At 37.7% G+C, this 56529-nt stretch carries 64 protein-coding genes and 1 pseudogene (1 of these 65 only partly in view); 20 read left to right on the top strand and 45 right to left on the bottom strand.

Going from position 1 to position 56529, the window contains the following annotated elements; genetic code table 11:
- The 11 genes from ccoG to DU508_RS00290 form a co-directional block, all read right to left on the bottom strand.
- Positions 1–995: the 5' portion of a cytochrome c oxidase accessory protein CcoG gene (gene ccoG / locus DU508_RS00340; protein ID WP_115400863.1), read on the bottom strand. Its footprint begins 385 nt before the window's first position; 995 of the gene's 1380 nt are visible here — the first part of the coding sequence; the start codon lies at positions 993–995; its stop codon lies beyond the left edge, outside the window.
- Positions 979–1941 carry a cbb3-type cytochrome c oxidase N-terminal domain-containing protein gene (locus DU508_RS00335; protein WP_233509357.1) on the bottom strand — a complete coding sequence of 321 codons (963 nt, stop codon included), beginning with the start codon at positions 1939–1941 and terminating at the stop codon, positions 979–981. Before DU508_RS00335 ends, ccoG begins: the two co-directional genes overlap by 17 nt.
- Complete coding sequence (locus tag DU508_RS00330) at positions 1928–2110, bottom strand: hypothetical protein (protein ID WP_115400862.1); 183 nt, start codon at positions 2108–2110, stop codon at positions 1928–1930. The genes DU508_RS00335 and DU508_RS00330 overlap by 14 nt, the downstream gene beginning before the upstream one ends.
- Before the next feature lie 4 nt (positions 2111–2114).
- Positions 2115–4256, bottom strand: a complete 2142-nt coding sequence (ccoN, locus tag DU508_RS00325) for a cytochrome-c oxidase, cbb3-type subunit I (RefSeq protein ID WP_115400861.1) — start codon at positions 4254–4256, stop codon at positions 2115–2117.
- Positions 4257–4331: 75 nt separating this feature from the next.
- The gene (gene ccoS, locus DU508_RS00320; protein WP_115400860.1) at positions 4332–4511 is read right to left on the bottom strand and encodes a cbb3-type cytochrome oxidase assembly protein CcoS; all 180 of its coding nucleotides are present in this window, start codon (positions 4509–4511) and stop codon (positions 4332–4334) included.
- On the bottom strand, positions 4508–6892 hold the full coding sequence (locus DU508_RS00315) for a heavy metal translocating P-type ATPase (protein ID WP_115400859.1): 2385 nt from the start codon (positions 6890–6892) through the stop codon (positions 4508–4510). The genes ccoS and DU508_RS00315 overlap by 4 nt, the downstream gene beginning before the upstream one ends.
- Before the next feature lie 12 nt (positions 6893–6904).
- The gene (hemN, locus tag DU508_RS00310; RefSeq protein ID WP_115400858.1) at positions 6905–8248 is read right to left on the bottom strand and encodes an oxygen-independent coproporphyrinogen III oxidase; all 1344 of its coding nucleotides are present in this window, start codon (positions 8246–8248) and stop codon (positions 6905–6907) included.
- Positions 8248–8676 carry a Rossmann-fold NAD(P)-binding domain-containing protein gene (locus DU508_RS00305; protein ID WP_115400857.1) on the bottom strand — a complete coding sequence of 143 codons (429 nt, stop codon included), beginning with the start codon at positions 8674–8676 and terminating at the stop codon, positions 8248–8250. Before DU508_RS00305 ends, hemN begins: the two co-directional genes overlap by 1 nt.
- A 112-nt stretch (positions 8677–8788) precedes the next feature.
- Positions 8789–9820, bottom strand: a complete 1032-nt coding sequence (locus DU508_RS00300; RefSeq protein ID WP_115400856.1) for a response regulator — start codon at positions 9818–9820, stop codon at positions 8789–8791.
- A gap of 11 nt (positions 9821–9831) precedes the next feature.
- Positions 9832–11022 carry a PAS domain-containing sensor histidine kinase gene (locus tag DU508_RS00295; RefSeq protein ID WP_115401014.1) on the bottom strand — a complete coding sequence of 397 codons (1191 nt, stop codon included), beginning with the start codon at positions 11020–11022 and terminating at the stop codon, positions 9832–9834.
- Positions 11023–11082: 60 nt separating this feature from the next.
- Positions 11083–12861 (bottom strand): hypothetical protein, encoded by a 1779-nt coding sequence (locus tag DU508_RS00290; protein WP_115400855.1) that lies wholly within the window; start codon positions 12859–12861, stop codon positions 11083–11085.
- A gap of 412 nt (positions 12862–13273) precedes the next feature.
- Between DU508_RS00290 and lysS the strand changes: the two genes are divergently transcribed.
- Both lysS and DU508_RS00280 read left to right on the top strand, forming a co-directional pair.
- On the top strand, positions 13274–14983 hold the full coding sequence (gene lysS / locus DU508_RS00285) for a lysine--tRNA ligase (protein ID WP_115400854.1): 1710 nt from the start codon (positions 13274–13276) through the stop codon (positions 14981–14983).
- 135 nt (positions 14984–15118) lie between these two features.
- Positions 15119–15331: a hypothetical protein gene (locus DU508_RS00280; protein WP_115400853.1), complete on the top strand. Its 213-nt coding sequence runs from the start codon at positions 15119–15121 to the stop codon at positions 15329–15331.
- Between the two features lie 157 nt (positions 15332–15488).
- Here the strand turns inward: DU508_RS00280 and DU508_RS00275 are convergent, their stop codons facing one another.
- Entirely contained in the window at positions 15489–16043 is a 555-nt protein-coding gene (locus DU508_RS00275) for a pyridoxamine 5'-phosphate oxidase family protein (RefSeq protein WP_115400852.1), read from the bottom strand.
- Positions 16044–16167: 124 nt separating this feature from the next.
- On the opposite strand from DU508_RS00275, the gene DU508_RS00270 reads away from it, so the two are divergent.
- Complete coding sequence (locus DU508_RS00270; protein ID WP_115400851.1) at positions 16168–16665, top strand: DUF1905 domain-containing protein; 498 nt, start codon at positions 16168–16170, stop codon at positions 16663–16665.
- 474 nt (positions 16666–17139) lie between these two features.
- Here the strand turns inward: DU508_RS00270 and DU508_RS00265 are convergent, their stop codons facing one another.
- Together DU508_RS00265 and DU508_RS00260 are read right to left on the bottom strand one after the other, a co-directional pair.
- On the bottom strand, positions 17140–18387 hold the full coding sequence (locus DU508_RS00265) for a cation:proton antiporter (protein WP_115400850.1): 1248 nt from the start codon (positions 18385–18387) through the stop codon (positions 17140–17142).
- Positions 18388–18536: 149 nt separating this feature from the next.
- Positions 18537–19076 (bottom strand): YgaP family membrane protein, encoded by a 540-nt coding sequence (locus DU508_RS00260; RefSeq protein WP_115400849.1) that lies wholly within the window; start codon positions 19074–19076, stop codon positions 18537–18539.
- 116 nt (positions 19077–19192) lie between these two features.
- Here DU508_RS00260 and DU508_RS00255 point away from each other — a divergent pair, with 116 nt between their 5' ends.
- The 3 genes from DU508_RS00255 (at position 19193) to DU508_RS00245 (ending at position 21008) form a co-directional block, all read left to right on the top strand.
- Positions 19193–19711, top strand: coding sequence for a thioredoxin family protein (locus tag DU508_RS00255; protein WP_115400848.1), 519 nt, complete (start codon positions 19193–19195; stop codon positions 19709–19711).
- 89 nt (positions 19712–19800) lie between these two features.
- The gene (gene ung, locus DU508_RS00250; protein ID WP_115400847.1) at positions 19801–20478 is read left to right on the top strand and encodes a uracil-DNA glycosylase; all 678 of its coding nucleotides are present in this window, start codon (positions 19801–19803) and stop codon (positions 20476–20478) included.
- A 119-nt stretch (positions 20479–20597) separates the two neighbouring features.
- A complete protein-coding gene (locus DU508_RS00245; protein WP_233509356.1) occupies positions 20598–21008 on the top strand; it encodes a GxxExxY protein in 411 nt (136 codons plus the stop codon).
- A gap of 54 nt (positions 21009–21062) precedes the next feature.
- Here the strand turns inward: DU508_RS00245 and DU508_RS00240 are convergent, their stop codons facing one another.
- Positions 21063–21533 (bottom strand): Lrp/AsnC family transcriptional regulator, encoded by a 471-nt coding sequence (locus tag DU508_RS00240; protein WP_115400845.1) that lies wholly within the window; start codon positions 21531–21533, stop codon positions 21063–21065.
- A 127-nt stretch (positions 21534–21660) separates the two neighbouring features.
- On the opposite strand from DU508_RS00240, the gene DU508_RS00235 reads away from it, so the two are divergent.
- Together DU508_RS00235 and DU508_RS00230 are read left to right on the top strand one after the other, a co-directional pair.
- Positions 21661–22323: a metal-dependent transcriptional regulator gene (locus DU508_RS00235; RefSeq protein ID WP_115400844.1), complete on the top strand. Its 663-nt coding sequence runs from the start codon at positions 21661–21663 to the stop codon at positions 22321–22323.
- Positions 22310–24172: an Nramp family divalent metal transporter gene (locus tag DU508_RS00230; protein ID WP_115400843.1), complete on the top strand. Its 1863-nt coding sequence runs from the start codon at positions 22310–22312 to the stop codon at positions 24170–24172. Before DU508_RS00235 ends, DU508_RS00230 begins: the two co-directional genes overlap by 14 nt.
- 4 nt (positions 24173–24176) lie before the next feature.
- On the opposite strand, the gene DU508_RS00225 is transcribed toward DU508_RS00230, so the two are convergent.
- Positions 24177–24656, bottom strand: a complete 480-nt coding sequence (locus DU508_RS00225; protein ID WP_115400842.1) for a TlpA family protein disulfide reductase — start codon at positions 24654–24656, stop codon at positions 24177–24179.
- 224 nt (positions 24657–24880) lie between these two features.
- Here DU508_RS00225 and smpB point away from each other — a divergent pair, with 224 nt between their 5' ends.
- On the top strand, positions 24881–25330 hold the full coding sequence (smpB, locus tag DU508_RS00220) for an SsrA-binding protein (RefSeq protein ID WP_115400841.1): 450 nt from the start codon (positions 24881–24883) through the stop codon (positions 25328–25330).
- A gap of 122 nt (positions 25331–25452) precedes the next feature.
- Here smpB and DU508_RS00215 read toward each other — a convergent pair whose 3' ends face one another.
- Entirely contained in the window at positions 25453–26109 is a 657-nt protein-coding gene (locus DU508_RS00215; protein ID WP_115400840.1) for a protein-L-isoaspartate(D-aspartate) O-methyltransferase, read from the bottom strand.
- Positions 26110–26292: 183 nt separating this feature from the next.
- On the opposite strand from DU508_RS00215, the gene DU508_RS00210 reads away from it, so the two are divergent.
- Complete coding sequence (locus DU508_RS00210; RefSeq protein WP_115400839.1) at positions 26293–26970, top strand: hypothetical protein; 678 nt, start codon at positions 26293–26295, stop codon at positions 26968–26970.
- Here the strand turns inward: DU508_RS00210 and priA are convergent.
- Both priA and DU508_RS00200 read right to left on the bottom strand, forming a co-directional pair.
- The gene (priA, locus tag DU508_RS00205; RefSeq protein ID WP_115400838.1) at positions 26967–29447 is read right to left on the bottom strand and encodes a replication restart helicase PriA; all 2481 of its coding nucleotides are present in this window, start codon (positions 29445–29447) and stop codon (positions 26967–26969) included. The genes DU508_RS00210 and priA overlap by 4 nt on opposite strands.
- Positions 29447–29833, bottom strand: coding sequence for a DUF423 domain-containing protein (locus DU508_RS00200; RefSeq protein WP_115400837.1), 387 nt, complete (start codon positions 29831–29833; stop codon positions 29447–29449). The genes priA and DU508_RS00200 overlap by 1 nt, the downstream gene beginning before the upstream one ends.
- Before the next feature lie 91 nt (positions 29834–29924).
- On the opposite strand from DU508_RS00200, the gene DU508_RS00195 reads away from it, so the two are divergent.
- The gene (locus DU508_RS00195; RefSeq protein WP_115400836.1) at positions 29925–31493 is read left to right on the top strand and encodes a DUF3352 domain-containing protein; all 1569 of its coding nucleotides are present in this window, start codon (positions 29925–29927) and stop codon (positions 31491–31493) included.
- Between the two features lie 30 nt (positions 31494–31523).
- Positions 31524–32933, top strand: a complete 1410-nt coding sequence (locus tag DU508_RS00190) for a DUF5723 family protein (protein ID WP_115400835.1) — start codon at positions 31524–31526, stop codon at positions 32931–32933.
- A 2-nt stretch (positions 32934–32935) separates the two neighbouring features.
- Here the strand turns inward: DU508_RS00190 and tsaB are convergent, their stop codons facing one another.
- The 6 genes from tsaB to DU508_RS00155 all read right to left on the bottom strand — a co-directional run bounded on the left by tsaB (position 32936) and on the right by DU508_RS00155 (position 36158).
- Entirely contained in the window at positions 32936–33622 is a 687-nt protein-coding gene (gene tsaB, locus DU508_RS00185) for a tRNA (adenosine(37)-N6)-threonylcarbamoyltransferase complex dimerization subunit type 1 TsaB (RefSeq protein WP_115400834.1), read from the bottom strand.
- Between the two features lie 115 nt (positions 33623–33737).
- Positions 33738–33968 carry a membrane protein insertion efficiency factor YidD gene (gene yidD / locus DU508_RS00180; protein ID WP_115400833.1) on the bottom strand — a complete coding sequence of 77 codons (231 nt, stop codon included), beginning with the start codon at positions 33966–33968 and terminating at the stop codon, positions 33738–33740.
- Complete coding sequence (locus DU508_RS00175; RefSeq protein ID WP_115401013.1) at positions 33952–34350, bottom strand: ribonuclease P protein component; 399 nt, start codon at positions 34348–34350, stop codon at positions 33952–33954. Before DU508_RS00175 ends, yidD begins: the two co-directional genes overlap by 17 nt.
- Before the next feature lie 67 nt (positions 34351–34417).
- Complete coding sequence (gene rpmH / locus DU508_RS00170) at positions 34418–34576, bottom strand: 50S ribosomal protein L34 (RefSeq protein WP_010601723.1); 159 nt, start codon at positions 34574–34576, stop codon at positions 34418–34420.
- A 381-nt stretch (positions 34577–34957) separates the two neighbouring features.
- Positions 34958–35281, bottom strand: a complete 324-nt coding sequence (locus DU508_RS00160) for a nuclear transport factor 2 family protein (protein WP_115400831.1) — start codon at positions 35279–35281, stop codon at positions 34958–34960.
- An 82-nt stretch (positions 35282–35363) separates the two neighbouring features.
- On the bottom strand, positions 35364–36158 hold the full coding sequence (locus tag DU508_RS00155) for an SDR family oxidoreductase (protein WP_115400830.1): 795 nt from the start codon (positions 36156–36158) through the stop codon (positions 35364–35366).
- Positions 36159–36283: 125 nt separating this feature from the next.
- On the opposite strand from DU508_RS00155, the gene DU508_RS00150 reads away from it, so the two are divergent.
- From DU508_RS00150 to DU508_RS00140, 3 genes are all read left to right on the top strand, one after another.
- Positions 36284–36640 (top strand): winged helix-turn-helix transcriptional regulator, encoded by a 357-nt coding sequence (locus DU508_RS00150; protein ID WP_115400829.1) that lies wholly within the window; start codon positions 36284–36286, stop codon positions 36638–36640.
- Positions 36641–37147: 507 nt separating this feature from the next.
- Positions 37148–37525: a DUF4870 domain-containing protein gene (locus tag DU508_RS00145; RefSeq protein WP_115400828.1), complete on the top strand. Its 378-nt coding sequence runs from the start codon at positions 37148–37150 to the stop codon at positions 37523–37525.
- Between the two features lie 18 nt (positions 37526–37543).
- Positions 37544–38356, top strand: coding sequence for a M48 family metallopeptidase (locus DU508_RS00140; RefSeq protein WP_115400827.1), 813 nt, complete (start codon positions 37544–37546; stop codon positions 38354–38356).
- A 176-nt stretch (positions 38357–38532) separates the two neighbouring features.
- Here DU508_RS00140 and DU508_RS00135 read toward each other — a convergent pair whose 3' ends face one another.
- Positions 38533–38949, bottom strand: a complete 417-nt coding sequence (locus DU508_RS00135) for an SH3 domain-containing protein (protein ID WP_115400826.1) — start codon at positions 38947–38949, stop codon at positions 38533–38535.
- 4 nt (positions 38950–38953) lie between these two features.
- Complete coding sequence (locus DU508_RS00130; protein WP_115400825.1) at positions 38954–39292, bottom strand: hypothetical protein; 339 nt, start codon at positions 39290–39292, stop codon at positions 38954–38956.
- A gap of 248 nt (positions 39293–39540) precedes the next feature.
- Here DU508_RS00130 and DU508_RS00125 point away from each other — a divergent pair, with 248 nt between their 5' ends.
- Both DU508_RS00125 and DU508_RS00120 read left to right on the top strand, forming a co-directional pair.
- On the top strand, positions 39541–40170 hold the full coding sequence (locus DU508_RS00125) for an OmpA family protein (protein WP_115400824.1): 630 nt from the start codon (positions 39541–39543) through the stop codon (positions 40168–40170).
- 23 nt (positions 40171–40193) lie between these two features.
- The gene (locus DU508_RS00120) at positions 40194–40772 is read left to right on the top strand and encodes a PRC-barrel domain-containing protein (protein ID WP_158542108.1); all 579 of its coding nucleotides are present in this window, start codon (positions 40194–40196) and stop codon (positions 40770–40772) included.
- An 863-nt stretch (positions 40773–41635) separates the two neighbouring features.
- On the opposite strand, the gene DU508_RS24230 is transcribed toward DU508_RS00120, so the two are convergent.
- The 3 genes from DU508_RS24230 to DU508_RS00100 form a co-directional block, all read right to left on the bottom strand.
- Positions 41636–42286 carry a hypothetical protein gene (locus tag DU508_RS24230; protein ID WP_199562620.1) on the bottom strand — a complete coding sequence of 217 codons (651 nt, stop codon included), beginning with the start codon at positions 42284–42286 and terminating at the stop codon, positions 41636–41638.
- A gap of 146 nt (positions 42287–42432) precedes the next feature.
- The gene (locus DU508_RS00105; protein WP_115400821.1) at positions 42433–43161 is read right to left on the bottom strand and encodes a hypothetical protein; all 729 of its coding nucleotides are present in this window, start codon (positions 43159–43161) and stop codon (positions 42433–42435) included.
- A 17-nt stretch (positions 43162–43178) separates the two neighbouring features.
- Positions 43179–44123 carry a hypothetical protein gene (locus tag DU508_RS00100; protein ID WP_147273573.1) on the bottom strand — a complete coding sequence of 315 codons (945 nt, stop codon included), beginning with the start codon at positions 44121–44123 and terminating at the stop codon, positions 43179–43181.
- 489 nt (positions 44124–44612) lie between these two features.
- Between DU508_RS00100 and DU508_RS00095 the strand changes: the two genes are divergently transcribed.
- Entirely contained in the window at positions 44613–46637 is a 2025-nt protein-coding gene (locus DU508_RS00095) for a PKD domain-containing protein (RefSeq protein WP_115400819.1), read from the top strand.
- On the opposite strand, the gene DU508_RS00090 is transcribed toward DU508_RS00095, so the two are convergent.
- Positions 46638–47648 (bottom strand): PorP/SprF family type IX secretion system membrane protein, encoded by a 1011-nt coding sequence (locus DU508_RS00090; protein WP_115400818.1) that lies wholly within the window; start codon positions 47646–47648, stop codon positions 46638–46640.
- A 166-nt stretch (positions 47649–47814) separates the two neighbouring features.
- Here DU508_RS00090 and DU508_RS00085 point away from each other — a divergent pair, with 166 nt between their 5' ends.
- Positions 47815–48105, top strand: coding sequence for a hypothetical protein (locus DU508_RS00085; RefSeq protein WP_115400817.1), 291 nt, complete (start codon positions 47815–47817; stop codon positions 48103–48105).
- A gap of 192 nt (positions 48106–48297) precedes the next feature.
- On the opposite strand, the gene DU508_RS00080 is transcribed toward DU508_RS00085, so the two are convergent.
- From DU508_RS00080 to DU508_RS00020, 13 genes are all read right to left on the bottom strand, one after another.
- Entirely contained in the window at positions 48298–48639 is a 342-nt protein-coding gene (locus DU508_RS00080) for a hypothetical protein (RefSeq protein WP_115400816.1), read from the bottom strand.
- A 4-nt stretch (positions 48640–48643) separates the two neighbouring features.
- A complete protein-coding gene (locus DU508_RS00075; RefSeq protein WP_147273572.1) occupies positions 48644–49498 on the bottom strand; it encodes a hypothetical protein in 855 nt (284 codons plus the stop codon).
- Positions 49499–49515: 17 nt separating this feature from the next.
- Positions 49516–49695: a hypothetical protein gene (locus DU508_RS23690; protein ID WP_147273571.1), complete on the bottom strand. Its 180-nt coding sequence runs from the start codon at positions 49693–49695 to the stop codon at positions 49516–49518.
- Positions 49696–49849: 154 nt separating this feature from the next.
- Positions 49850–50281 (bottom strand): hypothetical protein, encoded by a 432-nt coding sequence (locus DU508_RS00065; protein ID WP_115400813.1) that lies wholly within the window; start codon positions 50279–50281, stop codon positions 49850–49852.
- A gap of 8 nt (positions 50282–50289) precedes the next feature.
- On the bottom strand, positions 50290–50586 hold the full coding sequence (locus tag DU508_RS00060) for an endonuclease toxin domain-containing protein (RefSeq protein ID WP_115400812.1): 297 nt from the start codon (positions 50584–50586) through the stop codon (positions 50290–50292).
- Positions 50587–50593: 7 nt separating this feature from the next.
- Entirely contained in the window at positions 50594–50941 is a 348-nt protein-coding gene (locus DU508_RS00055; RefSeq protein WP_115400811.1) for a hypothetical protein, read from the bottom strand.
- Between the two features lie 5 nt (positions 50942–50946).
- Positions 50947–51921: an RHS repeat domain-containing protein gene (locus DU508_RS00050; protein ID WP_115400810.1), complete on the bottom strand. Its 975-nt coding sequence runs from the start codon at positions 51919–51921 to the stop codon at positions 50947–50949.
- Positions 51897–52484 (bottom strand): hypothetical protein, encoded by a 588-nt coding sequence (locus DU508_RS00045; protein WP_115400809.1) that lies wholly within the window; start codon positions 52482–52484, stop codon positions 51897–51899. Before DU508_RS00045 ends, DU508_RS00050 begins: the two co-directional genes overlap by 25 nt.
- 134 nt (positions 52485–52618) lie before the next feature.
- Positions 52619–53299: a hypothetical protein gene (locus DU508_RS00040; protein ID WP_115400808.1), complete on the bottom strand. Its 681-nt coding sequence runs from the start codon at positions 53297–53299 to the stop codon at positions 52619–52621.
- A gap of 6 nt (positions 53300–53305) precedes the next feature.
- Complete coding sequence (locus DU508_RS00035; RefSeq protein WP_115400807.1) at positions 53306–53509, bottom strand: hypothetical protein; 204 nt, start codon at positions 53507–53509, stop codon at positions 53306–53308.
- Positions 53510–53745: 236 nt separating this feature from the next.
- A complete protein-coding gene (locus DU508_RS00030) occupies positions 53746–54192 on the bottom strand; it encodes a hypothetical protein (RefSeq protein ID WP_115400806.1) in 447 nt (148 codons plus the stop codon).
- Positions 54193–54194: 2 nt separating this feature from the next.
- Complete coding sequence (locus DU508_RS00025; protein WP_115400805.1) at positions 54195–55244, bottom strand: polymorphic toxin type 47 domain-containing protein; 1050 nt, start codon at positions 55242–55244, stop codon at positions 54195–54197.
- The gene (locus DU508_RS00020; RefSeq protein WP_147273570.1) at positions 55241–55603 is read right to left on the bottom strand and encodes a hypothetical protein; all 363 of its coding nucleotides are present in this window, start codon (positions 55601–55603) and stop codon (positions 55241–55243) included. The genes DU508_RS00025 and DU508_RS00020 overlap by 4 nt, the downstream gene beginning before the upstream one ends.
- Positions 55604–56003: 400 nt before the next feature.
- Between DU508_RS00020 and DU508_RS00010 the strand changes: the two genes are divergently transcribed.
- The gene (locus tag DU508_RS00010) at positions 56004–56318 is read left to right on the top strand and encodes a hypothetical protein (protein ID WP_115400802.1); all 315 of its coding nucleotides are present in this window, start codon (positions 56004–56006) and stop codon (positions 56316–56318) included.
- 35 nt (positions 56319–56353) lie between these two features.
- Here the strand turns inward: DU508_RS00010 and DU508_RS24410 are convergent.
- Positions 56354–56529: pseudogene (locus DU508_RS24410) on the bottom strand (IS256 family transposase); the annotation flags it as partial.

Below are 56529 nucleotides of genomic sequence, written 5' to 3'. Positions count from 1 at the left end.
AGAACAGCAGCATAACCATAAGATTTCAAACTGATTTTATAAGGCTTGCGGTGTTGTACAAAATCCTGATTGTAGAATCCGATTAAATTTTCTGGTTTATTGATTTTAGGCATAACCTCGTTGCAGGCATCAATACAAGCTGTACAATTCACACACTCTAACTGTGTGCCTTTTCTGATATCAATTCCTGTTGGACAAACCTGCACACATAAATTACAGTCGATGCAATCACCCTTAATGTTCCCCGCATTATTTTTTTGAAGATGACCACGTGGCTCTCCACGCGAAAAATCATAAGCAACAACCAGGCTTTGATTATCAAGTAAAACACCTTGTAACCTGCCATAAGGGCAAATCACTGTACAAACTATCTCCCTGACATAAGCAAATACCCCATAAAAAATCAAGGTAAATAAACAAATGGATGCAAAACCAGAAACGTGAAGAGTAACAGGTTCAGTAATAATTTTCACCAATACATCAGCACCTATGATATAGGCTAGAAAAGTATTGGCAATGAAAAAAGAAATCAATAAAAAAACAAAGTGCTTGCTTCCTTTCTTGATTATCTTTTCCCCATTCCAGCTTTGAGCGTCCAGTTTTTTCTGTTTATTGGCGTCTCCTTCAATCCAGTATTCAATTCGCCTGAAAACCATTTCCATAAAAATAGTTTGCGGGCAGGCCCAACCGCACCAGAGCCTGCCTAACACCACCGTAAAACAAACAATAAACATCATGAAGATGAGCATTGCCAATGCAAAGAGGTAAAAATCCTGTGGGGTAAACATTAAGCCAAAGAACACAAACTTTCGTTCTAAGAAATTGAGCAAGACCAATTGTTCTCCATTCAATTTTACAAAAGGACAAGAAAATAAAAGCAGCAGCAATACATAACTTACCCATTTGCGGCGGTTATATAATTTGCCAGATGGTTTTTTAGGATAAAGAAAATCCCTGCCACTGCCTTTGGTTTTCTGTTTATTCTTTTGTAGCATCTGTTTTGCTCAAACTATCTTTAACACTTTTCATCTCATTATCCTGCGGATCTTTTTCTTCATACTTTTCTCCCTGAGGTGCTTTTGCTCCAACTGGTTTTGTATCTTTTAATGACATGATAAAATTCGAAACTGCACTGATCTGCTTTGGACTCAGGTTTTTTTCCCAACTGATCATTCCTTTATCGGGAACACCATATTTTATGGTTTTGAAGATATTGTTAATTCCGCCTCCGTGAAGCCAAAATTCATCGGTTAAATTTGGACCAATAATACCTTGTCCTTTATCTCCATGGCAAACCGCACAATTGCTGTTAAAAATCCCTCTTCCCTCCTCCAATACCGTTTGTGTATTATCAAATTTTACTGAATTTTCATCAATTGTATTGGAAGATTTTTCAAGGAAGGCAGCTTTTTCCTGTTGTGCCTTAACCATTTCATTTACATATTCCTGATCCTGTAAATCACCGTAACCACCAATATGATAATAAAACAGATAACCGGCGGCGAAAATCACTGTTCCGAAAAACAAAACATTAAACCATGCTGGTACAGGATTATTGAGTTCTTTTATGCCATCATAGGCATGATCAATTTCCAGATCTTTTTCTTGCTCAATTGGTTTTAAACTCAAAAGTTTCTCCCAAACCGATGGTTTGTTTTTCTTTTGACCTAACCAGGCTTCATAATCCAATACCGGTTCTTTTACAGGTACTGAATATGGTGTAGGGTTCAACTGCTCCCGGTACATAACCTTAAATGCATTAAGTAAGGTAATAGAAACAAAAAGCAGAACGAAAGCAAATATCACCAGAATGACGATCAGCATTTCCGATTGGCTAAGCCCTAAACCCGGACCAGTGTTTACTGCAACGGCTTTTTCATCTGCAGCATAAACAGTTGATGATAAAATCATGAATAATATGGCGAATTTAATCTTCTTCATGTGCTTCGGTTTGATTTTCTTGAATAGGCATATTGCTCATGATTTCGACATGCTTTTTGCTTAGTTTGATCAGGTAAACACCCACGATTAAAAAAAACACCATGAACATAAGCAGCGAGCTGATGAGGTAAATTTCTCCCCCAGCTAAGTTTTTGATCTGGTTGAACATAATTTTATTGATTAGATGGAATCTCTTGTTTATTTGCTTTAATATCAGTACCCAATCGTTGTAAGTAGGCAATTATTGCGATGATTTCGCGGTCGCTTTTTACATTAATATTGTTCTGTTTAAGTTCTGCAGAAATTTTTTCAGCCTGAACCATTAACTCATCATTAGCTTTTTTATCATAACCTTCAGCATAAGGAACACCCAAAGTTTGCATCGCTTTAATTTTTGATGCCGTTGTTGAAATATCAAGTTTTTGCTCTGTTAACCATGGATAGGATGGCATAATACTTCCGGGTGACATCGAAGTCGGGTCAATTAAGTGATTATAATGCCAGGCATCAGAATATTTTCCGCCAACGCGGTGTAAATCTGGTCCTGTTCTTTTACTTCCCCATAAAAACGGATGATCGTAAACAAATTCTCCTGCCTTGCTGTACTCTCCGTAACGCTCCGTTTCTGAACGGAAAGGACGAACGGTTTGTGAGTGGCAGCTTACACATCCTTCTCTGATGTACAAATCTCTTCCTTGCAATTCAAGTGCAGAATAAGGTTTTACACTGGCAATTGTTGGCACGTTTGATTTAATGGTAAAAGTCGGCATCATTTCTACCATTCCTCCAATCAGAATGATAATTAGTGACAGCACCATAAACTTCATCGGTTTACGTTCCAGTACCCTGTGCCAGGCTTTATCAGCTGAAGAACTATCTACAATTTCTTTTGATAAAGGCATGGCCTCAGCTGGCTCGTTTGCAACAAGTTTTGCACCACGCATGGTTTTTGCAAGGTTATAGGTCATTGCGATTACGCCAGCTAAATACAAAGCCCCACCAATTGACCTTAACACGTGCATTGGAATAATCTGCAAAGTTGTGGCTAAGAAGTTTGGGTATTTAAGGAGTCCTTCTGGTGTAAATTCTTTCCACATTAACCCTTGGGTAAAACCTGCCCAATACATTGGAACTGCATAAAACAAAATCCCCAAGGTGCCAATCCAGAAATGGAAACCCGCCAGCTTTTTAGAATATAATTGTGTTTTATAAATTCTTGGAATTAGCCAGTATAATACACCAAATGTTAAGAAACCATTCCAACCCAGTGCGCCAACGTGCACGTGAGCAACGATCCAGTCGGTAAAATGTGCTATTCCATTGATTTGTTTGAGGGATAACATCGGCCCTTCGAAAGTTGCCATTCCATAAGCAGTTAAGGCAACCACCATAAATTTAAGCGTAACATCTTCACGAACTTTATCCCAGGCTCCACGCAGGGTGAGCAAACCGTTAATCATCCCTCCCCAGCTTGGTGCAATAAGCATAATTGAAAATGCTACGCCTAATGATTGTGCCCAACCTGGTAGTGAAGTATAAAGCAAGTGGTGCGGACCCGCCCAGATGTAAATAAAAATTAATGACCAAAAGTGAAGGATACTCAGTTTATAGGAGTAAACTGGTCGGTTAGCCATTTTAGGCAAGAAATAATACATCATACCTAAATATGGTGTGGTTAAGAAAAATGCAACAGCATTGTGTCCATACCACCATTGTACCAGCGCATCCTGTACGCCCGCGTATACATAATAACTTTTCAGAAAAGAAATGGGCAGTTCAAAGGAATTTACAATGTGCAAAACCGCAATGGTTACAAATGTTGCTATGTAGAACCAAATGGCTACATACAAATGTCGCTCTCTTCTTTTAATAATTGTACCGAACATGTTAACGCCAAAAACCACCCAAATAACGGTTATGGCAATATCAATCGGCCATTCCAACTCGGCATATTCATGTGAAGTAGTAATACCTAGTGGAAGTGTAATTGCGGCAGCAACTATAATGAGTTGCCATCCCCAAAAATGAATTTTACTCAGCAGATCGCTGAACATTCTTGCTTTTAACAGGCGTTGGAGTGAATAATATACGCCCATAAAAATGGCATTACCAACAAAGGCGAATATGACCGCATTTGTATGCAATGGCCTGATTCGCCCGAACGTAGTGTATTGGTTGCCCAAATTCATTGCTGGTTTAAACAGCTGCATGGCGGCAAGTAAGCCCACGGTCATTCCTACAATTCCCCAAACGAGGGTGGCGATACCGAAGTTTCTGACAATCTTGTTATCGTAAGTAAATTTTTCTAACTGCATAATAGAAAGGAAAAGTTTTGTTTGTTTTGATGCACCAAAGGTATTTAGCCCCTGGCTGTTGAAGGATGATAGAAATTAGTTGTAAAAGTGATCTTCTTCACTTTTTTCGTTTTGAGGTTCATCATCAAAAAGGATTCTGATTCCTGGTGTGTGGACATCATCATTTTGACCAGTTTTATATGCCCAAAAAAATGCACCAAGAAAAATAAGTGCCATCAGGACACTTGAGCCAACTAAAAAATACAGAATGTTCATATCAATTTGTTTTTACGGGCGAAAATTCGGGTAGCGAATGTGGTAAAACAGATAATGGTAACGGTACTGATGGGCATGAGCACTGCTGCAACCAAGGGATACAAAGTTCCCTGCACCGCATAATAGACCCCAATACAATTATATGCCGTTGCTATAGCAAAGCTGGTTTTAATGATCTTCAGTCCATCTTTACTGAGCTGAATAAAACCTGGAAGATCATTGAGTGAGCTACCTTTTAAAATAGCATCGCAACCAGGAGTAAAGTTGTTGATATTATCAGTTAATGCGATTCCGAAATTACTCTGTTTTAGTGCACCAGCATCATTTAAGCCATCACCAAGCATCATTATTTTACTGCCACCTTGTTGTAGTTCCAGAATGGTGTTAAGTTTTTCATGCGGACTTTGGCCAAACTTTATTCTGGTAGATTTAGGAAAGATGGTTTTCAACATCCACAAATCCCTATCAGTATCTCCTGATAATACCTGCATTTTGTATTTAGATAACTTTGACATCAGGTGTGTCAAGCCTGGCCTCCACTTTTGTTCAATATCAAAGTAACCTTTATAAACCCTGTCAATTACAATATGTACTCCAGACTTACTTATGTTTTCTACTGTGATAGGCAACATCGATAGATGTCCTGCATAAATAGTATGATGACCAACTTTTGCGGTTAAGCCTTTGCCCAGTACTTCCCGATAATCTTCCAATGAACAAAATTCATCCACGTTTAATATTTTGAGAATATGCCTGCTTAAGGGATGGCTGGAATTCCTCAATAAAGAAGCAATAAGAATCTTTTCTCCATCATCCAATGAACCACTGAAAGTTATCTGTGCATTTTCAGTGCTGGTTAATGTTCCTGTCTTATCAAAAACGATAGCATCACATTTGGCCAGTTCCTCCACCGCATCGGTATTTTTAACGTAAAACCCTTTCTTATCAAAAACAGACAATATTGCCGACAATGTAAAAGGTGTGCTCAAAGCTAAAACGCATGGGCAGGCTACAATGATAACAGCTGTAAATGCCGACCAGGCCTTATGACTATCTTGCTGAAAAAGCCAGTAAGCAGTTGCGGAAAATGCAATAATAAACACACCCAGGCTAAAATATTTGGCTATGCTATCATTAAAAGTTTCTTTTTGGATGCTGTTTTTATAATGTTCATTATTCCAAAGGCCCGTAAGGTAACTTTGCGAAACAGGTTTGATGACTTCCAGCTCAATTGCTTCAGTTGTTTGCCTGCCACCAGCATAAATAATTTCTCCCAACACTTTGTGAACAGGTTCTGATTCTCCTGTTACAAAGCTCATGTCCATCCAGGCATCTCCTTTCATTAAAATGGCATCTGCAGGAACAAGCTCTCCGTTTCTAATCCACAAACGATCGCCAATTTTAACTTCATTTATAGAAACGGGTTTCTCTTTTCCATCCTGAATTGTTGTTACTGCAATTGGAAAATAGGAACGGTAATCCCTGTCAAAAGAAATATGATGATAGGTACGTTGCTTTAGCCATTTGCCCATTAAAAGCAAAAACACCAAACCTGTAAGTGTGTCGGCAAAACCTGGCCCTGTGTTAAAAATAACTTCAAAAGCTGTTCTAAAAAACAATACTGCAATAATTAATGCTAAAGGTGTATCGAGATTGATGTGTTTATGCCTTAAGCTGGTAATTGCCGAAACAAAATAATCCCGGCCGCAATAAAATGTGGCAGGAATAGAGAAAGCAAGATTCAGCCAACCAAATAAATATTGAAACTGTTTTTCCAAACCAGAAAGCCCGAAATATTCAGGAAAGCTGAAGAGCATTACGTTGCCCATCAAAAATCCGGCAACAGCAATTTTAAGCACAAGCGCTTTATCTACAGAACTGCTATGTTCTTTTACAACATCCTGAAGACTGATTAAAGGTTCATATCCTATTTTATTCAGTGTTTCTACAAGTTCTCTTAAAGAAATTTCTTCGTGATTAAAACTGATCGTAACCTGTTTTTTAAGGAAATCTATTCGGGAGCTAAATATGGCGGGATTGATTTTATAAAGATGTTCCAACAACCATATACATGAACTGCAGTGAATTGCAGGAATGTAAAAGGTAATAATACTTGAACTTTCATGTCTGTAATCCAACAGTTGAGCAATAATGTTTGGTTCATCCAGATATTCAAGATGGCTTTCTTCTTTTAGCTGCCGGCCAGGATTGTTGTTGTATAAATAATAGTTGCAAAGATTGTTTTCTGACAGAATTTTATAAACGCCACGACAGCCTGCGCAACAGAAATTTTTATCGTCAATTGAATAGCTAAGCTTGGGCAGATCTTCTCCACAGTGATAACACAATGCTTTGGTTGCAATGTTATTTTGATCTTCCATATTCTTTTGTATTTAAATTGATGAACTGAACAGTTGTGTTTCGGCTTTTTTCAACCATAATCGATCATCAAAGGCCATGCAAACATTTCTGATAAATGATTTGCCCAATCTGGTCAACTCAATGGAATGCTGATCAAAACGGATGAGCTCATCTTCCAAAAGAGGCCATAATCTTTCCTTGATATTTTCCGGAATTTCGGTATCAAAAACAGTTTTTTCTCTGCACATCATATTTAGAATATGTTGCCTGCTTGCTAAGTCTTCATCTGTCAGGATATGTCCTTTTTCAACAGGAAGAACACCTTCTGCTATTTTCTGAAGATAAGCTTCAACTGTTTTTGGGTTTTGTGCAAAAGCTTTCCAACCATCACTAATGGATGAAACACCTAAACCAATAAGCAAATGCGTATGCTGATCGGTATAGCCCATAAAATTTCGATGTAATTTTTTCGATTCGCTCGCCTGGAATAAAGAATCGCTCATTAGTGCAAAATGATCCATTCCAACATCCTGGTAGCCTGCATCAATCAGCATTTCCTTACCTTTTTGATAAAGTGCGAATTTCGCATCGCCCACAGGCAAATCCTTTTCAGTAAAATGGCGTTGACCTGGTTTTAGCCAGGGTACATGAGCATAACTGTAAAAAGCTATCCGATCTGGCCTTTGGCGGATGACTTCATTTATGGTTTCAGTTAAACCCTGTAATGTTTGAGCAGGTAAACCATAAATCAAATCGAAATTAATAGAATCATAGCCAATTGTACGTGCTTCATCGCTAACCTTCAAAACTTGTTCTGGTGTTTGAAATCGATTGATCATCAATTGTACCTTTGGATCAAAATCCTGTATCCCCAAACTTAACCTGCGAAAACCTCGAGAATAGAGTACGCTTAAATGTTCGGATGTGGTATTTGCAGGATGTGCCTCAAATGAAAGTTGTGAACTTGCAGAAAGTTCGGCATTTTTTAGAATTTTATCGATCATCCATCCCAGATTTTCAGCACTGAAAAAAGTTGGTGTTCCACCACCCAGATGTAATTCTTTTATTTTAGGTTTAGTGCCTAGAACATTACAGTACATGGCCCATTCCTTCAATAAAGCTGTGATATAAGGTTCTTCAACATCGTGATTTTTTGTGATCCGGGTATTACAGCCACAATAAGTGCAAAGGCTTTCGCAAAAAGGAAGATGGATATATAAGCTTATCCCTTCATCAGCAAATAAAGAGTGGGTTTCTTTTACCACACTTAACCAATTTGTTGATGTGAATTTTGCGGTGTCCCAATATGGAACCGTGGGATAACTAGTGTACCTCGGCGCTGCAACATTATATTTTTTGAGCAATGATGTTTCCACTATTTTAAAGATTTAGTAACACCACAATTATTTTGACAGCAACAGGCCTTGCCCACGCATTTACCTGCAGCCCATTGATCGAGATTTTTGATCACTTGTTCCATTCTCCCTTTGGGATCCTGAACCGCATTGGTTAAGGGAACATTTGCGATTTTCATGCCCGCCATACCTGCGGCTTTTAAATCAAGATGATCTGTTTCAAAAGATGAGGTAGCAATGTACTTTACACCCAACGATTTTAATTCTGCTATCATTTCTGCGGTTAAAGCATCATTATTGAATACCAATAATGCTTCTTTTCCATTAGCAAACGAAAGCGTATGAGTTGTTAAACTGTTGGCTATTATGGTAATATCATGCTTTTTATAGTTGGCGAGTACCAACCATTCCTTTTCATCGGGTTTAATGTTATACGCTATCGCTTTCATACACAATTTTTATGTACACAAAGCTATAGCGTGACAGGCAGTATGTGCGTGAGGTTGCTTAGACTAAAAAATGATCATGATCACATTTTATCGATTTCTGCCCTTAAAAATATTATTGTTTGATATTTCGAAGCTTTTCTATGGATAAGATATTGATCGCATTGCCCGTTTTATCGATCAGTTTTTCTTCTTTAAAATCGGCAAGCATCCGGCTTACAGTTTCACTTGCTGTACCTACCAGAGCGGCAAGGTCATCTCTGGAGATCTTAATTGTACAGCTATCATCAGCACTTTGCCCAAATTTATCGGCAACCTGCAATATGGCATTTGCTACACGTTTTCTTACCGATGAGTAAGCCAGCTGCAACATCTGTTTACCTTTATCTCTTGCACTTCCTGAAAGTAATCCGATAAACATTTTGGAAACAGCCTGATAGCTAAGCAAATACTCCATAAAATCTGCCTTTAAAATCTGGATAATTTCAGAATCGATCAATGTAGCTGCATTATCTGCATATAACTCTCCGTTGCAAAGGCTTTCAAATCCAAAAAAATCACCATCATGATAAAGTGCCGAAGAGAGCTCTCTCCCATCCTTAAAACGTTTATAAGTTTTTACTTGTCCTTTTACCAGATAATAAAGGTGTGTGGGCTCATCGCCTTCAACATAAACCACCTGCTTGCCCGATACCGACCTGGATTTCCCTTTTTTTCTTAGTTCTTCCAATACTACCTGAACGCTGCCTGCATTTGCACCAATAGCAACAGATTGTTGTTTCTTTTTGAATCGACTCTCTATCGCTTTAAATAATTCAATATCATCAAAAGGCTTGGTCAGGTAATCATCAGCACCCATTTCCATTCCCTTTCTCATATCTGCCCTTTCAGTTTTAGCAGTGATGAAAATGAACGGTATATTAGCCGTTTTTGGGTTTTTGCTTAACAGATAAAGTACACCATAACCATCCAGCTCGGGCATCATGATATCGCAAAGTATAATATCGGGATCATGTTGCAGTGCCATTTCTACACCAACTTTTCCATGTTTAGCAGTTATAGGATGGTATCCGGCCAGCTCAAGAACTTCGGCTGTACCTTCACGTATATCGTCGTTATCTTCTATAATTAAAACTTTTCTGTCCATGGGATTGTAATTTAAGCGGGTTGATTAAAGCTAAGGGTGAATGTTGTGCCATTGTTCTGTTCGCTTACGCAATTAACAGTTCCACCCATTAAGTTCACGTAACGGTTAACGATATTCAGGCCTAATCCTGTTCCTGGAATATCTCCCGTATTATGCGCCCTGAAAAAAGGCTCAAAAAGATTTTTCTGGTCAGTTTGCGGAATTCCAATTCCATTATCCTTTACTTCCAGTATTAATTGATTATCCATAAGCCGTGTGTTAAACTGAATTAAAGTATCGGCACCCGAATACTTTACGGCGTTTGAGATTAAGTTAATGATGCAATTTCTGAGTAGGTTAGGATCAAGGTAAACATCAGCAGTAATACCTGTATGTTCATAAATAATGTGCTGGTTTTCCTTGGTCATCAACTGCATTTCTTCTGTAATTTCCTCAGCAAAACTGATGATATTAAACCAATTGGCTGATGCTTCCACCTTGCCTGCCTCCAGTTTTTCCAGCGACAGAAAATCATTCAGAATGGTGGTTAAATTATTAATGGAATTCTTAATTTTTGAGGTATGTTTTTCAACATTCGATACATCATGTTTCAATGTGTATTTATCAATTAAAGATGCCGATAACTGAATGGCACTTAAAGGAGTTCTGAATTCGTGCGATGCCATGGAAACAAACCTGGTTTTTAACTGGTTAAGCTCCTTTTCTTTTTGAAATAGCGCCTGCATATTCTCTTTGGCTGTTTCCAGTTCAGATACCAGTTTAACCAGATCGCGGGTTCGCTCTTTAATTTTTACCTCTAGTTTTTCGGTATAAGACTTGATCTGCTCTTCGTTTGCCTTCTCTTTACTTAAATCGTGAACAAAACCAGTGTAAATTTTCCTGTCGCTAAATTTAACTTCACTAACCCCTAACCGGAAAGGAAATACAGAACCATCCTTACGTTGTCCCCGAACTTCCCTGCCAATGCCAATAATGTGTTTTATCCCTGTGTTATGATAGTTTTGGATATAGCTATCGTGCCTTGCTTTATCTGGCTGAGGCATTAAAACTGATACATTTTTACCTACTAACTCTTCTCTTGAATAACCAAAAAGTTCCAGTGCTGCAGGATTAAGATGTTCAATAATCCCTCTATCATCTATGGTAATAATGCCATCAATGGCATTTTCAATAATCGCATCTAAAAATTTTGACCTGTCAATGAATTTCATGCCTCTTTATTTATGGAGGTGAATATAAAATTACTATCTGTTATTTTATGCTCAAATACTTAGTTGATCTAGTTTAAGCTGAGAAATTTCCAGCAAGTGGTAACATTCTTTCACATTAGAGAATTTAAAACCTGCGGTTTGGCCAAAAAGATTTTTATAATATTGAATACCATCGTTTAATTGAGCTTTAAAGTTATTAAGCTGCTTTTTCTTTTTATCATTCAAATTGGCAAACTGATCTTTTATCTCTGCCTGAAGGTAATCTATATATAAGTTAAGTTCTTTAATAAACACATGCGGTCTTGCGTTGTTCGCAAGCAGATTTACTTTTCCGTAAATATGGCCAACCATGTCTTCAAATGAATAAGATCCATTAAAGTATGCCAAATTTGGCCCTGGGCAAATCGATACAGCCTTATTTTCTTTCGGCTTGATGATTTCATATTTTAGATAGGCAGATGCACATAAGCCTTCACACAGGCAAACTTTTTCGGTTACCTTGTTAAATTCAATCTCATATTTTTCTGCCGATAGACGGGAAGATTGCAGTTGATTTATTTTAAGGTGCTGATACTCTCTTGATGCCGTGCATATCGGCTCCTGAGTAAATTCTGTATTATTGCACAAGTACTTTTTAGTGCACGGACTTCCGGGTCTGCCTTTTCTAATGCGTTCAATTCGTTGAATATCTGAAGAAGAATTTTTAAAATTATTAAACCTGACGCCAAGCGGGGAAGATTCGCTCAGATAAAAATCATCTTCTTTTGCTTTCATTAAATTGTTCAGCGTTTCATGATCAACATTTGTTACTTCAGGTACGAGCAAAAACGGGCTCCCCCATCCTGTTGTACTTAACTGATAATGTTTAAGCAAAAAACTTTGTTCTTCAGCTGTGCCAATTCCACCTTGTACGCTTATTCGCTGCCCTGGTTTTTGATTAAGTTCAATGCCTTTTTGTTGCAGCGCCAGCTGATAAGAAGAAAATAATTCACTAAGCATTTCTGCTTTTTTAGTCTTAAATTCCTCTAAAATTGGTCCTAAAAGATAACCTTCGGTCGCAAATGCATGTCCGCCACAATTCAGGCCCGATTCTATCCTGAATTCTGAAACCCAAATTCCTTTTTTAGCCAGAAACTTTGCCTGTATAAATGCCGAACGGAAATCGCTTACTTTCAAAATAATTCTTTTGTTGAAGTGACCCCGATCATCCGGGAGAAAATCCTTAAACCCCTCTACATAACTGTATAGTCTCGGGTTCATCCCGGCAGATAGAATTACCGCTGCTTTCAGGGTGCTGTTTGCAAATCCTCTGAATGCAGCTAAGGCATCGGTATTTTCATCACCAGTATATTCTCCATTGATAAAATTCATCTTATCAACCTTCGACATGATGTTCACATCTGCAGCACCAATTTTCATTGCGCTACGTAATACATTTTGGAAGATTGATTTACTTTCTCCTTCAGGATAATCCATCATCAGCTCATAGCCATGCTTTAACGGTGATGATTCTGGCAGAAGTTCGAAGTACTTACATATTTCACTTCCAGGCTCAAATGCAGATTGCTTCAATTTCTCAAATTGATTCCTGATCATTTGATCCAAAAAATTGAGGTAAGCTGTGATTCGTTTAGCTCTGTAATCAGTTTCTGATTTGGGGATGGGCTGATGATTGATGCCATTTTGTTCTTCATGATATGCCCGCATACGCTCAATCAATTCATCATCTACAATAGATAATGTAGAAGAAATGCCATAACGGGCAACTTTTAAGGGCGTATCAATAGAGTAACCTAAACCTAAAACCGGAATGTGAAAAGTATGTTGCATGATTTTTTGAACTTTCAGCAAACTTATCAATATGACAACGGTTTCAGAAGATGGTGATTACTTGAAAAAGTGACCTTCATCATTTTATATTCTCAAACATTGGAACGTCAGGTGCATCTTTTAATCCTGATGACTGGTATTTCTTAAGGCCAATTAAGATATCATATAGCTTTCAGATTTGTTCTTCTAATAATGATGTTATATCCAACAAACCATTTAGTAATTACAATACCTTTCGTATCTTTGTGACTTTCTGTTTTAAACAGGCAAACAAATGGTGTAGAATAGTGAATTTGCTTTAGTTATAAATTCATTTTTGCCCTAAAAGCGCCTTTTTTTTGACGAAAAATACAGTTAGTTAAATAAAAACGAAGAACTTGCAAAATTCATACTTTTGCAAAAAATACCCGAAATGAGTATAGGATTATCAGAACAAGAAATATTACGACGTGAGTCGCTAAAACAATTACGCAAGTTGGGCATTGAGCCTTATCCTGCCGAATCATATGAAATCAATGCGTATGCTGCAGATATAAATGCAAATTACGAAAAAGACAAAACTGCCTATAAAACCATTAGCATTGCCGGACGTTTAATGACACGCCGTATAATGGGTAGCGCTTCATTCGCTGAACTGCAAGATTCTACAGGCCGTGTTCAGTTGTATTTAAAGCGTGATGATCTTTGTCCTGATGAAGACAAAACCTTATACAATACTGTTTTTAAAAAATTGCTGGATCTTGGTGATTACATTGGTGTTAAAGGTTATGTTTTTACTACTCAAACGGGAGAAATTTCTGTTCACGTTACTGATTTAACAGTTTTAGCTAAATCATTACGTCCGCTGCCAGTGGTAAAACGCGATGATGATGGCAATATTTATGATGGTTTTACTGATCCTGAATTACGTTACAGAATGCGTTATGTGGATTTAACCGTAAATCCTGATTATAAACAGATTTTCATTAAACGTAGCAAGGTAATTAATACCATGCGAAATTATTTTGATAATCAAGGCTGGATGGAAGTTGAAACGCCAATTCTTCAGCCAATTCATGGTGGCGCAGCAGCCCGGCCTTTTGCAACACACCACAATACTTTAGATATGCCCCTTTATTTGCGTATTGCAAATGAGTTGTATTTAAAAAGATTAATTGTTGCAGGTTTTGACGGGGTTTATGAATTCGGTAAAATGTTCCGTAATGAAGGAATGGACCGAACGCACAACCCTGAATATACCTCAATGGAAATTTATGTGGCCTACAAAGATTATATCTGGATGATGGGCATGGTTGAAGAATGCCTGGAAAAAGTGGCTATCGCAACGAACGGTTCTGCAGTGGTTAAAGTTGGTCAAAACGAAATCAATTTCGAGGGGCCATACGAAAAACTTACGATGTACGAGTCGATTCAAAAATATACCGGAATTGATGTTTCGGCAATGACTGAAGATCAACTTGTACAAACCTGTAAAGATTTAGGTATAGAAATCGATTCTACAATGGGTCGTGGTAAATTAATTGATGAGATATTTAGTGAAAAAGTCGAGGCCAACTTAATCCAACCAACATTCATTACAGATTATCCGTTGGAAATGACTCCATTGGCTAAAAAACACCGTTCAGCAGCAGGTTTAGTAGAGCGTTTTGAAATATTTGTTAATGGAAAAGAAATTGGAAATGCTTATTCAGAATTGAATGATCCGATTGACCAGAAAGAACGCTTCGAAGATCAGTTAAAACTTGCCGATCGTGGTGATGCCGAAGCTATGGCCATGGATGATGACTTTGTTCGTGCTTTGGAATACGGAATGCCTCCAACCTCAGGTTTAGGATTTGGCATCGATAGAATTGTGATGCTCATGACCAATCAAAGCACCATTCAGGAAGTGTTATTCTTCCCGCAAATGCGTCCGGAGAAAAAGAAAGTAGAATTGACTCCAGATGAAACTGAATTATTCTCATTAGTTAACGAAGGGGAACAAGCTCTTTTAACTGATGTTAAAGCAAAACTAACTGACTGGAGTAATAAAAAATGGGATACCACTTTAAAAGCTTTGACCGGTAAAGGAATTTTGAAAGTATCCAAAACAGATGATGGTTTGTTTTTATCATACAAATAGTCAAATATCTTAAAAAGTAAACGCTAAGTTTGCTATTAACAAAAACATAACATAAACTTAAAAGGCTTGCTAATAATTGTTTAGCAAGCCTTTTCTATATTTACAGCAATCGATAAAATTAAAAATGATTGCCCTATGAATACTTCAAGTTTAGAAATCAACGAAAGAGAATATTGCATCAAACTAAGTAAAGATGCTTTTGATTTAACCCTTGTTCGTCAATTAATTAAAAGAATCCAGGCCGAAGCTTTATTTTTCTCCAGAGCACAAGCTGAGGAAGATGATATTTTAAGCAAAAGATCTAAAAGAGAAGAACTTGAAGGTTATGATTGTTTAGAAGACAAATAATTCTTCCTACCAGTTTTCATTTGAAAAGTCATCCGATGAATAACTGCATAATGTTTAGATTCATCGGATGGCCATAAGTCTCACGAATAAGATCTTTAACTAAATTTACTTCGCAGCTTTTGCGCTTCGGTAAAGGTAAGCATGACAAATTTTCAAACTAATCAACATCCAAGGTTCCCTCAACAGAATCGTCCATTGTTTTACCGGTAATCACTGATGCTGCCATTTTCAAAAACGCAACGGCAGTTCCGTGCTTGGTATCCCAGTAATATCCCTCAGATGGAATTACTTTAATCAGTGTAATATTCGGGTCATCCTTACCTCCCTGAAACCAGGTTTTAATGAACGGGCTCCAAAGTTCATCAATTTTGGCTTGATCTCTGCTGATTTCTGAAATCCCATAAATATTTACAAATCCCGAATGTGCACCAGCCTGAAAAAGCAAATGGGTAAATGGATCAGCAGAAATTTCATCATTCTTGTGACTGTCTTTCATGCTCATAAACCAGATATTTCCCTCATCATCCACTTGTTGAATAGCCATTGGCCTGACAGATAAAGGAATGCCTGTTTTAATGTTAGTGCAAAAAAAACAGCTTTCTGCTTTTCCAGCCAGGTCACGTAATTTTTCGATAGCCGCTTTGCCGCCTAAATCTTTAATATTTTCATCTTCCTGAGTATTGTTAGTACTTCCTTCTTGTGATGTTGCCATAGTATAAATTTTATATGAAATACAATCAAAAATCGGGTTTGGTTTTAATATTTTGAAAAGCAATGTCCATTACTATTAAAAGCTATTGAATAGAAAGTGCTAACTTTAATGATATTAGGTTAACATGAGTAAAAGCAAGCCAGAACCTTTCACCGCACAGATTCATATCATTGGAATTAATCCATTTGTTTTCATTCCTGAAGCTTATTTACAATATATCTTCAACCAAGCCGAAAAAAATAAAGGGAAAATCCCTGTTCAAATAAAAATAGATGGGCATTTATTTAAACAAACTTTAGTTAAGTATGCCGGAGACTGGCGTTTGTACCTGAATACGCCTATGCGAAAAGCTGCAGGAAAGGATGTTGGAGATCAGGCAAGGTTTGAAATTGAATTTGATTCCGAGGAAAGAAAAATTGCTATACACCCGAAACTCATAAAAGCCTTGTCTGAAAATAAAGAAGCCAAAGAAATATTTGATCAATCAGCCCCGTATTTGCAGTTAGAAATTATTCGCTACATTGCTAATTTGAAAACGGATGATGCTATTGATCGAAATATCAGTCGGGCAATTCAATTTCTGTTAGGTAAGGAAAGATTTATTGGCAGGGATAAGCCGTAAGATATAAATGAAGGAATTCAAAAAAGTCTCATTTGTCTCTTTTCCGTTCTTGCCTATCATATGGACACCGATCCATAGTAGTCTGTCATTCCCGTGAAAGCGGGAATCTTAATGCGATATACAACCTTTCTATCTCATTAAGATACCAATTTGATTTGGTATCTTAATTCCTTTTTCTTTAAGGTTATTTTCAATGAACACTTGCGTGATTCCCCATTTAATGTCATCATTAAGTTAAGGAAAACTTGCTTGTCATTGCGAGTAAAACGAAGCAATCTCTCTGGAGGTTGCCAATTGGCGATAGCGAAAAAGATTGCTTCGTCGTGCCTTCTCAGCAATGACGGCCGCTCTAAAAAGCTTAACTTAATAACATTGTGTTCCCACCTGCTTGGGAATGACGGCACAAGCGTAGCCTTAAATATTCGAATGGAAGTAGACTTTAGATACGCTCCTTAAACCAAGTACTAAACATCACTATACTTCTTCTACTGAAAGAACTTTTTTAGCCAGTTTGCCAACTGTTAAACCTTGAACGATGATAGAAAACACCACTACAAAATACGTAATCCCTACTAATAACGGTTTGTAAGGGCCTTCATCCATTGATAAAACCAGGGCAATTGATACTCCGCCGCGTAATCCACCCCAAACCAAAACTTTAATCGTTCCGCTGCTGAATTTATTTTTAAACGGAATCACTACAACTGGAATATAGATCGACAGGAACCGGGAAAAAAGTACGATTACGATACAACATAAGCCAATTAACCAATAATCGGTTATATTATGAATGATGAGTAATTCAAACCCTATGAAAAGGAATAAAATTGCATTTAATATCTCATCAATAAGCTCCCAGAATTTATTAAGATAGTCTTTTGTAACAGCAGACATCGCTGTCCTTTTACCGTAATTTCCAATTACAATCCCTGCAGCAACCATGGTTAAAGGCCCTGAGATATGAATGGAATGTGCAATGAGATAACCACCCATTACCACTGACAATGTGATCAGAACCGAGACTTTATAGTCATCAATTTTTCTCATCGCATTGGATGCACCAATACCCAGAATAGTCCCTAAAACAAAACCTCCTAATGCTTCTTTTACCAGTAACCATGATATATTGGTAAAACTTAAATCAACATCAGTTCCCTGCGCCAATTGAAGGATTACTGCAAAAATCACAACTGCAACCCCATCATTAAATAATGATTCTCCCGCAACCTTTGTTTCCAGTGATTTTTTAACATTAGCCTCTTTTAAAACACCCATTACAGCAATAGGATCAGTTGGCGAAATCAAGGCACCAAACAACAAACTGTATATAAAAGGTATATGGAACCCAAAAATCGGTGTGATATAAAAAACCAATGCACCAACAGCAAAGGTTGAAATAACCACACTTACTGTCGAGAAAATAATAACCGGCGCCCTTTGTTCTCTTAAATCAACCAGATTAATATGAATAGCTCCGGCAAATAAAAGGAAGTTTAGCATGGCTCCCATTAACACTTCTGTAAAATCAACATCCTGCAGCAGTGTAGAGAAATGATCAAATGTTTTTGGAAATAAACTGCCCGTCAAAACCAATACAATTGAACTCAACATGGCTATAATCATAATACCAATAGTTGAAGGGAGCTTTAGATACCGAAGATTTAAATAAGAAAAGAAAGAAGCTAAAACAATGAGTACTGAAAAAGAATAATATAATTCCATAAATATTTTAAAAGAATCGTTTAAAAACCACAAAATATTAAAAAACTTCGACTCGTCTAAAATTCATTTTAGATTATGACGCTTTACAGTTAAGTTTTACTAACAAAAAAGCCGATATAAAATCGGCTCCTTATTTTTTAACTTAACTGTTATCTATAACGAACTTGTTGCTGTTTGTCCATCATGCCCATCTGATCTTTCATTTGTTTAATCTGATCAGCCAGCAATTTGTTTTTATCTGCTTTTTTAGCTTCTGCTAAATACATGGTGGCTTCTCGTTTATTACGCTTTGCCATTGCAATTCCGGCTAAACTTAACTTAGCTAATGCAACATTATGATCCATCTGCATACCTAAAGCAAGTGATTTTTTAAAATATTTTTCACTTTGCATTGGCGCTGTTCTGCTTTCAATTAAACCGATTAATAAGTTGTAATAACCATGCTGAACTTTAATCAACTGGCTTTCATAATTAGTGATGCGATCCAAAAATTGTTTTGCCTTTGGCATATTGTCTTTTCTAAGGTACCATTGTGCCAATAGCATATTCTCATTAAAGAAATAAGTTACCAAAACAATTAGTCCTAATAAGATAGCCACAATTCCCCATGGCCAGAAACCGAAAACAAATAAAGCAACTGCGCCACCCAGTAAAGCAAACCCCGCAATTAATCTGATAATATTTGGCATAAAATTTATTATAATTATTTTTTTTTTGCAAATATCGTTTTTAAATGGCAGAAATTAGATTTTAAAACAATAATTTCATTAAAAATTTCACAGGCTTAACAATTCATCAAATTAATATGAAAATTCTCTTATCAATAACCTTAATCGTACTTGCAATGAATGTTTCTGCACAAGAAGTAAATAAAAAAATTCACGATCAAACCAAAAACAAAGATGTGCTGATTAATATTTGTACCCGGGACGGTATGATCTCATTTCCAGAGTTTAAGGAAATGTACGACCCACTTTATGCAGCCTATATACCTGATGCTGCCACGATGATTGAGTTGAAAAAATTAGTAAAAAAGGAGAAAATTAAAGTTGTTTTTGGTAGCTGGTGTGGCGATAGCAAGGTAAATGTTCCCAACTTTTTCAAAGTGCTTGATAATTTACATTTTAAAGAAAAAAATGTAGAAATCATCGCAGTTGATGGACTAAAAAAAGCTGAAAATGGCCTTATTGATGGTTTAGATATCCAGCGCGTGCCAACATTTATTGTTTATGATAACAAAGGAAAAGAATTAGGAAGAATAATTGAAGGGCCTAAAACCACTCTTGAGGGAGATTTGTTGGAAATTTACAAAAAGAAATCATAAAACTTTGCCTCATGATTAATGGTTTAAACTTCATCGAAGGAGATCTATCAACCATTTGCTAATATTAAACTTATTTACATTTAAAATATATGTCGGTAGCATTAGAACCAAGTTGGCTTGCTGTTTTAAAAGAAGAATTTGAAAAAGACTACATGAAAAGCCTGAAGTCTTTTTTAAGGGATGAAAAGCAGAACGGCGCCATAGTTTATCCCAAGGGTTCTGATATTTTTAATGCGTTGAATATCACCCCATTTGATGAGGTTAAGGTTGTGATTTTAGGGCAGGACCCATATCATGGTGTTGGACAAGCACATGGATTATCTTTTTCTGTACAACGTGGCGTAGCTATTCCTCCATCGCTCAAAAACATTTATAAAGAACTGGAAGATGACATTAAAGGATTTAAGGCCCCCAATCATGGCAATTTAACACACTGGGCAGAACAGGGAGTATTGCTTTTAAATGCTACACTGACAGTTCGGGCTACCGAAGCCGGCTCACATCAAAACAGAGGTTGGGAAATTTTTACTGATGAAATCATCAAAGCACTTTCTGAAAAACGTAAACATATTGTTTTCTTACTTTGGGGAAAATATGCTCAGCAAAAAGCAGCATTGATTGATCAAAAAAAACATTATGTGCTCACAGCAGCACATCCCTCACCCTTTTCAGCATATAATGGCTTCTTTGGCTCAAAACATTTTTCGAAAGCAAATCAATTGCTGGTTCAAAATAATTTGAAACCAATTGATTGGAATATTCAATGATTTTAACCATCTTAGATTACTAAAATAATTATACCACCTAAGACACCTTAGCGCATCTTAGTAAATCCTCCATAAAAAATCATCCCAATTATAACTTTAACTTTTTGATGATTTTTACAATGATGAAGAAAACTTTTCTTGATAATCTGGAGTATAAAGTAACCGGAGCTTGCATAGAAGTACATAAAATGCTTGGTCCGGGTTTACTGGAAAGTGTTTATCAAAAATGCCTTATAAGAGAATTGCAGTTACAGCAAATAAATTTTACGGCTGAACACTCTATTCTAATAAGTTATAAAGATATTTTACTGGATACCGAATTAAGAGCTGATTTAGTGATTGAAAATTGCATAGTTGTAGAGTTAAAATCCGTGGAAAATATTCTTCCAATACATGAAGCACAGATTTTAACATATATGAAACTTTTAAAAGTGCCAAAAGGACTATTAATAAACTTCAACTCAACTAATATCGTTCAACATGGGAAAAGAGCCTTTGTAAGCGAATACATGTACAAATTCGATGTTTAGCTTAGATGCCCTTAAATGTCTTAGGTGGTAATATTTACTTTTAAAACCAACATATTAATACTCCAGCGGCACAATAGGTTCTTTCTTTGTAGTTGACATAATCATCATCGTTTGGAATGTTTTAACTACAGAAATTTTACTGATTTTCTCCATGATTAAACGTTCGTATGATTTTATATCTTTCACATAAACTTTTAACAGAAAATCTGCCTGACCAGTTACATGATGGCATTCAGTGATTTCCTTGATTTGATTTACTTCATCTAAAAAGATTTGAATGGTATTGTTTTTATGAAAATCCAATTGAATTTGGATAAAGGTTTTAATTCCCAAACCCAGCTTTTCTTCATCAACCAAGGCATGGTAGCTCTTAATGTAACCAGCCATCTCTAATTTACGTACACGTTCAAGAGTTGGTGCCGGCGATAATCCAATTTCTTGTGATAAAAGCAAGTTGGTAATTCTACCGTTATCTTGTAAGATTCTTAAAATTTTAAAATCAATTTTATCTAATTCTGATGCCATATAAATTCAAAGGTATTTGAGAAAACAAACATAACCAAATTATATTCTAAATTTTAACAAAATTTATCTAATAAATTTTAATAATTATTTTTTAGATTTACCTAAAAATAAAATTAGATAAATTTAAATGCAAAGTTTTACAGAAGAGAATTATCTTAAAATAATTTATCATCTAGCAGAAAAAAACAACAGTGTTCAAACTAATGCAATAGCTGAGCAAATGCAAACCAAACCTGCATCGGTTACTGATATGATTAAGAAACTGGCTGAAAAAGGTTATGTTGATTATATTAAATACCAGGGTGTTACCTTAACTGAGAAAGGTAAAAACGCAGCAATTGACATAGTCAGGAAGCATAGATTATGGGAAGTTTTTTTAGTAGACAAACTCAATTTTAAGTGGGATGAGGTACATGATGTTGCTGAAGAATTAGAACATATAAAATCAGTTGCACTGATAGAGCGGCTGGATGAATTTCTTGGTTTCCCTAAATCAGATCCACATGGTGATCCCATTCCCGATAAAAACGGACGATTTGCCAAAACCCAGTTCATTAAACTAATCGAATTAAAAATCGGTGATACCGGAACAATTACTGGTGTAAGCCAGCATAGTTCTGCTTTTTTAAAGCATTTGGAAAAATTAGGCCTGACACTTGGCAAACAAATCCAAATCAGCGATGTTACCGATTTCGATGGTTCAGTAGAAATTCAGGTAGCAGATAAACAAATTAATATTAGTAGAGAAGTTGCAAAACACATTTTAATTAGCAGTAATGGCAAAAACTGAGTCGTTAAGTGAGGTACATCAAAGTGTAAGTACTGATAAAAGAAAAGGTTGGCGCAGAATTTTGGCCTTCATTGGTCCGGCTTATTTGATCAGTGTTGGATATATGGACCCCGGAAACTGGGCAACAGATTTAGCTGGAGGAAGTAAATTCGGATATCAGTTGATTTGGGTTTTACTCATGTCAAATCTAATCGCCTTATTATTGCAATCTTTAAGTGCAAGATTAGGCATTGTCAGAGGTTTGGATTTAGCCCAGGCTTCAAAGCATGCCTATCCCCGCTGGGCAAACATCCCGTTATTTGGATTGGCTCAAACTGCCATTATTGCTTGTGATTTAGCCGAAATAATTGGGATGGCCATTGGCTTACAATTACTTTTCGGCCTGCCATTGATCTGGGGCATTTCCATTACTATTTTTGATACTATCTTGCTGTTATTCCTATTAAATAAGGGTATGAGAGCCATGGAAGGTTTTATTGTTTCCATGGTATTCATCGTTGGAATTTCTTTTTTAGTAGAGATGTTTATTGTCGAGCCATCATTAAAAGAAATAGCAAAAGGTTTCGAACCATCGGTTTTAGGTGGCGATGCTTTATACATTGCCATTGGTATTATCGGAGCAACCGTAATGCCTCATAATCTTTATTTACACTCTTCTCTGGTACAAACCAGAAAAATAGAACGCACAAATAAGGGAATTAAAGAAGCCTTAAAGTTCAATTTAATTGATACTACAGTCGCACTGAATCTTGCCTTTTTTGTAAATGCCGCAATATTAATTTTAGCAGCAGCAGCTTTCTATAAAAATGGCCTACATGAAGTGGCAGAAATACAGGATGCACATAAACTCCTTTCCAATATATTCGGAAATGTAGCTCCGGCTTTATTTGCCATTGCGTTAATCGCTGCGGGGCAAAGCTCTACCGTTACCGGAACACTTGCCGGTCAGATTATTATGGAGGGGCATATTAATTTAAGAATTCAACCCTGGTTGCGCCGCTTAATTACCCGTTTATTAGCCATTGTACCTGCTTTTTTTACCATTTTACATTATGGAGATGATGCTCTTGGAGGATTATTGGTTTTAAGTCAGGTGGTATTGAGTTTACAATTGGGCTTTGCTGTAATCCCATTGATTCATTTTACATCAGATAAAAAACTGATGAAAGATTTTGCGATCAAAACCTGGGTAAAGATTTTAGCCTGGGCAAGCGCGTTGGCCATTATCGCCTTAAATGTAAAATTAGTTATAGAAGAAGTTGGTGGTTGGGCCCAAGAAGCCAACAATTGGTGGATTTATGTAGTTGTGGTACCAGCCTTAATTTTCATTGTGTTACTCCTGTTATATGTTTTCTTTCATCCCTTATTGGAAAAGAAAATGTCATCCAAACAAATGGTTCCTCATGGAAATGCTTTGGATATCGGTAAAATTGAGAAAATTAGCTATTCCAGAATTGGCATAGCGGTTGATTTTTCGAAAAATGACCGCAATACCATCAGGCATGCTTTGATTCAGGGCGGAAAAGATGCACATTACTTTTTAATACATGTGGTTGAAACTGCGGCCGCAAGATACCATGGAAATGAAGTGATGGATCATGAAACGCAAAGCGACAGGCAAAATCTGGAGAAGTACAGAACAAACCTGGAAGATTTAGGTTATGATTCTACTCCGTTTATCGGGTTCGGCAGTACAGCCAAAGAAATTGCAGATATCAGTAACAAAAACGACCTGGAACTTCTGGTAATGGGTGCCCACGGACACAAAGGCCTGAAAGATTTGATCTTTGGAACAACGGTTGATTCCGTAAGGCACAAAGTAAATATCCCGGTTTTGATTATCAGATAATGAGTTACTTATTAAGTACTTTCATTATTTTTTTAGTTCCACCGTCACCAGCATTATACATTAAAAGTTTTCCCGCTGGTGAATACAAATACATTGCGGGATACATTTTTGGCAGGAAAGCAGGAATAAACAGATGATTTTTATCCTGAAGAATGGTTACATTCGGTTTGGTATTTAAGCCCTTTGCGTACGAATTAAAAAACTGGGGAATAATATAAGCTTCATCTAAAGTGACCATGTAAATATTCACATCTTTAAATTGATTATAATTGATATTCAGCAAATTAGCCTCTCGCTGACAATGTTCACAGGTACAATCAAACAGCATAAAAAGATTGTTTTTACCTTGTACCAAATCTTTATTTGAAAATGCCTTACCATCCAGTTTAAAGAAAGTAAATTGAGGCAAAAGCGTTGGCTGCTGGGCTTTAGTTTGATGAATGGTGGCAATTAAAAGAATTAAAAGAAGGCTTCTGATTTTCATTTTTGATGTTTAAAAAAATCAAACATAAATAATTAATGTTAACGGAATAAGATATCTTTTAGCTTTTACAAACAGATGAATATTCTATTTTATTAGTCATCAGCTAATGATGAATGATAACAAAAATACAATTATAACTCAAATTTTAAGATATTTGCAATCCGGCATTTTTCTGCTGATTTTTTTATACAGCTTAATAGGCCATTAATAATATAATATAAGTTTTGAAAAACGACATTAACATCAAAAATAAAAGAGCGTATTTTGACTACAATTTACTTGATAAATATGTAGCCGGGATTGCGCTGTTAGGAACAGAAATAAAAGCGATAAGACAGGGCAAGGCAAATATGACAGATGCTTTCTGCATGTTTATTGGCGGGAACCTTTATGTTAGAAATCTTCATGTATCTGAATATAGCCACAGTTCTTTTTATCACCACGATATAAAAAGAGATCGTGCTTTATTACTTCAGAAAAAAGAGATTAGAAAACTTAGACTTAAAGGCGAAGAAAAAGGCTATACAATAGTGCCTTTACGCATCTTTATCAATGAAAGAGGGTTTGCTAAAATAGAAATTGCGCTGGCTCAGGGTAAAAAAGAATTTGACAAACGTGATAGTATTAAAGATAGAGATACCAAACGTGAATTGGATAGAGCAATGAAAAGATAATTATTGGTTCATTAGTGATTAGTTCAATTGTTCATTAGTCATTAGTATCAAAACCCAATGACTAATGAACAATTGAACCAATGAGCGAATGAACCAATGAACCAATGAACCATTGAACCAGATTACCACGCCTGATCGCCAACTAAAGGCACAAATCTGAACGTATCTAAAACTATTTTTTCATAATCAGTTTCATTTACACGGATAACGGTTACCATTTTTTGCGTTTTCTCATCTCCTACCGGGATAACTAAAATGCCCCCAATTTTTAATTGTTTGAGTAAAACTTCGGGCACTAAAGGGGCTCCGGCAGTTACAATGATTTTATCATAAGGTGCATGTTGTGCAATTCCTTTTGATCCATCGCCACAGTAAAAAGTCGGCCGGTATCCCATCCCGGGTAAAACCTGAATGGTTCTATTGTATATATTTTCCTGCCTTTCTATAGTAAATACCTGAGCGCCAAGCTCCATTAAAATACAGGTCTGATATCCTGATCCGGTTCCGATTTCCAAAACCTTATCCCCTTTTTTAATGTGCAACAATTCACTTTGATAGGCAACCGTGTAAGGCTGAGAAATAGTTTGTCCATCACCTATTGGAAAGGCTATATCTTTATAAGCCTGATTCCAAAAGGTTTCATCAAAAAAGAAATGACGCGGAACTTTACCAATTGCTTTTAATACGTTTTCATCTTCAATTCCACGAGACTTAAGTAATTCAACCAGTTTTTTTCTCGCACCACGTTCTCGGTAATTATCAACAAATTTATAGGCCATGAAGTCTCAAAATTAACTTTTTAAAATGGTGTTACAAGATAAAGAAATCAACATTAAGATAACAGACAGTAAATCAAAACTAAAACATTCGCATTTGAAGTAGGCTTAAAAATATTAATTGCGTGTATTGAGGAATTATTTCTACTTTTGAAATCTTATAATCTTAAAAGAAAATCATTATATATGAAGAAAATATTATTCAGTTTTTTCGTTTTTTGTGTTTCTTTATCAACTTTCGCTCAAACTGGAGCAGACTATAATTATTCAATCGCGGCAAGAGCATTTAGTATTATGCAATTGCCAAAAGTTTTAAACCAAACCAATACTCAGGATTACACCAGGATGTTTGGAAACGGAATAATGCTTAAATTTAATGACAACCAAATTAGTTATAGAATTAGCGGAACTTATTTTCGAGATGATTTAGAATTTGATAATACTTGTGGAACATGCGAGATTGGGAAAGGAAAGGTAACTGATTATTCCTTTAAAATTGGTTTCGAAAAGAATTTCAACTATTCAAAGATCCAACCTTATTTCGGTTTTGACATGGGATACCGTTCAAATCGTTTTACAGGAACTGTAACTCCGAAAACAAACGTAATAAGAGATATTATTCAAACAGCTGACGCATCTAAGAATGGCCTGGTGTTAACACCTGTTATTGGATTAAAGGTTAATATTATTCCCCAATTAAATCTATTTGCTGAAAGTAATTTAGATTTCTATTATTCATACGAGAAGCAGGATGTTACCGAACCAAATGGCGTGGCCAGAACGGTAACTACTTATAGAAAATGGGAGTTTTTACTTAACCCAATTTCTGCCGGTCTTCAATTTAACTTAAACAGTAAAAATTAATAGGGATCAACATCTATTTGTGTAAAAACACCTTTAAACTCTTTTGTGGCATTAAATTGAGTTAAGGTTTCTTTTAATGCATCTTTAACTTTTTGGATAGCAGTATGTTTATCAGCTTTGATAATAATTTGCTTGATATAAAGGTTTCTAACACGGCTGATTAAGGGTTGCTCAGGTCCTAAAACACGTTTACCGAATTTAGCTTTAAGAATATTGGCCAAGGTAAATGCGGCATGATCAAGAACATGGGAATCTTTGTGTTTAACATAAAGAAAAATCATACGTGAAAATGGTGGATATTGAAATTTTTCGCGTTCCTGTATCTCGTCATGATACATCCCTTCGTAATCGTTATTTACAACCTGTTTAATAATGCGGTTTTCAGTATCATAGGTTTGGATACAAACATTGCCCTGATCAGCTCTCCTACCCGCCCTACCTGCAACCTGCGCCAATAGCTGGAAACTACGTTCATATGCTCTGAAATCGGGATAACTTAGCAGTGTATCTGCATTTATTACACCTATTAAACTCAAATTATCAAAATCCAGCCCTTTGGCCACCATTTGAGTTCCGATGAGAACATCAGTTTTCTTTTCCTGAAAATCTGTTAAAATTTGCTGCAAGCCATTTTTGGTTCGCGTGCTGTCCATGTCCAGACGGGCAATGGTTACATCTGGATATAGTAGCTTAAGTTCTTCCTCAATCCGTTCGGTTCCGAAGCCCTTTTGTTCTATATGAACAGACCCACAAGCGGGGCATATATTAACACTACTTTGCTGATAGCCACAATAATGACAATGCAATTTACCGCTGCTTTTATGATAAGTTAAACTTACATCGCAGTTTACGCACTTAGGTGTATAACCACATGTTGCACAAATTAAGATGGTGGCATAGCCCCGCCTGTTCTGAAAAAGAACAATCTGCTCCTTTTTTGAAAGCGCCAAATCAATATCTTTAATTAACACACTGGAAAAATAAGAAACCATGGTTTTCCTTTTGGTTTCTTCAGATATGCTGACTACCTGCTGATTTGGCAACTGAACACCCCCAAATCTTTCTTTCATTTCTACAAGACCATACTTGCCCTGCAAAGCATTATAATAGCTTTCCAATGATGGCGTGGCCGAGCCCAGAATAACTTTTGCCTGATGAAGGTAAGCTAAGTAAATGGATGCATCCCTTGCCTGATATCTTGGCGCCGGATCGTATTGTTTGTAGGATGGCTCGTGTTCCTCATCAACCACTATTAATTTTAAATGCTGAAATGGAAGAAAAACTGCCGACCGGGCACCAAGAATTACTTTGTAAGCACCTGTTCTTACTTTATTCCATATTTCCACCCGCTCACTGTTATTAAACTTAGAGTGATAAACACCTATTGAACTCCCAAAGTAGCGCTTGATCCGCTCTACAATTTGCGTTGTTAAAGCAATTTCGGGCAACAGGAATAAAACTTGTCCATCAGTATTTTGAATAATCTCTTCAATTAGTTTAATATAAACCTGAGTTTTACCTGATGCCGTTACACCATGAAGCAAAACCACATCTTTTTCTTCAAACGATTTTTGAATTTGGGATAATGCATTCTTTTGACCATCATTTAATTCAAAATTCACACTAAATTCTTCATCATGAGCAGCTAACCGACTTATAGGCCGCTTCATTATGATAAAAATATCCTTATCGGTTAAAGCTTTTAATGCTGCCGCGCCACAATTACTTTCTTCTAAAAGCTGTTCTTTAGCAATCGGAAGATTAGATTTTTGCAGTTTAAGATAAGCAAGCAGTGCATCCAATTGTTTCGGTGCTCTTTCTAAAACAGTAAAAAGTTGTTTCAAATTTTCCTGATCACTGTAAAAATCATTCAGCAGCACAAATGATTTCAGCAAAGGCTTGTACTTCTGTACAACCTCTTCAGCAACCAATACCAATTCTTTTTCCAGTAATTTATTGATGATTGGATACACCGTTTTCTGTCCCAAAAGTTTAGATACATCATTAACTGTTAACCTTTGTTGTTTTTTTAAGGTTCCAATAATAATTTCTTCTTTTTCTGTAAGTACAATCTCATCGCTGAAATCTTCACGGAGAATGAGAATCGTTTCACTGGCTAATTTTAAGCTGGCCGGTAAAGCAGCAGACATTACATCGCCTTCGTTGCACATGTAATAGTTCGTCATCCAATTCCAGAATTTTAACTGGGTTGAAGTAACCACAGGTTCAGCATCAATAACATCAATGATATATTTGGCCTCGTAAACAGTGGGTGGTGTAGTGGATACGCCACTAATTAAAGCAGTATAAATTTTATGCTTGCCGAATTGAACAACCACCCTTTTACCGACCGCAATCTGATCATTTAAATCAAAAGGTACCCGATAAGTATAGTTTTTCGCCAAAGATAAAGGCAAAATAACTTCAACAAAAAGTGTTTCTCTTTCTGTAAAAATATCAGTTCCCAAACTATTCATTATTTATCTTTAAAAGCAGCAAAAAAAAGCATTATCCAACCCAGAACGAATAAAAGCCCTCCAATCGGAGTTAAAGGACCAATCAGATTAATAAAATCCAACTGTAAAATACTTCTGGTAGCAAGCAAGTATAAAGAGCCTGAAAATAATATGATTCCGAAAGTAAAACAGAAATAAGCTATATTGATGAGCTTGTTTCTATACCGGGCAAAAGTGGAAAGATATAGTAATGCAAATGTATGATAGAACTGGTAATCAACGCCTTTTTGCCAAATTTCTAATGAAGGGCCATCAATTGAAGCCTTTAAGCCGTGGGCGCCGAAAGCGCCGAGTAAAACAGCAACAACACCAAAAAAAGAAGCAGTAAGGATAATTCGTTTATTCATATGTTTTTTGCTTGAAGCAATCGCTAAATTAATAAATTGACAAAGAACTTCTCACTAATCAATGTAATAAATTAAATTTGTTGCACAGCAAATGAAAAAGATCATAATTTTACTAGGTGCATTGTTCATAGGTGTTGCGTTTATGGCCTACTTATATTTCTCCAAATTAGGTATGGAGAATAATGCAAAGGATTTGGCTTTACAATCGGCAACAAACAACGCTGCCCTGGTATTTTCCTTTCAAAATGATAAGAGTTTCTACGAAATAATAGAGGCGCAAGATCTTATTCAACAGGTTTTGGGAAAAGAGAAAATCAACTTTCTGAAACAATTAAGAGAGGTATTGATTAATGATAATGCCCTTAATAGTTATATTAAAGATCAGCATATTTATATTAGCGTACTTCCTGATTCTAATAAAACATTAAATTTTCTGCTAACCGTTGAAGTTCAACCCGATGAAGATCTCAATAAATTTAATGCTCTGATCAAATCAAAAAAATACATTTCAGAAATTAAAAAAGACATATACCGGTTAAAATTAAATGATACACTTTCAACCTTTGCCCGCATTCAAGATCGTGTAATAACTTTATCTACTTCTATCAAATTAATAAATGATGCTGCCATTCGGCTAAATGAGAATCCATTTAGTGAATATATTAAAGAGAATAATGGGCTCAATAAAAATGTTCTGGCGCATATTTACATCAATTTTAACCAAGCTCCTTTATTGTTAAGGAATATTTTAGCGAGCAATATTAATGGTGGGATTTCTTGTTTAAATAAGCAAAACAGTTTTGCAGCTTTAAATTATAATTTCAGCAAGGAAAAAATTCTTTTTAATGGCAGTACAACACTAAAAAATAATGACAATTACCTGAAATTGTTTGAAAGCAGCATTGCTCAAAATACCACCATACAAAACATTTTACCAGACAATACGGCTAATTATGTGATTTATGCTTACGATGATTATGAATCATGGTTTAAAAAATTCAGTTCACTTCAGGAAAGCACTAAAGAATTAGAGCGGGCTAAAACGGTCATTAATACTATTAAAAACGAATATAGAACAGATTTAAATTCTATTTTCCCGCTTCAAACAAAAAATCAGTTTACTATATTTCAATTAAGTACTGCTGAAAAGTTAGGAGCCATCCAGTTAGTGAATGGCGAAAAAGTAAAACAACTTTTATTTGATGTGAGTGCAGACTATAATGAGGAGATTAAACTTTTCAAATCATCAAATATCTTACAAAGTTATTTCGGAGAGCCTTTTAAAAACTTCAGTCGTCCTTATTATACCATTATTGATAATTTTTTGGTGGTGGCTAATAATGCCAGTACGGTTCAGTCATTTTTAAACAGTTATAGAAACAATAAACTGCTTATTCAAACTCCAGAATACCTTGATGCATTAAACCAAATTTCTAACACCTCAAATATTAGCTATTATATAAATTTAAAGAAATCACAGGATATATTCAGAAGTAATGTTCTATTAAAATATTATAAGCACCTTCGGGCAGATAGCGGCTTAAGAAACTTTGATACTTTTCTATATCAAATGATTTCTGATAAAAATAAATTTATTACTAACTTACTTCTAAACAAATATTTAAAATCAGAAATACCAGATTCATTAGGCAATCGTTAAATAGGAAACAGACCAGAAACTAAATTATAAATGAAGAAACTTTTACTTGCTGTATTAATAATTATAAGCTTTCATACCTTACGTGCTCAACAATATTCTTTATTTGGCACTAAAACAATGTTCGATGCTTTTGAAAATCCATCTCAAAAATCCTTTATACTAGATTCCTCAAGAAGATTTTCTTCTAATTTTTTTCTGCCTTATTTCGGTGTAAATGGCGCAAACAGAGGCGATGCTGAATATGTAGTCAGGAGACTTACTCAAGCAGGTGTTAATGATACCAGAAGCCTTTCCATTGGTACCGGAGCAATTAACCACATATACACCAATAATAATATCTACGTAGCAACATTCAGAATATTCCAATCTTACAAATATCAAAAGGAAATGGGATTTGCATGGCAAATCAGATCGGATGCGCATGTTGACTATACCAATGAAACGCTTGCCATTTTTGATACCTATACCAGATTTCCTGCATACACAGAGTTAAATGATATTTTTAACACTAAAGGTTACCAGCAATCTTACCATCAGTTTAGCTTCACTTACAGAGAAAACTACAATAAAAGACTTGCATTTGGCATTAAAGCAAGTTTATTGAGTGGTATTTTATATAATGACTTAGATATCAAAAAATCAAACCTTTACATTAGCCCTGAAACAAATTCATTGTTAATTGGGGTAAATGGAACATATTCCAGCAATTTTAATGACATCGAAGAAATCAATAAAAAAACATTTTTTCCTAATTTCAAGAACCCAGGATTATCGCTGAGTTTTGGCACAAACTATACAACTCAAAAAGGCTTGTTTTTAATGGCTAATGTTAAAGACCTGGGCTTTGTATGGTGGAGAAGCGAAACCCAAAGAACAATAATTAATCAACAAAAAATTATAGAAGATATTGGTTTTAATCAGGCCAATACAAATGAAGAAATCAGAGATATCTTTTTACTTTCTCAACAAAGCAAAAAATTTTTAGCAGCTACCAATGCTAAACTTGATGTGTATGTTTCAAAAACATATGGCTTTTATAAACCTGGATTGATTGTTTCGAAGAATCTGTTTTACAAAGGCGGCGATATTGCTTTAGTAAATACATTTAACTATAACAATTTATCAGCCAGCGTTACGCCGCTTTACAATTTGAATGATATATTTATGGTTGGGCTTCAAGGCAAATATCAAACGCCAAATTTTGAGCTTTTTGGAGGTACGGACAACTTATTTTCAACAGCAAGCCAGGTAAGAGGAATTATAAGTAACAGTGCAAAAATTGGGAAAGGCCCGAATGGTGCTTCTTTTTATATGGGGATTGGAATTAAATTTGGTAATGTTGTAAATCATCCGCAATTCAGTGATGTTATGCCTGGCATTAATGATAATGAAGGCAGGAGTTTCTTCAAAAACCTCATTTCAATTTTTAAAAGAAATTAAAACTAAACTTTTTTCTTAGGTTGAGTGACAACGAAATCTTTCAGATAGAAGGGTTCAAAATAGGCAACATTCTCAAAATCAGCTTTTTCAAACACTTTATTGGCCAACTTTGACATATAATGAGCGGAGTTAAAATTAGCATTGTTAAAGCTGGCGTTCGGCCGGCTCAAAGTTTCTGCACACTTTGCGGCTCCATCCCCAAAGAAAGTGATTTGATTTTCTCTAAACCAATCAGCAAAACTGGTTTCATCGATTATTTTGGCAGATGTTGGTTCTAAAACATTCAGTTTCGCATCAAAAACTGCAGTATAAACTTCCATTCTCCTGGCATCGATCATCGGACAAATCAACCCTGAGTAATCCGGATTTTCATGGATAAATCCCGCGGCCATCATTTCTAATGTTTCAATGCTGATCAATGGTTTCTCCAAAGCATAACACAACCCTTTAGCAGTTGAAACCCCAATCCTTAAACCCGTATAAGATCCCGGACCTTTACTCACCGCTATAGCATCCAAATCAGAATAAGTATATCCAGCCGACTTCATCACTTCATTAATAAACAAGGTTAACCTGCTGGCATGAAGGTTCTGCCCTGTTTCTTCCTTTATCAATACAGTTTTTCCGTCAATTGATAAAGCTACAGAACAAACCTGAGTAGCTGTTTCTATTTGAAGTATTTTAGCCATACGACAAAGATAAGGTAAAAGGAACAAGGTTAAAAGGCAGATGGCCCGAGGTTAAAAAAAGATACCGATACTACATGATGATCTGGTTGTTAATCATCAACCAAAAATGGATTAGTTATGGAACAGGGTCATGCCCGTGTTTTCCCCAGGGATGACAACGGCCTATACGTTTTAAAGCCATCCAGCCGCCTTTAAATGGCCCATATTTACGAATAGCTTCAATGCCATATTGCGAACAGGTTGGCGTAAACCTGCAATTTGCACCAAGCATTGGGGAAATAGCGTATTGATAGATTCTGATCAATCCTAAAAAGAGCCACCCAAATATTTTATTGATGAACTTCATTGGGCTGAACTAAAGTTTTAAAACGCTTAAAAGTAGCAATCAGTTTTTTTTGAATAAAAACAAAATCATACTTCTCTTTTCCAACAAATTGAATGGAAAATAAAAGCAACCCTTTATCTGTTGGCAATTGACTATAGAAATTCTCTAATTTATTTAAACGGTAAGCTTCGCGGATGCGACGTTTTAGCAGATTACGATCAACCGCTCTTTTATATCTTTTTTTTGGAATATTAATCACTACCTGAACAGGAACCTCAGTAGTTTCATCAATAAATAGATATGAGATGCGAAATGGGTATAATAAAAAAGAAGAACCGTTTTTGAACAGCAGATCCAAATGTTTTCTGCTGCATAACCGTTCTTCTTTCTTGAATGTGTACATATATTTTTGATTGATGATTGCAGATTTTGATCTGCCGATTCCGATTGCCCGGAAAAGCAATCAAAAATTATGCTTTATGCTTGCGTTCGTCAGAAACTGTTAATCTTTTTCTTCCTTTAGCACGACGTGATGCTAATACTCGTCTGCCGTTAGCTGTTGCCATTCTTTCGCGGAAGCCGTGTTTGTTTCTTCTCTTTCTTTGCGAAGGTTGGTATGTTCTTTTCATGACTGTATATTATCTTATTATAATTTCAAAATTAAGAGGTGCAAATATAAAGCGATTTCTCTACAAATGCAAGTGTGTTTATTTTTATTTTCTATTTTGGAAAACAAATGTAGTAATTCTTTTGAAAATCTGGCTCCATCCTACTTCTGCACGACATCTTATTACCGTCGGGTTAAATAATTGTCGTTTGATACAAAGCGCATCAATCGCACCTGCGGAACGAAAATATTTATTTCAATTTTTCTACATTCTGTGAAACAATATTTCAATACCTTGGTTCGTATCCTCACGAAAAGTAAATTGCACGATGATGCATCATATTACCCCGGGTGTTCTGAATTAACCATGTTTGCTTTAGCTTTATGAATTTGATACTACTTTTCAAACCGTTATTTTTAACGATTGGATCAGTCCGTCTTTCAATTCAAAATGATAATTCAGCACAACAGGGCTTCCGTCAAATGTGCCTGAAATTTCTGCAGACAAAATACTCGTTGTTTCTTTTTCTTCAAAGCTAACCGGCTTCATTACGACTTTGTATTTCTCATTTGCTTCACTTATCCAGTGTTGTATTTCAGTTCTACCGTTGTAAGTTTTGCCTTCGTCGAGCACTATGGCTGTTGCTGAAAAACAATTAGCATAAGCAACACTATCAAAGGTGCTTTGTGCTTTTACTAAATCTGCTATTACTTTTGGTAAATTCATCGTGTTTGTTTTTTTAATATTGAACAATTAAGAAGTTAAGGGACATTAAGGCTTAATGCCTTAATGGTTGTTTTTTTTAATATCAAACGGTTGGTATTGTTCCTCCATCAATTACGAATTCTGTTCCCGTTAAATAATTGGCTCTTGGCGAAACCAAAAAACCGACTAGTTCTGCAACCTCTTCGGGCTGTGCAGGTCTGCCGTAAGGTATTCCACCCAATGCGTTCATCACACCCTGCGTTGCTTGTTCGATGGTAATATTCGAGCGCTCCGAAATCCGTTCCATCATTCTGATTGCGGAGGTCGTTTTTATCCAACCAGGCGAAACCGTTAGCACACGAACGCCTTTTGGCGAAACTTCATTAGATAAACTTTTGCTGTAATTGATTAATCCTGCTTTAGCAGCAGCATAAGGAAGTGTAGAATCGTATAAAGGTAATTTTCCCTGAATAGATGCGATATGAATAATTACACCACTTTTTCGCTCGATCATTTGCGGTAAAAAGCCCCTATCTAAACGAACTGGTGCAAGTAGGTTTGTTTGAATGGTTTCTTCCCAATCTTCATCGGTCAATACAGCAAAACCACCGCCCTGTGTTTCAGAACTGCCAAGATTATTGATAAGCACATCAAGCCTGTTGTATTTCGCTAAAACCTCTTCCACCACTTTTTGCGTTCCTTCAGATTTGCTCAGATCTGCTGAAATAAAATGTAGTTTTTCATTTGGTGTTTCAGGTGTGTTTCTTGCGGTAATGATTACCGTTGCCCCTGCATTTAGCAATCGTTCTGCAATGGCTTTTCCTGTTCCTTTTGTGCCGCCTGTTACCAAAACAATCTTACCCGATAATTCATTGTTGAAATTAAATTCTGCTTCCATTGATTGAAATATTTAGGACAAAGTTCAGGCCTATGCCCGGTTCATACAAGTACGGAAAAACGAATTGCATAGGGATAAATTTTTCCCTTATTGTACAATTTGGAACATTGCGCTAAATTTGTTTGATGTATGAGAAAAAGATACCATTAAACCTGAATTGTGGCCTCGACCTGATTGGCGAAGTGCTGTATGGTAAATGGAAAATCCGTTTGTTGTGGTTTATCAACGAAGGGCACAAACGACCAAGCGAACTGCAACGCAAAATCCCCGATGCTTCACGCAGGGTTTTGAATATCCAGCTGAAAGAATTGGAAGAACACGAATTGATTACGAAGAAAATTTATCCTGTTGTTCCTCCTAAAGTGGAATACTCATTAACCGATTTCGGAAAAACTTTGATTCCTGTTATTGCTGCTCTGGGGCAATGGGGCGATGATAATGAAGAAAGGCTCAAAACAATAATCCTTTCCCTGCTTAAATAGTAAATTCCCCAATCAGGATAGTTTTAAAAAAAAGCATGGGGTGTTTCTGCGTAACCCGGAAATATACTGGAAAGAAGCGAGACCACTTTTTACCTATCTCCAAGGAAGTTAAACAGACTTCTTTCATAGCGCTATACCTTTTCTTTACCCTGCATTTATCTCAGGTCTATTCCGTAGGAATAATATGAACTCCTGAACTATGGCCAAGTGAAAAAACATGAAGTAAAATCGGGCATTACCGAGTTCTAATGATGAGTGGTAAAAAAGGTCTGATCCATTAATGCAAAAATCCCCTTTTTACGGGATAGCCAAAGCAACTGCAGTTATTTAACTTTATATCAGCATCTTACGGCTATAAATAATGAAACCATCATGAGTTACATTCAAAAATACCATAACCGTTGGTCATCCCTGAAAACAAGGCGACAGTTATAAAATGAGTATATATTGCTGGCCTGGAAGGAGAAGGTGCCAGATAAATAAGCAAAATTAAAACTATAGCATAATATGGACACAGAACAATTTACGCCAAAATCTGATCATCAGTTTAATGACAGTAAAACGATAGCACTGATCAGTTACCTTACCGTTATTGGATGGGTAATTGCATTTGTAATGCATGGCAATAACAAAACAAGTTTGGGAATTTTCCATTTACGTCAATCGGCATTTTTAATGCTGTGCGCAATAGCATTATACGCGGTACAATTTTTCCTTCTTTTTATCCCTTACATCGGCTGGATGTTATCCATTTTAATAGGAACAATTGGCCTTGGCTTGTTTATTTTATGGATATTCGGTTTAATTACAGCCATAAATGGCGAAGAGAAACCATTGCCCTTGCTCGGAACCCGCATACAACATGTACTACGTGGCATTTCTTAATGTAACTCCTAATCAATAATGAAATCACTTAAATCCATCACTTGTTTATTGCTCATATTGCAGCTTTCATTAGCTTGCAAAACAGTTCCCATTACGGGTAGGAAACAACTAAACCTGGTGCCAGATATTTTGATCAGGGAGATGGCATTTACACAGTATGATGATGTTGTTAAACAAAGTAAAACCCTAAATCAAGAAGATGAACTTGCCAAATTAGTTACACGGGTGGGTACTAGAATACAGCTTGCCGTTGAAACCTACATGAATGCTAATAATATGCAAAAGGATGTTAAAAAAATGCAGTGGGCATTCAATACCATTGATGAGCAAATTGCAAATGCATGGTGCATGCCAGGTGGTAAGGTAGTTGTTTATACAGGTTTACTGCCTGTGGCACAATCTGAAACAGGTTTGGCGGTAGTAATGGGACATGAAATTGGCCATGCCATAGCCAGGCATGGCAATGAAAGGATGAGCGAAGCGGTACTGGTTGGCTTAGGCGGTATGGCGCTACAAGAAGCGTTAAAAGAAAAAAAACAAGAAACACAGGCGCTTTTTCTGGGCTTATACATAGTTGGAGGCCATTTGGCAATATCGCTCCCAAATAACCGTAAACAAGAAAGCGAAGCCGATAAACTGGGGCTGATATTCATGAGCATGGCAGGTTATGATCCGGAAGAAGCTGTTCCTTTTTGGCAACGCATGAATGCGCTTCAAAAAACAAAAACACCAGAGTTCTTATCTACCCATCCATCAGACGAAACCCGAATAAAAAATTTATCATTGTTGATCCCGAAAATAAAGGAACAGTATTATAAATCCGAACCTTAAGGATCAATAGAAATCGATCAGGAAAGTGTTCGACCACAGTAAATCTAAGATGTAATCAAGAAAAACAAACGGTAAAGGCGCAAAATTAACTCAAGCTTGTGAAAAATCATAAGCCCCAGACCATTCGAAGAATAAATCATAGTGCCGGACAAATGCAAATCTGCCCGGCTTTTATGCTATTGCTGGGTAAGATACCGGCTATAGCAATAACCTTCTTTACCGCTATCCGTACGTACCAGGCTCCATTGGTCATTTGCCCTGCTGACCACAGTAACGGTCTCTCCATGGGCCGCCTTGCCAATAACCTCCTGATCGGTGCCCGGCCCTTTCCTGATATTCAAATTTGAAGATTCAGTTGTAACCTTTGCCCTGGTTCCGGCGGCAGCCGATGCATCGATATTCAACATCAGGTCGCCTGTTCTGAAATCAGGATCAATCGTGTTATAAATATTCCATAAAGAATCTTTTAGCTCTCCACTTGTTGTGCTACCGTCAATATAAAGCACATTATCTTGTTCCCTTACCTGTAAATTGGCAATTCCGCCGTTCCTCGCTGCTGTAATAAGCGCACCGTATTTTTCCTGTAATGCCATGAGATTATTTGCTGATGGTTAACTTATTGTTTATTTTTTTTGCATGCAATGCACTTACCGACTGCATGAGCGCGGGTAACCTGTCTCTGGTAATGCTTCCCTCAAGGGTTATTTCTCCGGCAGAGGCTGTGGCGGTAACCCCGGGGAAGTCCTTGGTTGCATCTTTGAGCTTTCCGGCAAGTTCCTCATCGGTCGATATCACAGGACCAGATTCCTGTGTCAAAGTGTCCGTCGCAATGCTGTCTGTAACAGCCTTGTCCTTGTTCCCGCTCTTACAGGCATCAAATTGGAGTGCAGAAATGCCAATTGCGGCAATAATTACGTTTTTGGTGATGTTTTTCATGTAGTGATATTAAGTTTATGGTAGAGGCTGATATTTCCAGCCTTGGTTAAACAGATCAACAAATAATACTTTGAAAAGTTCGATGAATTTTCCCATGAGTTCAAAAACCAGACGGTGAGTTTTGAACCACGGCCAGACTCCCACGAGCTGAGGATGGCAAATAAACCAAACCTTTTACAATAAGCAGTGTTCTTTGAACAGCCTGTACAATCTAAACCCGCAGGCACAAAAACCTATATAGAAAAATTATGGCACACTTAGAAGTTGAACCTAAACCTTCACGCCCATGGTGGGTGTGGTTATTGATAGCGCTTTTGCTGATTGCACTTGCTGCGCTTCTTTTTAAAAAATGTAGTAGCGAAACAGGGGGAACCCGATCCGATTCAATCTCGTCGGATTCTGTTGAAACAATAGCGGCAACTGTTCCAGACTGGAATTCAGTGGATTTCAATAGCGCAAAGATTCAAGACCAGTATATCACCGATCGTGATATAGCAGTGAGTGGAAATGGCACTTATACGATTTATACCCTAGGAGAAAACATCCTTTTTCCCACTAATGGAGAAACGATTTCTGATGCCGGTAAAAAGAAGCTCGGGCAAATCAGTGATGCGCTTAAAAAACGATTTGAAGGCGCACAAGTGGCAGTTTTTGGCAGTACTGACTCTACGGGACCAGCAGATGAAAACAAAGAGCTCGGCCGCCTCAGAGCAGAAGCAGTAAAAGCATGGTTGAGCAGTGAAGGCAATATTCCAAACGGGCGCATATCTGTACAATCACTTGGAGAAACTGAGCCGGTTGCCACCAATCAAACTCCCGCAGGAAGAAAACAGAACAGAAATGTTTCAATTGTAGTATTTAATGAAGACAATAAGTAAGTCTAAAACTAAAATAAATGACCATGTCACAGGAAGATAATAATTATAATAAGCTGGAGGAATTATCTGGCAGCGATTACCAGATTGTTGGCGATGAGCCAAACATTATTGGATGGACAGTGAAAAATGAGAATGACACCTCCATCGGCAAAGTGAAAGAACTTCTTTTCGATCCGGGGTCCAGGGCAGTTCGATATCTCATCATTACTCTTGATGAATCCATCCTGACAGAGGAAGAAAAAGAAGTGGCAGTTCCGATAGGCATTGCTCATTTACATACCAGTGATGATGAAGTTGTGTTGCCGAACATTCATCCTGACCAGTTGATTTCACTTCCACGCTATGAAAGAGATACCTTTGGCCATGACACTGAGGTTTATATCCGTGAGGTAATTGGAAGCCCTGCCGCTTTGCGAATTGAAGAATCAATTGTTGACTATGATAGGGAGAGATTCTATGAGCATCACCATTTCGACCGCGCAAACTTTTACAGACGCGGCGGATTGGCTAATGGTCCGTTTGATACATCCTCGCAAGAGAGCACAACTAATCCTCCTGGTCAAACTGGAGATGATGATATTGAAAACAGTTCACGCCTTTAATGCGTAGCTGCTTTTCGTATGTCTAAAATTAGCAGATAAATTGATATAATGATATTTACAGGGGCAAGTCTGTTCACAGCAAAAAAACATCCCCTGTAAATATCATTTTTCTTTTGGCGCACATTTACAGAATTTGAATTGATTATCAGACTGCTTCCACATTTTGTATTTGACCGATTGGAAACAAATATCAATTTGATAAATATAAAGGTACTTTTTCTGCCTTCTCCCCACTTCAGTTACCATTTGGTCACGCGTACAGTTGTGTTGGAAGTAATTTCTCCGAAAAAGTTTCCATTAACGAGAAGATTTGAGCCTCAGAGAAAAAGCGCATAATAAATTATTTCCGCTTTTGAAGGAAGATACTTTGACAAGACAGGGAACCGTTCAATCAGGTACCACTGCAATATATTGTTTCACTGCTGGGAATGACCCCGGAAACATTCAGTCGCCTCAGAAAAAGTCAGCAATAATGCAATAACCAATTACATTAAACCCATTATGATTTTATAGTTAAGTTATTGGCACTTGTTAATTTTCAGTGCTGAAATAAACTTAAGAAAGTATTTTATGGATATAGATACTTAATTTTTCAATACATACGTATGGCTTCATAAGTTTTGATAAAAAAGTAATCCATTATTAATTCCTCTGACGAATGATGGATTTAATATCTGGTACTGCTTTCCATTTGGCCCTTCTTCCCATTCCCTTATGCTTTCAGTGTTACTCACTCTCTCCAAGACTGATTGCCCGTGGTTAAGCGTAACATTGAGACACCACACCTGAACAATCGTCATCCTGAACTTGTTTAAGAACCTTAAATAATATGAATATAGGCAGGAAAGATGCTGACCACAATGTTATTTTTTCTTTGTTATGGTTCTTTCCAATGCAGCAAGCCTTTGCTCCATTTGCTTTAAGGCAGTAATTTCCTTGTCCTTCTCAATAAGATGCAGGGTCAGCTCTTCTATCTTTTTAAGCAGCAGCTTGTTCATCTCTCCTAACTCAATCCCGTTTTCCTCCATTTCTTTTGCTGAGGGTATTTCAGGAAGATGTTTATTTTCTTTAATATAACTTTCCAACTCTTTCAACGTTTCAGCCTTATAACCTTCCTCAAACACATAATCAGGCCAGTTGGAGGCTTCCACTTTAACTTCCTGCGCCCTGATTTTTCCCTTTACTGAAAGCTTTTCTGTTGGTGCCAAGGTTCCAATCCCAACATTTCCTGATTTGTCGACTAAAAATTTTATTCCCAGATAGTCGCCTTTGCTTACCACGAAATGTTGATCATGCAATGCCCCGAAATACCAATTGTCAGTTCCATCGGCAAGTTTAGTTTGAATCCCTTGCGTGAAACCTCCTTCACTGGTGTTTCGCTTCAAGACAATGCCTGGTGAATAATCATAAATCCAGGGATTTCCGGTTACAGGAAAACTATTGTTCTGTGCGTTTACAATACTAAAGCCGTGAAGGATCATTCCTAATAAAATAAATGTTTTTTTGTGTTTCATCCCTATTACTGTGATTTTAATTTATTTTTTCACTTTTCAATTCCAGTATATCTCTTGTTCGCGTTATCAAAGTTTCTTTTTTCGACCATGGCCGTTTCCATTGTGATCGGTGGAGTAATTATTCTATGAGCGCCCATGGGTTGGATTCATTTTAGTTTATGTGATTCAGTTTTTGCTTTGAAGTATTTAATCTTTTCAGGATTTTTTCTTTCCAATAGGTACAAACGACTTTTTACCTGCTCATTTTCTTTCTTTATCTCTATTATATGCAAAGTGAGTTCTTCTATTTTTTCAACCAGGAGTTTATTCATTTCCCCAAGTTCAACACCTTCACTTTCAACCGCTTTCGCTGATGGCATCCCTGGTAGGTGTTTGTACTTTTTAATATAACTTTCCAACTCTTCCAACTTTCCAACATCATAACCTTCCTCAAAAACATAATCAGGCCAGTTGGAAGTTTCCACCTTTATTTCTTTTGCCCGTATTTTTCCATTCACCGCCAGTTTTTCCGTGGGTGCTGTTGTCCCTATCCCCACATTGCCGTTAATGTATAGTTTATCTGGAGAACTATAAGCAGGAGGATCATAGCCTATGCCCATGCCATAGCCACTTAATTGCAGTATTTTTCCTCCTTCAGTACTTTCAATATCTAAAAATCTAAAGCTGCTTGCATAGGATGAATATCCCCACGATCCATGGTAAAACATTTTCATCACTTTGGTCTGGTTGGCATCATAAATCCTAAAAAAATCCAAGTTTGCCTGGGGTGCAAGGATTCCTATGCCTGCATTGCCACTACTGGGAAATGTATTGGTTTGTGCAGAAACAGCCGTGATCAACAATAGCTGTGGAACGAGTAACTTTATGGTTTTCATTTGTTTTTGGTCAGGGTTTATTTCATTTTGCTTTTTAAATTTTCGATCTCTCCAATGGCATCATCCAGTTTCTTTTCCTGCCTGATCAGGTACAACGTCAGCTCCTCTACTTTTTTAAGCAACAACTTGTTCATCTCTCCAATGGCTAAACCTTCTGTTTCCACTTGTTTTGCAGTGGGGATCTCTGGTAAATGTTTATGGGTTTGAATATATTTTTCCAGGTCGGCCAATGATGAAAGCTGATAGTCTTCTTCAAAAACATAATCCGGAAAATTGGCGGTTTCAACTTTGATTTCCTTTGCCCGGATCCTGCCGTTAACAGATAGCTTTTCATTCGGCGTGGATGTGCCTATTCCCACATTCCCCTCTCCTGAGTAGCGCACCAATAAATTGTCGTAGGCCGATGCGGCCTCCGGATGTATGAAATAAAACTCAGATAGCCCCAAACGATTGTTCTCACCAGCAGCCCTGTATACAGTCAACCTGATCTTGCTGACTTCTACGCCGGAAAATGGCAGAATATAACTTCCGCTATCGTGATTTTGAACATTAGCGATTGTCACCCATGCATTCGCATTTTCGTACGTGTTAAAAATTTCTATTTTGAATTTTGTGGGCCACCAGTAACGTGTGGTCCAACCAATCCATACGCCTGCCTGGGTATGGATACGAGGTAATCCCTCAATTAATAACACATAAGGATTCGCCTCATTAACGGGATCGGAGTAAACCGGGGAAAAATTCCCGTCAAAAAGAGAACTGACTGGTAAAGAAACACTTCCTTGCTGAGTAACAGAAAACCGTTGATCGGCATAAAAGAGCAAATTTTTCTCCAACGAGGTTGTGGAGCGGTTTGAAGATGGGATCATCGCCTCCGATTGCCCGAAAACATTGCAGCAGAGAATCGAACAAGAGAGGAATACCACAGCAAATAAGGCCTGATGTATATTGATATTTTTCATTTTAATTTCTTTAAACTCAACCCATTTTATTATTAGAAGCTATTTTTATCTTTTTTGGATGTTTTTACAGGAAAGCTATTGCGCTGTGCGCTCAAAGAAATACATGATACAATGAATACCAAACCAACATCAGGCATTTTTTATATTCCATATTTTTATACTTCTTTAGTCACGTTTTTAATTCGCTTGTTGCCGCAGCCTATAGTAAAGATATTTCTTGTAGTAGAATGGGCAAAGCCTTTTTGATGTAGTTGGTTATTTGATTGACGAATAAGCCTTTTTGAATGATGAATCTTATAGAGCATACTTTCTAAAAGTCAGTTCATTTCTTCGGTATTAAATAATCTCCAAAATCTGGTTAACGAAAAAAGTCATGCATTTTTACCATCAAAAACCACAATGTGCAAAATCAGCTTTGCATTGAGGCATCAGCTATTGCCCAATTATTTTATAATCCATATTTTTACCTCTAACGCTTAAAATCCAATCATGTCCACGAGATTCTTTTTATTTTTAACGCTGTATATCTTTTTTCAGAATGCAAAGGCACAGATTCCCCCGAATGATGATATCAAACATGCAATGCCAATTAAAAGTGCGCTTGTATATTGCTCTGCCGACGCTGAATTTGTTAATGTCAATGCAACGCCTAGTGGTTACAAGAAAGGATCCTTCTGGGGCAGTGAGGGAAAAGATGTTTGGTACAGCTTTACTGCGATAGGTACAGATGTCATGGCAACTGTAACAGGTAAATCACCAGAGAACAATAACACACTGATTGACCCGCTCGCCGCATTTTACACTTATAAGGATAATATCCTTACCGAACAAATTGGCTCAATGACATCGTCACATAACATCACAACGGCTTATAAAGGTGGGCTCACAATCGGCGAAACCTATTATCTTCGTATCAGTGCTGAAAATGAAGCTACCGGAACCTTTAAACTATGCCTGAATAGTTATAATCCGCCAAAAAAACCAGGACAGGATTTTTCTTCTGCCGCGCTTCTTTGTAACAAAGACAGCTTTACCGAACTCAGCATCAGCGGAGCCGGGCAAAATAACCGCGAAGCCGCCGGAACGTGTTTAAGTACAGAATCCAACAGTGCCTGGTACACCTGGGTTGCAGCCAATAACGGCAACCTTGGTTTTACCATTATGCCAACGTCCACTACTGATGATATTGATTGGGTATTGTTCGATCTTGGCCCTGGTGGAAATCTGATTACACCATCTGCCACCAATGCAATCCGCTGTGCAGCGGGAAGCGGGGTAAACTGCAATCCCAGGTATTATTTAACAGGGATGAACAGCACTTCTGTTGATGTAACTGAACAGGGTGGTTGCTTACCAAACCAGGACGGCTTTGTCAAAGAGATTGAGATGATTGAGGGCCACCAGTATGCCTTGCTCATCGATAACTTTTCCAATGGCAATAACGGATTTAGTATCGCCTTTGATGGCCGGGGAGAATTTCTTGGGCCAAAATCCACCATCATCATGAAAACAGAGAACGCCTGCATGAGCAGCCAGAAATTCATATTTACAACTGAGGCAAACAATTATAATAGTTTGAACTGGAGCTTTGGAACCGGCGCCAGTATGGCAAATGCCAATACAACTGGGCCTTTTGAACTTACTTATACTACTGCCGGAATGAAAACGGTTACGCTCGAAGCCATCTCCTCACGGGGTTGCCGGACGGTCAGCAGTCAATCTTTCTATGTTGCATTAAAGCCCGATCAGCCTGTTATTTCCAGTAACGGAACCAGTTTCTGTTTGGGCAGCAACCTTGAACTCAGTGTTCCTGAGATTCCAGATGCCACATATTTATGGACTGGTCCGGCAGGTTTCAGTGCGGGTACAGCTACGTTGAGCATTCCTATAAACAGTCTGACACAATCAGGAGATTATACAGTCAGCGTAAAAGTTGGCGATTGCATCAGTGATGCAGCTGTTGTTCATATTCCTGCAATTGTTAAAAATCCGGTGGCGAACTTTCAAACGGATCCAGCCATTCCCGGAAAGTTTGCAGCACCCACTCCCGTTACCTTTCTAAACCGTTCACTTCATGCCGACCGGTTTGAATGGGATTTTGGAGATGGCCTGACCTCAACTGAATATCAACCGACACATATTTATGAGAAACCCGGCACCTACCAGATCCAACTTCGTGCCTTTACCAGAAACGGCTGCGCCGATTCTTTTACTGTGCGTAATCTGGTGTTGCTGAATGGCACTGAGCCGCTGATCCCAAATTCTTTTTCCCCGAATGGAGATGGGATCAATGACCATCTGAACATCAATGTGACCAATTTAAAGCGTTTTAGCTTTAAAATATTCAACCGCTATGGTGACGAAGTTTTCCTAACCACCAACATCTTTAACTCATGGGATGGCAGGTGGCGCAATAATCCCGCACCCGTTGGTGCATATTATTATGTGCTGGATGGAGTTGACCTTTTTAACAAAGAGGTTCGTTATAATGGCTCAATTACCTTGATCAGGTAATTACCATAACCGCTGTGGGCAAGCTACTTTGTAAACATTGTTCAGTAACAGTCCGAGCACAACCTCGTGGCTGCCCCTGCTTACCTGATTCAAAGCAGAAGCCGTGAAATCATAACTATAAGTAAAATTTAAAAGATGATTGATGTTGAAGCCTGCCATCACGATTAAAGCATCGCGCTTTCTGTACCCCGCTCCTAACCACATACGATCTCTGAATCCCATTTTCGCATTAATATCCATTGATAAAGGTAAATTATCTACATATTTGAATAACAGGGACGGTGTAACGTTCAAATCTTCAGATAAGTAAAACTTATACCCACTATTCAGGAAAATATGCGCAACCTGTTTCCCGGTATTGTAGCGCTCATCAGCAGAAAAGCTCATCTTCTGCGGTAAAACCTGTTGAACGGAAAGTCCTGTAAAAAAACTGGCTCCATAAAGCCAGGTGCCAATGGATAAATCAGGATACAACCTTGCGTTGGCGGCATTGCTCAGAGCAGGGTCAAGAGGATTTTCAAGCAGAAGCGCATTGATATTGATACCAATGCGATTAAAACCTCCTGCAACACCGAATGAAAGGTTAAGGCTATAGTTTAACTGTAAATGGTAAGCATAGCTTACATTAAAGCCTATGTTTGATAACTGGCCAGCCTTATCAGACACTGCTATAATGCCAATGCCGTGGTGTGCCGGCGAGGCCGTATAGTTTTGGGTATAGCTTCTGGAACGGGGATCGTTCCCTGCACCCTCGAATGATAACGCATTCGGCCATAGGTACTCGTCTCCAAGTGCCCAATGTGCAGATATAAACGATGTTTTTGGCGCATCCTGTAATCCTGCCCATTGTTGCCTGTAGCCAATCTTTACATCGGTATAATTTTCAATGCCACTGATAGCCGGATTCAACAGATAACTATTGGCTAAGTATTGAGTATACTGTGGCCGCTGCTGTGCAGAAAGACTCATGACACTATATAACAACGCCGTTAAAAACAAAAGCCTTTTCATTTACTAATCAGCCATATTAAATCAATCTAAAATCTTCAATTTGGCTGACAAAAAGAAACTGGTTTGACGAAGCATCCGTTTCAACACATCAAAATGGTAAAATGACTGACGAAACTTATAAGTTCGAAATTGCAAATTCTGAATAACAAGTGCTCTAATTTTCAAAATGATTAAATTTATTTTTAAACCTGCAGGGTGCTGTCAAAGTCACAGCGTGGCCATAACCCAGGTTGTCCATCAGGTTGCCGTTCTGGCCGTTGCGCTGCAAGACCAGGATGTTCCCGTTGCCATCGTAGCTGAAATCCTCTTTGAACCGCTGGCCGGCCAATATGAACAGATGGAGAATTGTGCTTCAGCCGCCTCACTAGTCCCTAAACGATATAACTTTGCTCCAGTTTCAAGATTTAATTTTTTCAATGCACTCGGTGTATATCAACCTTTATCAAGTCATCTTTAAAAAATAATGGATCCTCTATTCCTAATTTTGAAGCTATTTGTTGTCTTGTCGCTTCACTGGATAATAATGCGTTAACTTCATTAGTCGGAGGTTTGGCCGCCACATTCCCAAACGGCCACTGCCATACAATTGCTGTTCACGCCAGTTGGGCACAAAAAAAGTCTTAGCGGACGCTAAGACTAGGTGGGGCCATCAGCTAGAATGCTTTTTTAACCATTCTTTTTCTTCTTTCGAGACCTTTATATCTAAAGGATTGTTCGAGTATTTTTTAATAATTTCAATACATTGCTCTTTTAACTTTATATCAGGCTTTCCATATTCAATTATTATATGAGCCGTCCATAATTCTATAAAATATTGATCTCCTTGGAAAAAGTCAGCAAATTCAGTTAAGCTTTTTTCATCTATATATGATTTTCCAATAGAAATTAAGTCTTTATATTCCTTCATTTTATATTTTCCTGGATTAGACGGTGTGATTCCATCTAATGTATTTTGTCTACATTGTAAAATGTACTTTTCTCCTAATGTCATTACTTTAGTAATTTTTAACCTTATTTACTGTTACTCCTGGTGCCTGTTTTGGAATACCATCTACCACCCCTTCTGTGATACCACCAATAGTTTTTCCCCCCGGCACAAAAGCTGCATTAGCTCCAATTTCTCCACCTGTCGTCGGCCTTAAACCAAGGTTTTTTAACATATCAGGCTTAACATCAACTCTTATCAAGTCCCCTTGCAAAAATAAAGGATCTTTTATTCCTAATTTGGCGGCAATCTCACTTCTAGTCAAGCCTTGGGAAAATAAACTATTTACCTCATTTGTAGGAGCTACGAAAATTTCATTAGCTAATCCAAAAGTCTTGCTGTTCGGATATTTTGCGAGCATTTCAGAAGATACTAATTTAGTTCCACCACTTTCAAAATCCTTAACAGCCAAAGTCACATCATCTGCGATTAGCGGGCCTGTCATTTTACCTAACTTATGGGTAAGAAGCACTGCGGCAGCTGCTTCATAAGTATGAGGGTTCGTTCCTGCTTTCTTTAAATCCTCTCCTTTTTGTTTCCAAGTTGTTTTGGTTGTCCAGTTATAAGCTCCCACTGCTGCACCTTTTGCAGTATCATATAGTTTGCCATAGCCCTTTCCTTTGTAAACAATGTCATTGATCACCGCCATCACATTGCCCAGGTGGTTGCTCAACTCAAAGAACTTCAGCCCGTAACTGTTCCATACCGAACTGCCATTGGCCACTGCCAAGTTAAGGTTTGGCCGCCACATTCCCAAACGGCCACTGCCATACAATTGCTGCTCACGCCAGTTGCTCTTGTTGTTCGCATTGTCGTAAACCGCCAGGCTGTTTCCCTGCGCATCGCGCACATACCAGGTCTTCAACCCGCCCGCCGTTTTGCTCACACGGCTCCCGAGGCATCGTAGGCATGGACAATGTTGCCGCTGCTCTTCGTCACCTGTTCGATCTTGCCGTAAACCGTCCAGTCGATGTTGCTGATGCCCTCGGCAGCATCGCTCTTCAGGTTGCCGATCTCATCATAGGCATAGCTGCTGCTGCCCACATCGGTGCCATTGGTCACGCCCGCCGCATCGTTCAGTGTGGCCGTTCGCCGCCATTCGCATGCTGCAAGGCAAAAAACATTGCCACGATGTAACAGCGAAAGCAGAACACTAAAAAGTCGTAGCGGGACACTACGACTAGATGGAGCCACCAAAAAGGTGGCCTGTGCTAATTTATTTACAGTAACCGAATACTTTCAATATCATTTCCCCTAATTCTTTCGGATCAGGGTTCTCTAGTTTTTCAGCCTGCTCTTCGATGGCTGTATACCCTCCTTTTGGACCATTGTTTACTCTTGGAATTAGTCTAATAAATTGACCATCTGAATTAATACTAATACATAGGGCATTTTTTGCAAATGTATTATACGATTTAACATTTGCCTGATTTAATAAGGGGTCTGTTAACCCTTTAAAATTGGTGGGATGGGGAATGCCTGTTTTAGAAGAACTTAGCGCTTCCTTTATTTTAACACCTATTAATTCTATATCGTTTTTTTCTACCTTATAAACAGGCTCGGACATAAGCCACACACCCGCAGTTGTTTCATTAGATGAATGAATATAAACATACTCCTTGAAAAGATATGCTGTTGATTTATACATAATATTTACTAAAAAACTTTAACATTTACATTTACCCCCTGAGACTTCCCGTATTCGGTCATAGATTTGATAACGCCTTCTTGTGCTTTGGTAGCCCCTTTCGGGATAACTAAATCTAATGCCCTACCCGTTACTTCATTAGGCTTAATAGTTACCCCATCCCACAACTTTCGGTCAGGCATCTCGCTACCAAAGGCGTAATAGTCATTTGCAGTCAACACATCGGCACTGTAACTCCCGTCGGGGTTGGCAAGGCGGTTGTCGGAAATAGTGGCCAACACGTTGCCCAGGTGGTGTGCTATCATATTAATCTTACTTAATATGTTCTGTACGCAACACTTCCCCAGTTTGATAATTTAACTTTACCTCGACGCCACAAATATTATATGCATACAGAAAAAGGTCACTTAGCACATAAATTGACGTATAATATCTTGCATTAACAAAGTCCAGTTCTCCTATAGCCCATTGTAATAATCCATCAATATTATAGCAATGAACATTTGTCTTTGAGAACATTCCTTTCTCATCTAACAACAGAATGATAAACCTATCATCAATAACAAGACATTGTATAATTTTAGCAGGGGCTATGATGTTATCATATCCATTTATAATTACTTTATTTTGATTATAATAAAGTGTACTTATTGATTTCATTAATTTTATTTTAAGTCAACTGTTTTACCATATTTAACTTGACTCCCAGGTAAAGTTTCGATTTGAAAACCACCCCCATTGCCAAAACCTTCTACTTTAGCAGCTTCCCCAACTCTCACGTTACCTTTTATTGTTACAGGCGTCATAGAGGTTGGAGTATGTTTCAATGCAAATTTATCTTTTAACTGGGCAGGGGATAAACCTTTAATCTCATCCATCGTTGTAAACCAATCGCCTTTTGCATTTTTTGGGCCTGACAACCTTACTAAACCAGACACATCGTCTGTAAGATTGAGCTCTGCCAATGTAACGTTGCTTTTATAGGGAGATTGCCAACCTTTTTGATTGAAGCTAGCATTTACATCATCAGAACTTACTAATCTTGCTTGGATGTTTTTAACAATTGGAATTTGCGATATCAGAGAACCTGCTTTTTCCAAGACCTTGTTTCCAGCAAACATAAAAAGGGCCTGCCCTATATTATTCCAAGACTCTTTGTTCTGCGCAGCTCTACCTTCCGCTGTTTTAGCCTGATTATGATCGAATGCACTAAAAAACTGTGATCCAGCTATAGCTTGTGTTATGCGCCCTCTTGTATATATCGCATCAAGAACCATTATCGCCGTCATAGATGCAGCATTAGCTGAATTTACAATTTTCTCAGCTTCCTTGTAATCTCCCTTTTTCAAAGCAGCATCTCGACGGCTAGCTACTCCATTGGCATAAGCATTAAAAGCCCATTCCAAGCCATCCAAATCGACCCCATCAATAGGCCTGTTGCTCGCAAACTGGTAGGGCGTAAGTTCGGGATAACTAGCGGTAATCGGGTCAACACTCAAAAACCTCCCTATCCTCCCGTCATAAATCCTCATCCCGTAGTCTTGCTGGTTGCCGGCGCCCTTTACCTCATTGTCGTTCTCCTTGCCATTAAAACCATAACGGTAGGTCGCATTGTTCAGGCTGTAGCTTCTCGATGGCATCTGCCCGCCAAAGGCGTAGTAACCGAGGCTCCGCCGAGCTCATGAACACCTATGAAAACAATAAAAAAACGTGAATAATCGTTGGCGTTCACCACAACCGGCTCGTAAGTGCTACTGGTTTGCACACGGTTGTCACTGATCACCGCCATCACATTGCCCAGATGGTTGCTCAACTCAAAGAACTTCAGCCCGTAACTGTTCCATACCGAACTGCCATTGGCCACTGCCAAGTTAAGGTTTGGCCGCCACATTCCCAAACGGCCACTGCCATACAATTGCTGCTCACGCCAGTTGCTCTTGTTGTTCGCATTGTCATAAACCGCCAGGCTGTTGCCCTGCGCATCGCGCACGTACCAGGTCTTCAACCCACTGGCCGTCTTGCTCACACGGTTCCCCGAGGCATCGTAGGCATGGACAATGTTGCCGCTGCTCTTCGTCACCTGTTTGATCTTTCCGTAAACCGTCCAGTCGATGTTGCTGATGCCCCCGGCAGCATCGCTCTTCAGGTTGCCGATCTCATCATAGGCATAGCTGCTGCTGCCCACATCGGTGCCATTGGTCACGCCCGCCGCATCGTTCAGTGTGGCCGTTCGCCGCCATTCGCATGCTGCAAGGCAAAAAACATTGCCACGACGTAACAGCGAAAGCAGAACACTAAAAAAGTCGTAGCGGGACGCTACGACTAGATGGAGAGGGGTTATTCATTTTTTTTCAGTTCACTTTTGGCTAGATATAAAAATTTTTGTAAGTATGAATTTGAGCCATAACTTATACAATCTTTAAGCTTTTTCAAGTAGCCGTATTTATCTTTTTTCTCCAAATATTTAACGCCAATCACAAAATCCATTTGACATAATTGTCTTTCTCTTAAAATTGGGACGTTAGAAATATAATTTAACAATTCGTCCTCATTCATTTCGTCTAACAAATAATGAGCAATTGGCTCAGGCCAATTAATATTTGATTTATTCTTTACCTTTTTCTTTATACGTTTTAATATTTCAATCTGAAATTTTTTGTTTCCAGATTGAATAGATGCAAAATATAATAAAAATAAGACATCTAAACCACCCGAAGCATCTTGATAAGGTACTTTTTCTGCTTCTTCCCAAGTTTTTATAGCTTCGTTTTCTCTACTTAAGTTCCATAATGCAATCCCCATAAAAACAAAATCACTTGCTGATTCATTATCTATACTTATAATGTCGCTTTCAAGCTTAACAGCATCTTCGTATTTTTCTAAATTAAACAAAGCGTAAACTTTATTTCTCAAACTAGTTAAACTATTCTTTTCAAGAAATTCTTTATCTGCCCTTAAACACGCTTTTTCAAATAAATCTAATTCGATTAAATCCCATACACTAGCTTCTTGTTCCATATATTATTACTTTAATTTGCCTGTAGTTGTGCTATATGGTAATCTTTCAGTATTTGCTGGCAATTTCCCTGACTTAATTTCTCTATTGAAAGTTGCTGCACCCGATTGGGTGTCAGGTTTAAAATCTGCAAAATCATTTTCAGGTTTCCAAGTAGATCCTTTATATTCAGAGAGATGCTTACCACCCACCCATTTAATTCCCGTTGCCATCGTAGCTGAAATCCTCTTTGAACCGCTGGCCGTCCAACATGACCAGATGGACAACGAGCCCCCTTAAAAGCCCAGGGCCATACAGGAACCCGACAGCGATACCAAGAGCCACGTATTTGTCGCCATTGATGTCTTCATCAAAGCGGCAAAGCTAAGGAACATTGCCCCGATGTAACAGCGAAAGCAGAACACTAAAAAAGTCGTAGCGGGACGCTACGACTAGATGGGGACTTATTCTAGTGATGAGATCTTAAATCTTCTATCCACTTCTTAGCTTTACCTGATCCTATTAAATAATCGTGATCATTGTAGGCAATTAAAAAATTACCTCTCATATTTGTAACATAAAAAACAAATGAATAGCAATTTTCTAAAATCTCCGTTAGAACTGAACCATCTTCAAAAAAAAACATATTTTTATCATCTTCTAACTCAAAAAAAAGCACAGCTTCTTTTGCCATAAACATTTTTTCTAATTTCTCCCATCCATACTCACATTTTATTGAACTAAAATCCAGCATATTTTCCCATAAAGGATATACATATTTTTTTCTGGTAGAGTTATTCTGCAATACTTTTTCTATAAGAATATTCTTATCTTTTTCAGAAAGCTGAACAAACTTTTTATCTAAAAGTTTAAGTACATCTAGAAATTCATTACTATGATTTCGTAAATTTTCCATAATTAGGGCTTTTTATCTGTTCTACCCGCAGGCACGTAATCTACTATTATATGGCCTACCTTCTTGTCTTTACCTTTACCAGGCGTTTTCCATCCCACATGCGGCTTATCAGGTCCATTATTTTCATGACCAAAATCAATACTAACCTCCGCACCTCCTTTTCCTGTATATTCAACAGGAATAGACTTCCCATATTGATTGGTTCCCCATTTAGTAACCGTAAAATCGTTTCTATCTACTCCTGTTTTTTCAAAGGCGTATTTTAATGCATCTAAAAAGTTTATTCCACTACCTCTTAGATCTGCGTCTTGATTTCCTAAATCATACTTTAACTTCTCTAAACCTGGTGCACTTCCTTGCCCTAAGCGGCTATCAATTTTACTTTTATATATTAGGTCTTGTGGAGTTGCCTCCGAGCGATTAATTCTATCCTTAATTTGTTGTATATCAAAATCAGATAATTTTGTTGGGTCATTGGTAATTTTCTGATATGGTCTATCGCTTCCTTTACCAGCATCCAACGACGAAAAAACCAATGTAAGTGTTAAACTAATTGCTCTCCCTACAAAAGCAAGAGCACCCCCTGTAACTTCTCCAACTGTAACATTTTTTACTGCTTGCGTTCCACCATTTTTAACAGCACCTTCAAATGCTTGTTTCGCTAGCTGTTTCGTTACGTTTTCGGAACCTTTTACTATTACAGCTGTACCTACTCCATCTTTAAGCGTGTTATCCTTGCTACTTTTTCGTTCCAACCCATCTAAATCAGTACTTTCAATGGGCGTATTACTTGCAAACTGGTAAGGCGTCAACTCTGGGTACTGTTTGGTTATCGGGTCAACACTCAAAAACCTCCCCACTCTTGGATCATAAATCCTCATCCCGTAGTCCTGCTGTCCACCTACAATATCATTGCCATTGGCATCCTTTTTTACCTCATTGTCATTCTCCTTGCCATTAAAACCATACGATAGGCCGCATTGTTCAGACTGTAGCTTCTCGATGGCATCTGCCCGCCAAAGGCGTAGTAACCGAGGCTCCGCCGAGCTCATGAACACCTATGAAAACAATAAAAAAACCGTGAATAATCGTTGGCATTTACCACAATCGGCTCGTAAGTGCTGCCGGTTTGTGTGCGGTTGTCATTGATCACCGCCATCACATTGCCCAGGTGGTTGCTCAACTCAAAGAACTTCAGCCCGTAACTGTTCCATACCGAACTGCCATTGGCCACTGCCAAGTTAAGGTTTGGCCGCCACATTCCCAAACGGCCACTGCCATACAATTGCTGCTCACGCCAGTTGCTCTTGTTGTTCGCATTGTCGTAAACCGCAAGGCTGTTGTGCGACGTAACAGCAAAGCAGAACACTAAACCCCGTAATGCGACGTTACAACTATATGAAGCAAGCATCCGCTTGTGTCTATTCCAATGTACAGTAAGCACAGCTAGAAAGGGGATTATGTTTTTATCAAATACTGGAAGAGAACTATCATTTTATTTATACACTTTTCTTCCCTATTTTTGGGCAAAAGCGAGGTTTTTAATGCGCTTTTGTAAACTCTTATGAATATAGGATGCAAGATTATAGCATTGCGTAAGCTCAAAAAAAACTTTCATGCCGATTTGGCTAGGATAGCTGGCGTATCCAGGAAGATCATAGGCAAGTATGGGCGCAACGAAGCCTTGCACTATGTAGAAGTGTCCAAAAAGATTGTCAGTGCATTGGAGGTTTTCCTTGATTACCTAAGCATGGCCGTGATGAGCGTTATCGACAGGGAGCATATTTCATATACGCTAAGATTTCCTTGATATGACCATAGATCAAATGAAACTGATTATTTCATCTGGAAAATCAGCTGAAAGAAGAAAAGCGGCAAAGAAAATAGGTATTAATAAAACGACGAGCTTGGGGGAATGCCTATTAACGGCTTATTTAAAGGAATCCAAAAGCCCCAAAACATGGGAGACCCAGCACGAAATGATTAAGGCTCTAGGTTTGATTGAGTACAAAAAGGCATTACCTATAATCGATAACATTGTTGGACAGAACCAGCCCTATAGTATGATAAGCAATGCTGCCGCTCAAAGCTATGTAAGACTTAAAAGAAAAGGCTTTGTAAAATAAACTGTGTCAATCTAAAATAATGCTTCTCAAAAAAATCAATTCAAATCTAATATCATTCTATCAGGAAACCAAATGGCAAGTTTCTGAGCAGTTGTAGCCCAATTGCTCAGCGGCATTGTCCATTTCTGACTGATGTTCTTTTGCGCCAGATAGATCAGTTTCAGCAAAGCCATATCTGATGTGAATGCACCCTTGGTTTTGGTGACTTTCC

The sequence above is a fragment of the Pedobacter chinensis genome (assembly GCF_003339865.1).
GTDB lineage: Bacteria > Bacteroidota > Bacteroidia > Sphingobacteriales > Sphingobacteriaceae > Pedobacter > Pedobacter chinensis.
This window is presented reverse-complemented; position numbering and strand designations above follow the sequence as displayed.

What these genes read in the sequence shown, in the direction of transcription:
- DU508_RS00225 (WP_115400842.1), bottom strand. Translation starts at nt 24,656, where the DNA reads ATGAAAATCAGAAGCCTTCTTTTAATTCTTTTAATTGCCACCATTCAT.
- DU508_RS00060 (WP_115400812.1), bottom strand. Translation starts at nt 50,586, where the DNA reads ATGATAGCACACCACCTGGGCAACGTGTTGGCCACTATTTCCGACAAC.
- DU508_RS24230 (WP_199562620.1), bottom strand. Translation starts at nt 42,286, where the DNA reads ATGAAACACAAAAAAACATTTATTTTATTAGGAATGATCCTTCACGGC.
- DU508_RS00010 (WP_115400802.1), top strand. Translation starts at nt 56,004, where the DNA reads ATGACCATAGATCAAATGAAACTGATTATTTCATCTGGAAAATCAGCT.
- priA (WP_115400838.1), bottom strand. Translation starts at nt 29,447, where the DNA reads ATGAATAGTTTGGGAACTGATATTTTTACAGAAAGAGAAACACTTTTT.
- DU508_RS00210 (WP_115400839.1), top strand. Translation starts at nt 26,293, where the DNA reads ATGAAGAAAATATTATTCAGTTTTTTCGTTTTTTGTGTTTCTTTATCA.
- DU508_RS00240 (WP_115400845.1), bottom strand. Translation starts at nt 21,533, where the DNA reads ATGGCATCAGAATTAGATAAAATTGATTTTAAAATTTTAAGAATCTTA.
- DU508_RS00095 (WP_115400819.1), top strand. Translation starts at nt 44,613, where the DNA reads ATGTCCACGAGATTCTTTTTATTTTTAACGCTGTATATCTTTTTTCAG.
- DU508_RS00100 (WP_147273573.1), bottom strand. Translation starts at nt 44,123, where the DNA reads ATGAAAAATATCAATATACATCAGGCCTTATTTGCTGTGGTATTCCTC.
- lysS (WP_115400854.1), top strand. Translation starts at nt 13,274, where the DNA reads ATGAGTATAGGATTATCAGAACAAGAAATATTACGACGTGAGTCGCTA.
- DU508_RS00145 (WP_115400828.1), top strand. Translation starts at nt 37,148, where the DNA reads ATGGACACAGAACAATTTACGCCAAAATCTGATCATCAGTTTAATGAC.
- DU508_RS00105 (WP_115400821.1), bottom strand. Translation starts at nt 43,161, where the DNA reads ATGAAAACCATAAAGTTACTCGTTCCACAGCTATTGTTGATCACGGCT.
- DU508_RS00330 (WP_115400862.1), bottom strand. Translation starts at nt 2,110, where the DNA reads ATGTTCAACCAGATCAAAAACTTAGCTGGGGGAGAAATTTACCTCATC.
- DU508_RS00275 (WP_115400852.1), bottom strand. Translation starts at nt 16,043, where the DNA reads ATGGCAACATCACAAGAAGGAAGTACTAACAATACTCAGGAAGATGAA.
- DU508_RS00135 (WP_115400826.1), bottom strand. Translation starts at nt 38,949, where the DNA reads ATGGCATTACAGGAAAAATACGGTGCGCTTATTACAGCAGCGAGGAAC.
- DU508_RS00085 (WP_115400817.1), top strand. Translation starts at nt 47,815, where the DNA reads ATGATTAAATTTATTTTTAAACCTGCAGGGTGCTGTCAAAGTCACAGC.
- DU508_RS00065 (WP_115400813.1), bottom strand. Translation starts at nt 50,281, where the DNA reads ATGTATAAATCAACAGCATATCTTTTCAAGGAGTATGTTTATATTCAT.
- DU508_RS00090 (WP_115400818.1), bottom strand. Translation starts at nt 47,648, where the DNA reads ATGAAAAGGCTTTTGTTTTTAACGGCGTTGTTATATAGTGTCATGAGT.
- DU508_RS00040 (WP_115400808.1), bottom strand. Translation starts at nt 53,299, where the DNA reads ATGGAACAAGAAGCTAGTGTATGGGATTTAATCGAATTAGATTTATTT.
- DU508_RS00200 (WP_115400837.1), bottom strand. Translation starts at nt 29,833, where the DNA reads ATGAATAAACGAATTATCCTTACTGCTTCTTTTTTTGGTGTTGTTGCT.
- DU508_RS00120 (WP_158542108.1), top strand. Translation starts at nt 40,194, where the DNA reads ATGTCACAGGAAGATAATAATTATAATAAGCTGGAGGAATTATCTGGC.
- DU508_RS00280 (WP_115400853.1), top strand. Translation starts at nt 15,119, where the DNA reads ATGAATACTTCAAGTTTAGAAATCAACGAAAGAGAATATTGCATCAAA.
- DU508_RS00315 (WP_115400859.1), bottom strand. Translation starts at nt 6,892, where the DNA reads ATGGAAGATCAAAATAACATTGCAACCAAAGCATTGTGTTATCACTGT.
- DU508_RS00195 (WP_115400836.1), top strand. Translation starts at nt 29,925, where the DNA reads ATGAAAAAGATCATAATTTTACTAGGTGCATTGTTCATAGGTGTTGCG.
- DU508_RS00035 (WP_115400807.1), bottom strand. Translation starts at nt 53,509, where the DNA reads ATGGCAACGGGAATTAAATGGGTGGGTGGTAAGCATCTCTCTGAATAT.
- tsaB (WP_115400834.1), bottom strand. Translation starts at nt 33,622, where the DNA reads ATGGCTAAAATACTTCAAATAGAAACAGCTACTCAGGTTTGTTCTGTA.
- DU508_RS00025 (WP_115400805.1), bottom strand. Translation starts at nt 55,244, where the DNA reads ATGAGCTCGGCGGAGCCTCGGTTACTACGCCTTTGGCGGGCAGATGCC.
- DU508_RS00235 (WP_115400844.1), top strand. Translation starts at nt 21,661, where the DNA reads ATGCAAAGTTTTACAGAAGAGAATTATCTTAAAATAATTTATCATCTA.
- DU508_RS00300 (WP_115400856.1), bottom strand. Translation starts at nt 9,820, where the DNA reads ATGGACAGAAAAGTTTTAATTATAGAAGATAACGACGATATACGTGAA.
- DU508_RS00290 (WP_115400855.1), bottom strand. Translation starts at nt 12,861, where the DNA reads ATGCAACATACTTTTCACATTCCGGTTTTAGGTTTAGGTTACTCTATT.
- DU508_RS00020 (WP_147273570.1), bottom strand. Translation starts at nt 55,603, where the DNA reads ATGCTTGCTTCATATAGTTGTAACGTCGCATTACGGGGTTTAGTGTTC.
- DU508_RS00245 (WP_233509356.1), top strand. Translation starts at nt 20,598, where the DNA reads ATGATGAAGAAAACTTTTCTTGATAATCTGGAGTATAAAGTAACCGGA.
- DU508_RS00130 (WP_115400825.1), bottom strand. Translation starts at nt 39,292, where the DNA reads ATGAAAAACATCACCAAAAACGTAATTATTGCCGCAATTGGCATTTCT.
- DU508_RS00055 (WP_115400811.1), bottom strand. Translation starts at nt 50,941, where the DNA reads ATGAAATCAATAAGTACACTTTATTATAATCAAAATAAAGTAATTATA.
- DU508_RS00155 (WP_115400830.1), bottom strand. Translation starts at nt 36,158, where the DNA reads ATGGAAGCAGAATTTAATTTCAACAATGAATTATCGGGTAAGATTGTT.
- DU508_RS00305 (WP_115400857.1), bottom strand. Translation starts at nt 8,676, where the DNA reads ATGAAAGCGATAGCGTATAACATTAAACCCGATGAAAAGGAATGGTTG.
- ccoS (WP_115400860.1), bottom strand. Translation starts at nt 4,511, where the DNA reads ATGAACATTCTGTATTTTTTAGTTGGCTCAAGTGTCCTGATGGCACTT.
- DU508_RS00160 (WP_115400831.1), bottom strand. Translation starts at nt 35,281, where the DNA reads ATGAATTTACCAAAAGTAATAGCAGATTTAGTAAAAGCACAAAGCACC.
- ccoN (WP_115400861.1), bottom strand. Translation starts at nt 4,256, where the DNA reads ATGCAGTTAGAAAAATTTACTTACGATAACAAGATTGTCAGAAACTTC.
- DU508_RS00270 (WP_115400851.1), top strand. Translation starts at nt 16,168, where the DNA reads ATGAGTAAAAGCAAGCCAGAACCTTTCACCGCACAGATTCATATCATT.
- yidD (WP_115400833.1), bottom strand. Translation starts at nt 33,968, where the DNA reads ATGAAGTTCATCAATAAAATATTTGGGTGGCTCTTTTTAGGATTGATC.
- DU508_RS00080 (WP_115400816.1), bottom strand. Translation starts at nt 48,639, where the DNA reads ATGACATTAGGAGAAAAGTACATTTTACAATGTAGACAAAATACATTA.
- DU508_RS00125 (WP_115400824.1), top strand. Translation starts at nt 39,541, where the DNA reads ATGGCACACTTAGAAGTTGAACCTAAACCTTCACGCCCATGGTGGGTG.
- rpmH (WP_010601723.1), bottom strand. Translation starts at nt 34,576, where the DNA reads ATGAAAAGAACATACCAACCTTCGCAAAGAAAGAGAAGAAACAAACAC.
- DU508_RS00335 (WP_233509357.1), bottom strand. Translation starts at nt 1,941, where the DNA reads ATGAAGAAGATTAAATTCGCCATATTATTCATGATTTTATCATCAACT.
- DU508_RS00265 (WP_115400850.1), bottom strand. Translation starts at nt 18,387, where the DNA reads ATGGAATTATATTATTCTTTTTCAGTACTCATTGTTTTAGCTTCTTTC.
- DU508_RS00260 (WP_115400849.1), bottom strand. Translation starts at nt 19,076, where the DNA reads ATGCCAAATATTATCAGATTAATTGCGGGGTTTGCTTTACTGGGTGGC.
- DU508_RS00175 (WP_115401013.1), bottom strand. Translation starts at nt 34,350, where the DNA reads ATGTACACATTCAAGAAAGAAGAACGGTTATGCAGCAGAAAACATTTG.
- DU508_RS00215 (WP_115400840.1), bottom strand. Translation starts at nt 26,109, where the DNA reads ATGGCCTATAAATTTGTTGATAATTACCGAGAACGTGGTGCGAGAAAA.
- ung (WP_115400847.1), top strand. Translation starts at nt 19,801, where the DNA reads ATGTCGGTAGCATTAGAACCAAGTTGGCTTGCTGTTTTAAAAGAAGAA.
- DU508_RS00255 (WP_115400848.1), top strand. Translation starts at nt 19,193, where the DNA reads ATGAAAATTCTCTTATCAATAACCTTAATCGTACTTGCAATGAATGTT.
- DU508_RS00190 (WP_115400835.1), top strand. Translation starts at nt 31,524, where the DNA reads ATGAAGAAACTTTTACTTGCTGTATTAATAATTATAAGCTTTCATACC.
- DU508_RS00230 (WP_115400843.1), top strand. Translation starts at nt 22,310, where the DNA reads ATGGCAAAAACTGAGTCGTTAAGTGAGGTACATCAAAGTGTAAGTACT.
- DU508_RS00030 (WP_115400806.1), bottom strand. Translation starts at nt 54,192, where the DNA reads ATGGAAAATTTACGAAATCATAGTAATGAATTTCTAGATGTACTTAAA.
- DU508_RS00050 (WP_115400810.1), bottom strand. Translation starts at nt 51,921, where the DNA reads ATGCCATCGAGAAGCTACAGCCTGAACAATGCGACCTACCGTTATGGT.
- DU508_RS00140 (WP_115400827.1), top strand. Translation starts at nt 37,544, where the DNA reads ATGAAATCACTTAAATCCATCACTTGTTTATTGCTCATATTGCAGCTT.
- DU508_RS00150 (WP_115400829.1), top strand. Translation starts at nt 36,284, where the DNA reads ATGTATGAGAAAAAGATACCATTAAACCTGAATTGTGGCCTCGACCTG.